The organism is Cyanobacterium sp. IPPAS B-1200 (assembly GCF_001747005.2).
In the GTDB taxonomy this organism is placed as follows: Bacteria; Cyanobacteriota; Cyanobacteriia; order Cyanobacteriales; family Cyanobacteriaceae; genus Cyanobacterium.
In genome coordinates, this window is the sequence record NZ_CP182899.1 from 1,787,817 (window position 1) to 1,845,487 (window position 57,671).

The following is a 57,671-nucleotide window of genomic DNA, read 5'->3' on the forward strand; positions in this document are numbered from 1 at the left end:
TTAAAAACCCGTCGCCCCCTCGTACCTAACCCCATTCCCTTCTCGGAAACTACCACCGAAACCATTGAAACCTTCAAGATTTTACGGTCATTACAAGTAGAATTTGGTTTGGAAATTTGTAACACCTACATCATCAGCATGACAAACTATGTCAGCGATGTATTAGAAGTTCTCTTGTTGGCAAAGGAAGCAGGATTGTATGACCCTGTTATTGGGGCTAGTACCATTCGTATAGTGCCTTTATTTGAGACGGTGGAAGACTTAAAGAGGTCCTACTCGGTAATGAAAGAACTCTTTGATTTACCCCTTTATCGTGCCTGTTTGGCGGGGGGATACGAGGAGGTTTCCACTGAAAATCAGTCTAATTTGGTGCTGCCTAAGTTAACTCCCCATAATTTACAGGAAATCATGCTCGGTTATTCTGACAGTAACAAGGATTCTGGGTTTATGAGTAGTAACTGGGAAATCCATAAAGCCCAAAAAGTTTTGGCAAAATTGGGTAATACCTATGGGGTAAAAATCAAGATTTTCCACGGTAGAGGAGGCTCGGTGGGTAGGGGGGGAGGTCCTGCCTATGCGGCAATTTTGGCTCAACCGACTTCTACCATTAACGGGCGCATCAAAATTACTGAGCAAGGGGAGGTATTGGCTTCTAAGTATTCTTTACCTGAGTTGGCTTTATACAATCTCGAAACCATTAGCACCGCAGTAATTCAGGCTAGTTTATTGGGCAGTGGATTCGATGATATTGAACCCTGGAACGATATTATGGAAGAAATTGCGATCGCATCCAGGAAAGCTTATAGAGACTTGATTTATGAGCAACCCGACTTCATCGATTTCTTCCTTTCTGTCACCCCCATCGAGGAAATCAGTAAACTACAAATTAGTTCTCGCCCTGCTCGTCGTAAAACAGGCAAAAAAGACATTAGCTCTTTACGTGCTATTCCTTGGGTGTTTAGTTGGACACAAAGCCGTTTCTTGCTTCCTGCCTGGTATGGTGTAGGTACTGCATTACAAGAGTTTTTAGCCAAAGAGCCTGAAGAAAATCTGAAATTATTACGTTATTTTTATCTCAAATGGCCTTTCTTTAAAATGGTGATTTCCAAAGTAGAAATGACCCTTTCAAAGGTAGATTTACAGATGGCTAGTCACTATGTAGAAGAGTTGGCAAAGGATGAGGATAAAGAGCGATTCCATAAGCTATTCTCCCAAATTGCTAAGGAATATTACCTTAGCCGTGAAATGGTCTTGAAAATCAACCAACAAGAGCGATTATTAGATAATGATCCCGAATTACAACGTTCGGTACAGTTGCGTAACGGTTCTATTGTACCTTTAGGATTTTTACAAGTATCTTTATTAAAACGTTTGCGACAATATGCAAGTCAAGACAAGGCTGGTTTAATTCACTTCCGTTATAGCAAGGATGAGTTGTTGAGGGGTGCTTTACTCACTATTAATGGCATTGCCGCAGGAATGCGCAACACAGGTTGATTATTTATCTCTCCTCTTTTCGGAGGGGAGAGCTTTCTTCTATTTAAGTTTTATTTGCTTTATCCCCATTGGGCCGTTTGATCATCACTTTAATCCTTGGCACTTACTTCCACGAAAGCACTTTTTTATCACCGCCCATTTACTCCCCTTTTATCTCTTCTACTTCGTTTTTCAAATCTTTGGATTCAGTGGTGGTTAACTCTAAGAAAACATCTTCCAAGGAGGGCTTAATTCTCTTCATCTCATAGATGCCTAACCCCTGATGAATAATTAAAGAAGCAATATCCTTGCCACTTTCATCACTGCCATTTAATTCAATTTTGAGCAGGTGACGATTTTCCTTATCTGTGAGGATTTGAGTGTGAACAGACTTGACACCGTCAATATTTTGTAAGGGAGATAAAATTGTTTCGGTGTTGCCTTCTACTTCTATTTCGTAGCCAGAATTACTGCTCAAACGCTCTAATAGTTGATTGGGGGTATCGGTAGCAACTATATTTCCTTTATTGATGATGGTGACGAGGTCACAGGTCATACTCACTTCTGGCAAAATATGAGTAGATAGAATAATAGTCCTTTCCCCTGCTAAACTTTTGATGAGGTTGCGCACTTCAATAATTTGGCGAGGATCTAAACCAACGGTAGGTTCATCTAGTATAATAACGGGAGGCTCATGGACTATGGCTTGGGCTATACCCACCCTTTGACGATAGCCTTTTGAGAGTTTCCGAATGAGAATTTTACTTTTATCTTCTAATTGACAAGATTCCATCGCCCTTTTTACTTTCTCAGTGCGATCGCCCGATGACACTCCTTTAATCTTAGCAACAAAGGACAAAAAATCTTCCACACTCATATCAGGATAAAGAGGGGGAGTTTCAGGAAGATAACCAATATTTTCCCTCACTGCCATGGGATTTTCATGGACTTCATACCCTGCAATTTTTGCACTGCCTTGAGTAGCAGGAATATAACCCGTTAAAATGCGCATGGTGGTGGTTTTTCCAGCCCCATTAGGCCCTAAAAAGCCCAAAATAGTGCCTTTTTTCACATTAAAGGATACATTGTTAATGGCTTGGGTTGCCCCGTAGGTTTTGCTGAGATTTTCGACTTCTATCATTTGAATAAAGGTAGAGAATAGGGAATGGGCAATAGTTTATGATCAATTTATAAAAGTGAGTCCATAAGTTCCATGACCATCATAGTATTATCAGACAATTCCTGCTGATTTTGTTGATCTACTTTTACTTGATGTTCCAGTAATCCTTTCATGGCAATGAGTTTGAGGCTATTTTCCGCATAGGCAGAGGCGATCGCACTGGCCGAATCCACATAACCAATAGCTCCTAAATCCATCAAAGCCGAGCGTCTCAGTTGCAATTCTTTACCCTTGAGGGCTTCTACTAACATCTCTCCATAATTCTTATCCCCCGTCAGTTGATACATGGCTCTTTGGGCAGCATATTTCACTTTAGAGAAAGGATGTTTTAAGAAGGGTTGAACTAAACTCAGGTCATTTTTTGCCTCCAAAGCCCCTAAAGCCTCTAATATTGCTTCGTAGGGTTGATAGAGGTGGGGTTTTTCGGGGACTGTATCTATGGCATAATCAGTTAATTCCCCTTCGGACACTGCTTTTTTTAGTAAATTTTGTAAAGGTGCGATCGCCCTTTTATCCCCCAACATTTCCAACGACTGTGCCGCCGACTCTCTGACATAGTAATCCTCACATTCAAGGCACTTTATCAAGGGCATAACAGCACTTTTGTCCCCAAGTTTACCGAGGGCTTTAGCCGCATTACGACGGAGGGGAAAACCCCCATCGGGGGCAATATCCTTGGTATCCTCTAGGGCGTTAATGAGGGCTTCTACGGCTTGGGCATCATTTACCCGAAATTTGCCCAACCACCAAGCAGCATAATAACGGAGTCCTAAATCTTCTGTTTGGGTCAAATGCGCGATCGCACTTTCAACGGTTAAATCTGGGGCTTGTGTCATAAAAAATTAATAGTTTACTTAAGATTTAATTAAAGAGACGATAATTATCCATTCTCAATTATCCATTGACTAAAACACTTTCTCCCACCAAATTTTTAATAGCTTGTAAGAACTTTTGCTCAATATAGGGCTTAGTAAAATAAGCATCCGCCCCCAGATGGGTAGCCAATTTTTGGTGTTTTTCATTGCTACGGGAAGTAAGCATTGCCACAGGAATTTTACTAATTTCAGGGAAACGACGACGCTGGCCCAAAAATTCAAACCCATTCATATTAGGCATCTCAATATCACAGATTACTAAATTAATATTAGAGGTTTGTTGTAATTGATCAAGGGCTTCCTTACCATCTTTTGCCTGTAATACCCGATAACCAGACTTTTCAAGGGATAAGGCGAGGGTCCGTCTCATGGCGGCGCTATCATCCACCACTAAGACAGAGGTAACTTTAAACACCCCTGATGAGGGTTTACGGGATGATTCCCCTGTACTTGATAGAGTCGTATTCAAACTACTACCCGGTTGGGTGGCTTGGAAATAATTTTCCAGTAAAATAGCACTGTTAACCACAGGAATCAAAGTACCATCCCCAAGGATAGTACAACCATAGGTATAACTAGGGGCGCTTAAGGCACCACCAAAAGGCTTGATTACCAATTCTTGCTCACTGACTAGGTTATCGACTTCGATGGCGAATAATTCTTGCCCCTGACGGATTAAAAGTAACGGTTTGCCCCAATCTTTGGGGGTGGGCAACACCTCTAGGGCTTGGGTGGTACTATTGCTAATATCGGGCATATGACAACGATAATGGAGTAGGTTATCTAAGCCGTAGATGGGGATAATACGGTTTTCAAAGTGGAGGAAGCGTTTATTGCCAGAGGTTTTTATTTGTCCTGCATCTGGTACGACAATTTCTTCGATGTTATCCGAAGGTAGGGCATAAAATTGTGATTCGGCGGATAATACTAATAGCTTATCGATGGTAAGGGTTAAAGGCAGTTTGAGGGTGAAAGTTGTTCCCTGGTTTGGGTTTGAGTCCACCGAAATAGAACCTTTCAAAGAGCGTAATTGCGATCGCACAATATCCAAACCTACCCCACGGCCCGAAATTTCCGTCACCGAGGCAGCGGTAGAAAAACCGGGTTGAAAAATCAAATCGAGTAAATTATCCTTAGAAGCCACCTTCAACTGCTCAGGGGTTAGAATACCACGCTCTACGGCCTTATTACCGATTTTATTCAGATTTAAACCGCCCCCATCATCTTTCACTTCAATAATGGTTTGATTACCCTGATGATAGGCTTTTACTTCAATTATTCCTGTTTCAGACTTTCCTTTCTGACGACGTACCGAAGGTGTCTCGATACCATGGTCAAAACCATTACGAATTAAGTGTACCAGAGGATCATACAATTTTTCTAAGGCGGCTTTATCTACTAATACGTTTGTACCACTTAATTTGAGGTTAACTTTCTTACTATATTTAACCGACAAATCCCGTAACACTCTGGGGAAACGGTTTAACACCTCCCCTAACGGTAACATCCTTGCCCACATCAACTCATCTCGCATCCGATTGAGCATTTGTCGTTGATTTTCCATGGTTTGCCCCGACTGGGCAGCATAAAGGGCGATGTCATCCACCGATTCTTCTAACTGAATCATCTGCTCAATTAACCCCTGTACCACATAGTAAAGATTATCATAACGATCCATTTCCAAAGAGTCGAAAGCAGAAATTAAGTCCATACCCCCATCCTCAGAAATACTGAGAGGAAAAGACGAATTACCCTGAGAAACATTGAATTTTTCGGGGGAGGTGAGCATTTTATCCGACAATTCCCGAAGGGCGTTGGCGGTGGATTGGAAACGACTAAAACGCTCTAAAAGATCTTTTACTGAGGTTTGTAGTCTATCATTCTGCAAGGATAAACCATTACGGTTAATGGACAATTCCCCGATAAGGTTATTCATCCTTTCAAGGCGTTCTAAATCTACCCTTACGGTAAGATTACTTTTAGGTTTAGGGACAGAGGGAGTAACTTGAGGGGTTATGGGTTGTTTTTTTTGCTTTGGCCGAGATTTTTTACCACTGATAAACTGGTTTATATCTGCCTCTTCTTTTAATCCAGGCAATTTATCAAAGACATTTTGTAAAGACTCTATTTGTTGTTCAATATTTGCACCTGTGGCGGAATTTTCCTCATTATCTTCGGAGGTTTTTTCTTCCCTCTCCACAGGAATGAAGGATTCTGGGGTAATAGTTTTTTTAGAATCTTTTACCACATCACCAATTAATTCTTCAATGGTAGGAATGGGGGAGGTATCCTCATTTTCTGGGGAATTGTCATTTTCGATGGTGCTAAAAGTAATTTTTTCTCCAAAAACATCATCTAAACTGGGGGATTCTTCTTCCTCTTCTTGGGGAGATATGTCGATGTTATCAAATTCGGGAGCGGTAAATACTTCTTCTAAGGAAGGTATGGTGATATTTTTGTCTTCTTCTAAGGCCATTTGGGATGCTTTGGAGAGAAGGTTAATTTCTTCTTGGCTGATTTCGCTGGTGAAAATGTCTTCGAGGGAAGGAATTTCTGATTCTTCTTCATTTTCTTCGCCATCATCCAAGGATTCTATCATGGCAAATTCATCTTCTTGATTGCCGAATACTTCATCAAGGGAGGGGGAATTGGTATGAGTTTCTTTGTCTTCGAGGGCAAAGTTAATTAATTCATCAGCATCGGTGACAACATCACTTAATACGTCTTCGATGGGGGGTTGTTCGTTTTCTTCTTCGAGATAGAAAATTTCCTCATCATGGTCGGTATCTTTTTCTCTCACAGAGGTGGTTGTGGGGCTGTTATGGGCGAAATCAATCAATTTTTGACTCGGAGAGCCTCCTGTGGTGCGATCGCCCCCTAAGACCAAATCACGAGCTTGATCAGCATCTTGAATAACGGTTTCAATAATAGCAACCACTTCATGGGGGTTATTTTCGAGCGCCGTTAAACCCAAGTGGGCAATGGATGCAAAACCGCTGAGATTTAACATTTCTCCAAACCCGGCAAATACCTCTAAGGTAGCCCGTAATTCCCCTGCTAGGGGTTGGGATGTAGGGGTAGATAACACCGCCCGTAATCGCTCTAATTCTTGGGCCACATCTACCTCAAACATAGATTCTACTATGTCCACTCCCAAGTCTTCGGAGGAAGGAATAAAGTCATCAGGACGGTTGAGGGCATCCCCTAACCTGTTTTCGAGGGCTTTCCATACCTCTTGGGCGTTGGCAAGGGCTACGGCGGGTTGATAAGTGCCTGTTTCTAATTGTTCGGTTAAGGCTTCTTTGAGACAGTCAAAACCATTGAGTAAAAGGGTTTCTAATTCGTCGTCAATGATGATGGTTTCATCATAAAATACTTTGATAATATCTTCGAGACGGTGAGAAATAGTTTTCACCGCTTCTAAGCCCACACTGGCGGCACCTCCTTTGATGGAGTGAGCGGCACGCATAATTTCGTGAATTTTTCCTGTGGTGCGCTCTTGTTTAAGGGTTAATAAACCTTCTTCCATCATGGCGAGTAATTCGGGGGCTTCTTCGATGAAGAATCCATAACTAGGCTCGTTGATGTCGATGGGGGCTTCCTGATATTCTTCTATGGGGGTAGTGTCTTCTTGGTTAATGCCTGCAAGGGTTAACAATGCTTCACTGGGGCTTCCCCCTGTTTCCCTATCCCCTGCCATTACTAATTCATGGGCTTCTTTTATGTTATCTAAAAAGATAGAGGCGATCGCCCTTAATTCTTCGGGTTTTTGTTGTAAAACATCCCCTGTAATCTGACAAATTTCCACAAACCCGGGTAAATTCAACATCTCCCCAAATCCTGTAAATATCTCAGCCTGTAAAGCAAGGGTTTCTTGGAGAGTACTATCATCGGCTTCGGTGGCACTTTCCACCGCACTAATGCCCTCTGCCACATCCACCTCAAAAATAGAGGTAGCAATGTCAATACCCAAATCACTAGAAGAAGGTAAAAACTCCTCTGCCTTGGCTAACTCCTCCCCATATTTTTCTTCAAAACCAGCCCACATTTCATTGGCAAAATCGAGATTGAATTTTTCATCAAAATCTTGATTTTCTAATCTTGCCATGAGGGGTTGTCGTAGGAGTTGGTATATATCCCGCATATAGGCGGTTAATTCTTCATCAAGGTTGATATTCTCGTTGAAAAGGGCTTTAAAACTTTTCTCTACCCGTAGGGCAATATTACCAATATCCTCTAAACCAGCACTCCTTGCACCCCCTTTGAGGGAATGGGCAGCCCTTGCAATTTCATTAATTTCATTGATATTATCAGGTTCAATAACTACTTTTTCAAATCCTGTATCAATAAGCCCGATTAATTCTGGAACTTCCTCAATAAAAAATTGATAAGATTGTTGTTGTAATTCCCGTTGTTGTGCCAACTCATCATCATTTTCATCAGCATATTGGGCAAAGGCATCTTCTAAGCTATCAAATTCCTCTGGGGTAGTTTGTTGATAGGCAGGGCTTTCCTCCTCTCCCGTTTCTGTTAAATTTTCCATCAAGTTAGCGAAGTTGAAGTTATCTTCCTCAAAGTTTTCAAAGTCAATGATTTCCTCTTGATTGACTACCTCCTCGGCAAAGTTTGCAAAGTCAATGGTTTCCTCTTCCTCGGCTTCATCCTCTTCGGCAAGGGAAGCAAAATCGAGGGCTTCTTCCTCCTGATGGACTACCTCCTCGGTAAAATTAGCAAAATCAATGGTTTCCTCTTCCTCCGTTTCACCTTCTTCTACTAAGGACGCAAAATCGAGGGCTTCTTCCTCCTGATGGACTACTTCCTCGGCAAAGTTTGCGAAATCAGCAGTTTCTTCCTCTGTATCACCTTCATCAGCTAGGGAAGCAAAATCGAGGGCTTCTTCTTCCTGATTTACTACCTCCTCGGCAAAGTCTGCGAAATCAAAAATTTCTTCTTCGGTATCCAATTCAGGGGAATCAACTTCATCAAGGGGTAAACCATGGTTAATGTCAGATTTTTGACTTCTGGGGAGGGATTCTTCTAAACTATATTCAGGATCATTAATATCTAGTTGTCCTGATAGTTTTTTTAACTCCATGGAAGGATTACCGCCATAGGTGCGATCGCCCCGTAATACTTCTTCTTGCGCACGGGTTACATCTTCTATGAGTAAATAGGTAATTTCTCGGATATTTTCAGGGTGATTTGCGATCGCCATAGTGGTAGCCTCGGCAATTTGACGAAATCCTGAAAGTTGAAACATTTCGCTAAAACCAAGGAAAACTTCCGCCTGTAACAATACCTCTTCCGTAAGATTTTCTTCAGGCAAACTTTCCACAATTTCTTGTAAATGTTCAATAGCATCCCCCACATCAGATTCAAACATAGAGGCAACCATATCCACACCCAAATCACTAGAAGAAGGTAAATAATCATTAGGGGCAATATGTCCTAATTTTTCATCTAAACTTACCCAAATACCATGGCTTTTCGCTTCCCATTCTTCCCCATGGCTTCCTGTGTCTATTTGCTCCGTTAAAGCACCTTTCAGACAATCAAAACCATCTAACAAATAACCTTCTAATTCAGTATCAACTATTACCTCTTCATCAAAAAGAGCTTTGACATAGTCTTCCATTTTGTGGGAAATGTTTTTAATGGTATTCAAACCCACACTAGCCGAGCCACCTTTTAGGGTGTGCAAACCCCGCATAATATCATTTATTTTGCCTACGGTTTTATCTTCTTTCAAAACTAATAAATTAGCTTCAATTTCTGCCAAAACATCAGGAACTTCTGCCACAAAAAACTGATAACTAGAATCATCAATATCTACCTGATTGCTTTCTAATATAGGCTTAATCGCAATATTTTCTAGTTTAATTTCAGCATTAATATCTTGGGCTAAAGTAACAATTTCTGGGCATGGATTTCCCCCCTCATTGTTATCTCCTTTTAATACTAAATCACGACTTGTTTCTAAGTCTTGAAGTAACAAATTAGCTATTAAAATAACTTTATCAGGATGCAATTCTAGGGCTTTTTGTGTAGTGGTAACCAAAGAAGAAAAACCAGATAAATTTAATAACTCGCCAAAACCAATTAACACATCCAAACAATCAGACAACTCTTCTGGGGGATCAAAACTACTAGGAGAAGCAACCAAACCCTTTAAGCGACGAATTTCTTGGGCAATATCCACCTCAAAAATAGAAGAAATAATATCAATACCCAACTCTTGAGAAGAGGGCTGATAATACTCCATATCATGAAGATAATCCCCTAATTTTTCCTCTAATTGTTGCCATACTTCATTTCCTTGGGCTTGTTGAGTATCAAAACTCCCTGTTTCCATCTGTTGTGTGAGGGGTTGTGCCAGACAATCATAACCTGCTAAAAAAAGGCTTTTTAAATCTTGATCAACGGTCAAGTCTTGATGATATAAAGTTTTTAGGTAGTATTCTAATTTCTTCGCAATATTACTAATAACCTGTAAACTAACCCCTGATGCCCCTGTTTCCAAAGCATTGACAGCTTTGATAATTTGGTGAACTTCAGCGGTATTGCGATGACTTTGGTTTAGATTATTTAAGCCTTCTTCTATTTCTTGCAATAGTTGGGGAACTTCATCAATAAAAAATTGATATGCTTGGTTGAGTAGATTCATGATTGTTACTGATTTTGCACAACGGACGTGGAGAGGTATTGGTTTTTAGCCCTTCTTTTTAGTTTAACAATGATCCTCTTGATTTGAACATTTTGTTAAGGAGAAGGCATAAGAGTAATGGATAACAAAAAAGTCCCCCATGAAAGGGAGACTTGGACTTTTAATCAAAAACTAATTATTCAAAAATGGGAGGCTCTTTTGGTAAGCCCAACATTTCTGAATTACACTTACCCGGGGCTACCATGGGATAACAGTTCTCATTGGATTTTACCTGAACATCCATTAACACAGGGCCATCATGGTCAAGCATCTGTGCGATCGCACCTGATAACTCATCACGACTACTAACCACCATACCTTTGACTCCAAAAGCCTCAGCCAGTAATTTAAAATTAGGCATCCCCGTGGACATATTAGAAGAAGAATAACGCTCCCCATAAAAGGTTTCCTGCCACTGACGCACCATACCTTGCCAACCATTATTGATGATGACAATTTTCGCCTTAATATTATATTGAGCCAAAGTAGCCAACTCTTGGAGATTCATTTGGAAACTAGCATCCCCACTGATGCAGATAACCTCCTCATCAGGTAACGCTACCTTGGCACCCATGGCCGCAGGCAGTCCGTAACCCATGGTACCCAAACCAGCACTGGAAATCCAACGACGAGGGCCAGTTTTGAGGAATTGAGCAGACCACATCTGATGTTGTCCCACATCCGTAGTATAACAAGCATGGGGAGCCTGACGATTCACTTCTACAATTACCTCTTGGGGAGATAAACTACCTTCAGGCTGAGGTACTTCTAAAGGATAATCTCTTTTCCATTCATCAATTTGAGCTAACCAATCTTGAGTAGTAATTTGCTCAGGTAAATTTAACTCCTTCAAACGATCCAAAATTTGAGTTAAAACTTGACGTACATCCCCCACAATAGGCACATCAGGACGGCGATTTTTACCCACCTCAGCAGGATCAATGTCAATGTGGATAACCTTTGCACGGGAAGCAAACTCATCCAATTTACCCGTTACCCGATCATCAAACCTTGCACCCACCGCAATCAACAAATCACAACCCGTTACCGCAAAGTTAGCATAGGCCGTGCCGTGCATCCCTAACATACTCACCGAAAGAGGATCATGTTCATCAAAAGCCCCCAATCCCATCAGAGTCGTGGTCACGGGAATTTGGAAACGATGAGCTAAAGCCTTAACTTCCTCATGGGCATTGGCCAAAATAGCACCACCACCCACATATAACAAAGGTTTTTTCGCCTCAGCCATCAACTCAATGGCCGCATTAATCTGACGAGGATTCCCCTTGACTGTGGGGCGATAACTAGCTAACTTCACATCCCCTGCATTTACAGGCACATAGTCACATTCTTCTAAGCCCACATCCTTGGGAATATCGACCAAAACAGGACCAGGGCGCCCTGTACTAGCAATATGAAAAGCCTCAGCGATAATCCAAGCAATATCACGGGCATGACGAGCCACATAGGAATGTTTAACAATGGGTAAAGTAATCCCAAAAATATCGGTTTCTTGGAAAGCATCGGAACCAATGGCCGCTCTGGGAACTTGACCAGTGATAATTACCATGGGGATCGAGTCCATGTGGGCCGTAGCGATGCCCGTTACTAGGTTCGTGGCGCCCGGTCCAGAAGTACCAAAACATACCCCTACTTTGCCTGTAGCCCTCGCATAACCATCGGCTGCGTGGGAGGCACCTTGTTCATGGCGCACCAGAATATGTTTTAATTCTCCTCTTGCTTCAAAGCGATATAATTCATCATAGATAGGTAAAATAGCTCCCCCTGGATAACCGAAAATATGTTCTACACCATGACGGCGAAGGCTATCCATAAGTGCGAAAGCTCCAGTTTGTTTTACTGAAGCTGCATCTGGGGACAGTTTTACAGGGGAAAAGTTAGAAGCTACCATATAAGTTTATTTATTTCATCGGCAATTATCTCTATCCTTACTATTGTAAAGCCCCTAGGGGTATCTTGTAATCAGTTTTTGTTTATTTGTTACATTTTACAGACATTTTTCCATCCAATCACTGATAATCTGGTTAACCTGTTCGGGGGCTTCATCATGGGGACAATGACCTGCATTAAGAAAATATTCGGTCAAATTGGGGCAAAATTGCTTAAATTTAGCTCCTCTTTCCTTGGTTCTCATCCATGGGTCGGCTTCTCCCCAAATGTTCATCAGGGGGCATTCTAGTTGCTCTAGGAGTTGATCAATTTTATCTCCTTCGGGGTTTTTGAATACTGATGCAAATACTTGCAATGCACCCTCATCACAGGATGGGCGGTAAATATCTTCGATTAGTTGATCATTGATGGCGGTGTTGTCCAAATAGACTTTTTCAAGGGTTTTACGAATATTTTTTTTATTTCTCAACCGTTGGAAAAGAAGGTATGTAACCCATGATTGACGCAATACTAACCCTGTTATTTTTTGAGTGATGGTAGGGTTTTTTTTCTTGGCATCGGAAAAAGGGCCTGCACTGTTAATTAAGATTAATCCCGCTACGTTATCGGGATACTCTGAAGCGGTACAAAGGGAAGCGTAACCCCCTAAAGAGTTTCCAGCGAGGATAGTTGGTTGTCCGATTTTTTCTTGGATAAAGTCATTTAGTTGTTGGCGCCACAGAAAGCCGTTATATTCCCAAGGGGGTTTTCCTGAGCGTCCAAAACCCATTAGATCGATCGCCCATACTTGGTAATTTTCTTTTAGTATATGAATATTTTTACGCCAATGATCTGTTGATGCCCCAAAACCATGGACTAACAATAAGGGAGGTTTACTGGGGTTTTCTACCCCTGCTTTGACGTAATAAACTTTTTCTCCTCGCCACTGCCAATATTCTCCAGGTAACGAAGGCACGTCATGGATTGATTTACTTAAAACTTCCATTCTTTATATTTATTTTTATTAAGTTATATTAATAATTATAAAGGAAGGGTCAAGGGATCGTAATTGTAAATCCAAGCGGTTTTTTGATTGAGTAATTCCCCATTGACCGAAGAAATTAGTTTTAAGCCCGTATCTCTTACCATGGCTTTGATGCCCGTAGCGTGGAAAATATCGGCATTGTTGCGGGAGGTTTGTTGCACTTTAGCGGTGCGTTTTAGTCTCAAGTCTTGATACTTGATAAATGCTTTTTCGATGGTGGTTTCTTGATCAATACATCGGGCTAAAATGTAGGCATCCTCTATGGCCATGGCTGCCCCCTGAGCCTGAAAAGGTAACAGAGGGTGTGCGGAGTCTCCTAAAAGGGTAATTTTGCCCTGAGTCCAAAAAGGTAGGGGTTGATGGTCAAATAGTCCCCATTTGTAGCAAGGTTCGGGGTTAGATACCAAGTCTTTTAAAATAGCGTTTAGTAAAGAGGATTGATTTTTAAAACTTGTGGCGATTTCTTGTTTATCAGCGGGAATTGTCCACCCTTGTTCGTGCCATTGGGCATCTTTGACGACTAAAACTAGGTTTAACCATGGTTGGGTTTTATTTTGATTGCCGTTGGGGTAAGCGACGACGTGATGATTTTCTCCCATCCACACGGTGGCTTTGTCCATGAGGGAGTTATATGCTGGTTTGAAGGGTAATATGGCTCGATAGGCGGAATATCCTGCATATTGGGGTTTTTCTTGGGGGAAAAGGGTTTGTCTAACGTGCGATCGCACTCCATCTGCTCCCACAAGGGCAAAAACTGTTGCGGAGTCTTGGTTTTTGAAGTTTAAAGTAATTTGCTCATCTGTTACCTGATAGGATTGCAATTTTTGAGCGAAGCTGATGCAATTTTTATTTTGTAGGGAATTGTATAGTAATTGATGTAAATCAGCACGACGACATTGATAATAAGGTACGTCACTATGTAGCTTCCATTGGGCTAAAGGGCGATCGCACTCAAAAGATCTTAACTCAAACCCTAAACATCGATGGGATATAGCTTCTAGTTCTTTCCCCATGCCTAACTGTTCTAATACCCTCACCACATTGGGGCTTAACTGTAACCCATAACCCAATGCCTCAAAAGAGTTTGCTTGTTCGTATAAATGAAAGTCTATTCCTCTTTTTTCCAAGGCGAGGGCGAGGGTTAAACCTCCGATACCAGCACCGATGATGGCGATTTTTTCTGACATGGTTTGAAAGTGGAAATATGAACTAGATTTTAATAAGAAATGCCTATTTTTTCTAACAAGGGGCTTAAGCCCCTTGTCTTCTCCCCGCCTTGAATAGAAAATTGTAGAATGAATTACTCCTATCCAAGTTTTGGGGACTTATAAATTCAGAATGCAAAACCAATTTTAAGCGTTGACGGTTTCAGAAGTAGCACCTGCTTCAGCGGTGGTGACAGCTTGAGATTTAGTGGCTTTGAACATACCAAAACGACATAAACCAGCACCAAAACCAACACGCATTAATAACATGGTGGGTACTTCGCGCAAGGATTTAATAAAACCAGAAACACCAAAACGGATAATACCTTCAGGCCTTACAACCCCTTGCCAGATGGACTCTAGCCAAGAAGGTAGGGTTTCCTGTGTCCAGTCAGCGTTAATTACTTCCCCTTCTACTAAACCAGTTTCGGCGATTTGCTCAGAAAAGCCTTCAATACTAGAGAAAGAAGGGTGGGACCATTGATCCAACAATTGACGCATTACCACTTTTTCCCATCCATTGAGGGGTACTTGGCGATCGTCTCTTTGGTTCCAGTCGGCTACTACTAATGTACCACCTGGCTTAAGCACTCGCATCATTTCTTGAGCGTATTTTGCTTTGTCGGGCATATGGGGGCCTGCTTCAATGGACCATACCACATCAAAGCTGTTGTCGGGGAAGGATAAATCTAGGGCATTATCTACCTGAAATTTGGCGGTAACGCCTTCGGGGGTTAATTCGGTGGCTCGTTGTACCTGTTTAGGGCTGATGGTGATACCTGTGGCATCAAAATTATAGCTTTTTGCTAAGATGCGGGTACTGCCACCAATGCCACAACCTACGTCCAAAACTTTTGTACCTTCGGGTAATTTATCTAAACCGCCCCATTTAACCATCTCATGGACAAAGTCGGCTTTTGCTTCTAAAAAGTCTTTTTTTCTTGGTGGTGAGCCATAATGTCCGAGGTGAATATGTTCTCCCCAATAAAATTCTAATATACCGTCATCAGTCCATTCGTCGTAGGAGTTGGCTACGGTGTCGGGGGATTCAAAACTACGGGGGGTTACTAGGTAAATGACGATTCCTACTACTGTGAGCAGGGCGATCGCACCTAATGTGTAATATAGAGACATTAATATAAACCTTTCAACCTTAATATTTGTTTACAATTGTCTTATAATATCATTTTTTGTAATGATTCAGCACTGCTCCCTTAAAGGTAAAGAATTGACAATATACGGTGGATGGCTGACAATTAAGGTCTAGGTAAAGTAATTAATAACTTATCTCCTCATTACCCTTACGACTCCATGAAGTTAACGGCAGAAGAAGTTAAACAAAAAGCCAAAGACATCGGTTTCCATGAAGTGGGCATTGCTTCGGTGGAGGAGGTAGGAGATTATCATCAACGGGCTGTTAATAATTTACAAAAGTGGTTAGATAAGGGTTATCAAGCAGAGATGAAGTGGATGGGCAACCCTAAAAGACAGAATATTAAGGAGTGTATGGAGGGGGTAGAATCGGTTATTTCCGTGGCGCTTAACTACTATACTCCCCATGAACGTTCGGGCAATCCAGAGGATGCTAAAATTTCCCGTTATGGTTGGGGTAGGGATTATCATCGCATTATCCAAAAGAGGTTAAAGGTTTTTGCTCAATGGTTTAATGATATGGGCATTGAGGCGAGATACTATGTAGATACGGGCCCCATTCAGGATAAGGTATGGGCGCAAAAAGCTGGTATTGGTTGGATTGCCAAAAATGGTAATGTGATTACCCGTAATTATGGTAGTTGGGTTTTTTTGGGGGAAATTTTGGTTAATATTCCTTTGGATGTGGATAAACCCCACACAAATCATTGTGGTACTTGTACCCGTTGTATTTCTGCTTGTCCCACGGATGCCATTACCGAGCCTTTTGTGGTGGACGCTAATCGGTGCATAGCTTATCATACCATCGAAAATCGTGCGGAGAATTTGCCCAGTGCGATCGCCCCTAACCTGAATAACTGGGTAGCAGGGTGTGATATATGCCAAGATGTTTGCCCATGGAATCAACGATTTGCTCAACCCACGGACGTGGAAGATTTTAACCCCTACCCCGAAAACCTCAACCCGAAACTAACGGAATTAGCCCAACTCTCGGACGAAGAATGGGATAAAAGATTTACCGCCTCAGCCCTCAGAAGAATAAAACCTGCCATGTGGCGCCGTAATGCCCAAGCACAGATAGAGATGACCTAACACCTGTACGGACGTAGCGTCATACTACGTCCTCTACCACCTAAAAAGAATTAGAGAGTCAAAGAATGGGTTTCCGACTCAATCAACTGGGCTAAATCCTTGAGGAAAGAAGCCGCATCTGCACCATAAATATTACGATGGTCACAGGTGATATTAACAGTCATCTGATTTTTAATCCCAAAGAAGCCTTGTCCATCAGATACCACCGTAGGACGAGCGCCCCCTACTGCGAGGATAGAACCTTGTCCGGGAGGTAAAATAGCATCAAAAGCACTAACACCAAACATCCCAAGGTTAGAAATGGTAAAAGTACCAGTGCTATACTCATCAGGTTGTAACTGTTTTGCTCTGGCTCTGGATACCAAATCTTTCCAGCTACGGGCAAGGGAATAAATATCCACTTGATCAGCATTTTTCAATACAGGGGTAATCAAACCGCCATCGGGCATGGCAACGGCGATCGCAATGTTGATTCCTTCATTGTATTTGATACCAGCGTCAGTGTAGCTAGAGTTAACGATGGGGTGTTTTTGTAAAGTAACAGCCACCGCCTTTGCTAACAAAGCAGTCATGGTGACACCCTTGGGCTTAATTTGACGATAAAGTTTATCTAAGGCATCGGTGGTAATGTCGTAACTGACATGGAAGGTAGGCACTTGTAAACTCGCCATCATGTTCCTTACTACCGCTTGTTGTAGAGTATTGAGAGGAACAGTTTCCCCAGCATGGTTGTTTACAGGGGTAGGAGCAGGGGCGATCGCCTGAGCAACGGGGGGAGTTGTAACCGCAGAAACAGGGGTAAAGGTGGGCTGACTAGGTGCTTTTCCTGCAACTTTTTCCACATCCTCAGCGGTGATGCGTCCATTTAAACCAGTACCTGTGATGGTGGTTAAATCAACCTTAAATTTCTTAGCTAATTTTTTGGCACGGGGAGAAGCAATTAACCTGCCACTAGGTGCATTAATCGTCGTAGTTGCTACAGGTTCAGGGGTTGCGGTTTCCACTTTTTCTTCCACCTTCGGAGCCGATGCACCATTGGATGAACTAGTAGCGCTACTTGCTTTTTTCTTCGCTTCCTCAATTTCCGCCTCAGTTTCGGCAATGTATGCAATGGCGGCACCTACGGGGGCTTCTTCTCCAGCATCCACTAAAATAGTGGCTAAATAACCAGAATAAAAAGATTCTACATCCATATCCGCCTTGTCTGATTCGACTACAACGACGGTTTCTCCCTTCTCAACCTTATCTCCCGGAGCTTTTTCCCATGAAACTATTTTTCCCTCGGTCATAGTAGAGCTGAGGGCGGGCATAAATATATCGTGAATCATTTAGTTTACAATTTATCTTATTTAGTTCTCAAACTCTTTATTATATAGGAATTTGACTACCACAAAACCCCACAGGTTACAATAAAAGTTGTGTTTATTTTGAGTGTTATTGAAAAATGAGTTTAAAAGATAAAATTGGCGAAGATATTAAAACAGCCATGAAGGCAAAGGATAAGATTCGCCTAGAAACCGTCAGGAGTATCAAAAAAGTTTTGTTAGAAAAGGAAGTGGAGTTGAGGGATAAGGGTAAAGATAGTCTTAGCCCTGATGATGAGGTACAAATTTTGGTACAACAGGCAAAGCAAAGACGGGATTCTATCGAACAGTATTTAAAAGCCAATCGTCCAGATTTGGCGGAAAAAGAAGAAGCTGAGTTGGCAGTGATTGAAACTTATTTACCTGAACAAATGTCTGACGAGGAGTTAAGCGAAGTTTTAGATCAAATTATTGCCCAAGTAGGTGCATCTAGCCCGAAGGATATGGGTAAGGTTATGGGGGTAGTGATGAAGGATTTGAAGGGTAAAGCTGACGGTAAAAAAATTCAGGAGTTGGTTAAAACTAAATTAGCAGAATAATATTTATCTTGTTGGGGTAAAACTCTTACACACAAGGGGGGCAAGGGGCTTAAGCCCCTTGTTATTCATCAATATCTTGCCACATTTGCTCTACTGGTATTTTTTTCCCTTCTTTTGCCTCTTGTAAAGATTGCCTTAAACTAGCTTTTATTTCCTGTGCAGAAGTATCATCAAAATTATTCTCCTCCTCATCTGATACTAAAAGAATTACTTTAACTCGACTGGGGGTAACAATATCTAAATTATCATCTAACAAAAGCTGTTTTTGATTATTTAGTGTTGCCATTACCTCAAATGCTTTCATAGTTGATATTTTTGCTTTATATTATTAATCCCATCATAGCCATAATTTTGAGCATCAATTCTGCCCTTGAAGAAAAAAGAGTTTCATTTAAAATCCCCCGTCAATGCGAGGGATTTACTGATATATCTAAAAAAACCAACCGTAGGAATGTAATCCTTTTCCAAGAATATTAACTCCGAGGTAGCAAATCCACACTACAAAAAAGCCCCCAGCGGCTAAAATAGCGGGTTTTCTACCCTGCCAACCTTTGGTAATGCGGGCATGGAGATAGGCGGCAAAAACAAGCCAAGTAATCAGCGCCCATGTCTCTTTGGGATCCCAACTCCAGTATGATCCCCATGCTTCGTTTGCCCACACACCACCTGATATAATGCCGATGGTGAGGAGGGGAAATCCTAAACCGATGATACGATAGCTAATATTATCGAGGGTATCTACTAAGCTCAAACGTTCGGGGGAAAGAGATACGGCACTTTCTACGGGTTTGGTTAATACGGCGGTGCCACCTTGATTGTTGGTTAAGTCGGGTTGCACTGATTCGGTGTTATATTTTAGGTTAAATTTTTTGACGTTACGATAAGCGCCTGTACCAACGGAACTTCCCCTTAATTGAATTTCTTTTCCTTGGGTGAAAATCAAAAAGGCGATCGCAATTAGAGAACCTACCATGAGGGCAGAATAACTAAACATCATTACGCTAACGTGCATCATCAACCAATTAGACTTGAGTGCAGGTACAAGGGGTTCGCTATGTTGCATCTCTGAAGGTAAGGAAAGGGCAGCAAAGGCAGTAATACCCATGGCAACGGGAGCAGTAAAAACCCCTACCAATCTACTATCGCTCATATTCTCGGCGATGAGGTGAACTACGGTAATGCCCCAAGTGAGGAAAAATAAAGACTCATAAAGGTTACTCAAGGGGAAATATCCTCCCTCAATCCACCTTGCACCCAACAAAGTGGCGATCGCCAAGTTAGCGATAATCATGCCAGTGGTACCTAATTTGGGCAACCAAGTAAAAGTAGGAAAAGCTGTACCAACCCAATACAAAAGCATTGTAGCAAATAGCACAGCAAACGATATATTATCTAAGGTACTCTGTAAAGCAACTAAATCCATAGGTTAAAACTGTTTAAATTAAAATAAAGCTATAAACAAAACATTTATCTACCTTTATTCTAAACCCCATCGACCCCAGAGAAAAAAGACCAACGGTCGTAAAACTAGCCTACCCTAAAAAACATAGCCACTCTCCCCATCTTGGGCATAGGTTTTACTTAACAACTCGTTTATACTGACATTAAATACCGCCTCACCATTAAACACCGTACCCACCTGATGGGTATTAAAATGAATTAGTCCCACATCATAAGCCGCATCAGGTAAAGGCAAATAACCCACTTCCCTTACCACCGCCGAAGCAGACTGTAAATAATACTCCACAAAAGTTTTTAGGGCTGGGTTATCTTGGGCGCTCTTAGCATTAACATAAATGAACAGAGGACGAGTTAGAGGACGATAAGTATTATTACTAATGGTTTCATCAGAAGGCGAAATTGCTCCTTTCCCATTGTCAATGGCGATCGCCTTTAATTTATCCTGATTTTGCTCATAATAAGCATAGCCAAAATAACCAAGGGCATTAGTATCCTGTGCTACCCCATTAACCAAAGCCTCGTCATCCTCACTAAATACATAATCATTACGACTGGCTTTGCTTTCCCCCACAATGGCCCCTGTGAAATACTCAAAAGTTCCAGAATCACGCCCTGGACCAAACAAATTTAAAGTATTATCAGCCCAATTAGGATTAACTTGACTCCATCGAAGAATTTGATTCTCTGCCGCAGGTTGCCACATGGTTTTTAACTCCTCTACCGTAATAGAATCAATCCAGTTATTACGAGGATTAACCACCACCGTAAGGGCATCAAAAGCCACAGGTAATTCAATATAAGCAACACCATTTTTTTTGCACTCAGCCATAGCTTCCTTGGGAATAGGCACAGAAGCGTTGTTTATATCTGTTTCCCCATTACAAAACTTGCGGAAACCACCCACCGAACCAGAAAAACCAACATCAACATTAATGCCTTCTTCATTTTCAGCATTGAAATTTTTGGTGATGGAATCGGTGATGGGAAAAACCGTACTAGAACCATCAATAGATATTGATTTCGTTTCCTCGGCAACGGTATTTCCACAGGCCTGAGTTAACAATCCTAACCCCACACATAACAAAATAACTTGAATTGACCTACGGTAGTATTTTGTAAACATATACTTAACCTCTTGAATAAAAGCAATAGTGACATATTACTTTTGATTTTATTTCAAGAAAACTTGTTTTGTACGTTTTGTAACAAAAAAGATAAATTAACTTAAAAAGGTTAATAAAAGTAGAGCTAATTGGCTTTTTTTGTCAATAAAATTAAGGCTTAAAATCAACAAAAAAAAAAGATAGATAAAAAATAAATTTCTTAACCTAACCTTTACCAACAAATAAGCATCCCTGTTCTATCATTAGAACCTGAACAAGTAATTAATTTTATATTCACAATTATATGTTGACCAAATTAAACAGTAAAACTTTAAAAAATAGAGTTTTGGGTGGGTTTTCTAGTCTTACCTTAGCTTTTGTTTTAGCAGCCTGTGGCGGTGAGTCCACCACCACTACCCCCACAGAAGGAGAAGGAGGAGGCGAAACTACCACAGGTCAAACCAGCAGTATTGAACTTCCTTTCGATGATAATGTTGCTTTAACAGGGGCGGGAGCTAGTTTCCCCGCAGCTATTTATCAAAACTGGTTTGTAAGTTTGAATGAACAAGTACCTCAACTACAAGTTAACTATCAGTCCGTAGGTAGTGGTGCTGGTATCGAACAATTTACTGCTGGTACTGTGGATTTTGGTGCTAGTGACGTTGCCATGACTGATGAGCAAATTGCAGAAATTGATCGAGGAGTTTTACTTTTACCTGTAACCGCTGGTGGTATTGTATTTGCGTTTAATGTCCCTGGAGTCGAAGAATTAAACCTCAGTAGAGAAGTTTATGTGGACATTGCTTTGGGCAGAATTACCCGTTGGAATGACCCTCGCATTGCCGCTGATAACCCCGATGCTGAGTTACCAGATTTAGCCATTACCTTCGTACACCGTTCTGATGGTAGTGGAACCACTGGGGTTTTAACTAAACATTTAGAAGCTATTAGCGAAGACTGGGCCAATGAAGTCGGCTCAGGAACCACTGTGGAGTGGGGATCTGCTGGTGGTAGTTTTATTGGTAGTAGAGGTAATGAAGGGGTAACTGCAAGTATTATGCAAACCGAGGGAGGTATTGGTTACATTGAGTATGGTTATGCTCTTAATAACAATATTCCCATGGCCTCTTTACAAAATGCCTCTGGTGAATTTGTCTTCCCTACCGAAGAGACTACTTCCGCAACCTTGGGTAACGTGGAATTACCTGACAACCTCAGAGCGTTTATCCTAGATCCTGAAGGTGCTAATTCTTATCCGATTGTTACCTACACTTGGATTATGGCTTATCAACAATATGATGATCCTCAAAAGGCTGTGGCTTTAGAAGCTGCCATTCAATACGCTTTAACAGAAGGTCAAAATGTAGCCACCGAATTAGGTTATATTCCTTTACCTCCTAATGTAGCCGCCAGAGTAGCAGAAGCAGCGGATCAGCTAACTGATGAGTTTACCATCACTGTTGATTAAGATTTAATTTAGTCGTTAGGATTTTTATCTGCCATTTTCTCGACAACTATGACGGGAAAATGGTATAAACCGATATATTTACAGTTCATTTAATTTGGTGTAAAAAATGAGTGCTTCTGGTTATTCCAGTCGATCTGGTGCCGTTACCGATTCAAGGTCTGTGGCCGAAAAAAATATTGATCTGGGTTTTCGTTGGCTTACTTATGCTTTTGCCATCGGCATTGGTTTAATTTTAGTAAGTATTGCTCTGATTATTATTATTGGGGCTTGGCCAGCTATTGTTGAGATCAATTTTAGTTTCTTTGCGGGAAGCAATTGGAATCCTGTTATTGATAACTATGGAACTTTGATGGTAATTTACGGAACTTTGGTAAGTTCTTTTATTGCTTTATTAATAGCTGTTCCTTTAGGAGTTGGTGCTGCGATCTTTTTGAGTGAAGATTTTATTCCTGAGCAAATTCGTACAATCTTAGTCTTTTTAGTAGAAATTTTGGCAGCCATCCCCAGTGTGGTTTATGGATTGTGGGGGATTTTCGTATTAATCCCCATCACAAAAGTTTTTGGTACTTGGTTGAATACTAACTTTGGCTGGATTCCCATTTTTAGTACTGTGCCACCTGGTCCGGGTATGCTACCCGCCGGGATCATTTTATCCATTATGATTTTACCAATTATTATTGCCATTTCCCGTGATTCTTTGGCATCTTTACCCCCTGATTTGCGTCAAGCATCTTTGGGATTGGGGGCAACCCGTTGGGAAACTATTTTTCGTGTTTTAATTCCTGCGGCTATTTCTGGGATTGTGGGGGGAACTATGTTGGCTTTAGGTCGTGCCATGGGAGAGACTATGGCTGCCACGATGATTATTGGTAACTCTAACCGTCTTAATATTTCCATTTTAGATCCTGCCAATACGATCGCCTCTTTAATCGCTAACCAGTTCGCTGAGGCAAGTGGTTTACAGGTTTCAGCTCTGATGTATGCTGGTTTAGTATTGATGATTTTAACTTTTATTGTGAATATTTTTGCGGAAATTATTGTTAATAAGATTAAGGCAAAATATGAATAATCTGGTTGTTAACAAACATCTTTTTGACAACTAATTTAGTCACTCTAATCATTGGTTTATGTGTAATTTTATTTTAATTTTATTATGGCTTCTTCCACCGTTAAGGGTTTAAATTTAAAAAAGCAAGGTAGTAGCCCAAGGACTATTTTGGGTAATATCATGACAGCCATTTCTGCCTTGTGTGTTATCATCACCGTCATTCCTTTGGTGGCGGTAATCTACTTTGTCTTGATCCAAGGTTTTAGTCGTTTAAATACAGATTTGTTTACCAAGTTACCCCCTCCTCCTGGTTTAACGGATGGGGGATTAGCTAATGCCATTATCGGGACTTTGGTGGTGGTAGGTATTGCCACGGTCATTGCTGTGCCTTTTGGGGTGATGGCGGCTATTTATTTATCAGAATTTAGCGGTAACAATAAAACGGCTCTGACCATTCGCTTTGCCACTAACGTTTTGAGTGGTGTACCTTCTATTATTGCGGGGGTATTTGCTTACGGTTTATTGGTATCTAGTGGTATTATCGGCTTTTCTGCGGTGGCTGGGGGCGTTGCTTTGGCGGTGTTGATGCTACCAACGATCATTCGTACTACCGATGAGGCTCTAAAAATTGTTCCCCAAGATGTTCGCTGGGCGGCTTTGGGGGTTGGTGCTTATAATTATCAAACCGTGATAAAAATCGTTCTACCTGCGGCCTTGCCCGGTATCATCACTGGGGTTACTTTGGCGATCGCCCGAGCAGCGGGGGAAACTGCTCCCCTATTGTTTACGGCTTTATATTCCAACTTCTGGCCCAATGTTTCTGTTCAAGGTTTCTTAGAACCCATCGCCACCTTAGCGGTATTGGTGTACAACTTTGCGATCGTACCTTTTCCAGCCCAGAACGAATTAGCTTGGGCAGGGGCTTTAATCTTGGTATCATTAGTATTATTAACCAGCATTCTTGCTCGTCTAGCTACCCGTAAACAAGTGTATTAATTGAAGAAAGATTCAAAAATAAATTAATACTTTTAACCTTAAAATTATTACAGATATAACATCTCATTTTTTTTAGTTAATTCAGAATTGTTCCATAACATTCCTAAATAAATTGTGAAAAGATACTCGGTTTAACTTTTTCCCCATGGGGGAGTGTGAAATCAACAATTATCGCCACAAAAACAGGATTGTTTTATCTACAAAGTAAATCTATTACTTATTATTTATCACTAACTCACATAAAACAATGTACTCCGAGAATAGTTACATGGACTCTCCAAACATAAATAGCGGTGGCTCAAGGGTCATGGCATTAGAGAACGTTGATATTTATTATGGTAAGTTTAAAGCCGTCAGAGGCGTAAATTTAGATATTGAGCAAAATAAAATCACTGCTTTTATTGGCCCTTCGGGATGCGGTAAAAGTACCATTCTTCGATCCCTCAACCGTCTTAACGATCTGATCAAAATCTTCCATCTCACAGGCAGAATAAGTTATCATGGACAAAATTTATATGCCAAAGATATTGACCCCGTAAGACTACGGAAACACATTGGCATGGTATTCCAGCGCCCTAACCCCTTCCCAAAAACCATTTATGATAATGTTGCCTATGGGGCAAGAATCAATGGTTATAAGGGAGATTTAGATGAATTGGTCGAAACTTGTTTACGTCGCTCGGTACTATGGGATGAAGTCAAAGACAAGTTGCAAGAAAGTGGTTTTTCTCTATCTGGGGGGCAACAACAAAGGTTATGTATCGCCAGAACCATTGCCGCTGAGCCAGAAGTGTTGTTAATGGATGAACCTTGTTCGGCATTAGATCCTATTTCTACCCTCAAAATAGAGGAGTTGATGCACGAGTTAAAACAAAACTATACCATTGTGATTGTTACCCATAATATGCAACAGGCGACGAGGGTTGCGGATAAAACTGCTTTTTTTAATGCTGAAGCGGTGGGTAATAAGGGTAATAAGGTGGGTTATTTGGTGGAGTTTGATGAAACCGACAAGATATTTAATGATCCTGCTGAGGAGTTAACCAGAGACTATGTAACTGGTAAATTTGGTTAAAGTTTGCTCATTTAATTAAATCGTTATTGTGGGGGCGTTATAGATTACGTCTCTTTTTTTTGACTATATATAGTAGTCGGCAAGGGGCTAGGAGTTGGGCAAGGGGCCTCGAGCCCCTTGTTAAAACTTACAGATAAAACTCAACTTATAAATGAGTGCGTAATGTCAGTTATGGAAATAATGATTAATTTTGGGCAGTTTTGGTAATTTGATTACGAAGAGTCTCAAAGGCTTTTTTGAATTGCCCATCTTCTAAGGTTCCGACTTTTTGGCGATCGCCCGCTAAAAGTTCTTGTTCTTCCTCGCTAAGTTCCGATACAATATCAGGGGTAATACCTTCCTTGTTAATATCTCGACCATCGGGGGTAAGATACTTAGAAATAGTAACCGCTAATCCAGAACCATCACTCAAGCCCCGCACCGATTGCACCAAACCTTTTCCAAAAGTTTGAGTTCCCACAATGGTTGCTCTTTCGTTGTCCTGCAGCGCCCCTGACACAATTTCACTAGCACTAGCAGAACCACCATCTACCAATACTACTAAGGGCTTATCTGTCAAAGCTCTACCATTCGCTTGGTGGCTATCCACTTCCCCTACCCTGTCAACGGTGGTGACAATGCCCCCTTGATCAATAAACATTCGAGAAATTTCTACACTAGAGTATAACAAACCCCCAGGATTAGAACGTAGATCTAATATATAACCATTAACATTTTCTGATTCCGCCTGTGCGATCGCATTGCGCATCTCTGCAGAAGCATTATTACTAAATTGAACCAAACGAATATAAGCAACCTTACCAATATTAGGGTCTTCCTCAATTCTTGCCCTAACAGGCTTAATTTCAATTTTGGCACGGGTAAGATCAAAATCTATTTCCCGACTATCCCTTTGTATAGTCAACACCACATTACTTCCAGGGACACCTCTAATTAAATTAACCGCATCATTAAGCTCCATACCTTCGGTACTTTGACCATCAATTTTAGTAATAATATCCTTTGCCATAAGTCCAGCATCCGAAGCGGGGGTGTCTTCGATGGGTGCCACCACCACAATATTATCTGTCTCCTCCTCCTTGGTAATTTGAATACCTACCCCCGTCAACTCCCCAGAAGTATCAATCTGCATACTTCTAAACTCTTCAGGGTTCATAAAGCGAGTATAAGGGTCATCCAATGTTTTCAACATTTCTCTCACCGCCTCATAGGCCTCTTCCTCATTAGCGTATTCCCTTTCTAGGTACTCATTTCTGATGCTACGCCAATCTTGACCGTTAAAAGTTGCATCGACATAACGGCTATTGATTACTTGCCATACTTCATCGACTATTTCTTTAGGGCTTTGTTGCACAAAAGCCTGAGTTTGGGAATAATGGAGTCCAAAGCCTGTGATTGCTACACTACCAGCAGTTAAAGCAGCCGCCCCTAAAATTAGTCCATTCTTAGTGATATTCATATTGTCGAGTTAGTGTGATGAAAATAAGTTTTTCTTTTTTTTAGCCTTGTTAAAGATAATTCATTTTATACTTTTCTATCTTTAATGATTAACTATTTAGAATACTTTGATATTAGCATAATTTATTTTTTGATAGTAAAAGACTGCCCTTCTATGATGAATCGATGAACCTACCACGAAGTATTAACCAGCTTTATCTTGCTTCTATTTTTACTTACATTCTCATTTCGGCGTTGCTGAATTTATATATTATTTTTAGTTTAGATGGGAGTAGGGAATGGGCAATGAGTAATGGTCATAATATTTTAAATATTGAATGTTCATTGTAATTTAATAAGATTTGATAACAAAATTAGGCGATGCCTACTCAATAAACTAACAAGAAATATTCGGTAAACTGTCCTCAAAAAATATCGGTTTTCACTACCCTACCTTTACATAATAACTGGCAACATATAAAGTAAAGAATAATTTATAAATAACGATTGCTGGAGGATTAAGTTCATGTCTTTAGTTCGTTTTTATCCCCTTTCTGATGTAAATATTTTGCACCGTCAAATGAACCGCTTATTTGATGAGTTAAGTAATAATTGGGAGCAAGTGCCAACCATTGGTAATATTCCTTTAGAATTATTTGATAATGGCGATAATCTTACCTTAAAAGCAGTGATTCCTGGCATAAACAAAGATGATATTGATATCAGTACTACCCGTCAGAGCATAAAAATTATGGGAGAATTTAATCAAAAAGCCGAAGAAAAAGAAAACAATTATTATATTTCTGAATTTAATTATGGTAAGTTTGAACGCACAATAACCTTACCTATAGCCATCAAAAATAATGAGGTTACAGCGGATTATAATGATGGTATTTTAACCTTAAATTTACCTAAAGTAGAAGAAGTAAAAAATAAAGTTGTCAAGGTTAGTTTAAATTCCAATAATACTGTATTGTAAACCGCCGACAATGACATTTATTATGGGTGGGCAACTGTTCACCTTTTTTTATTGTTTTATCAACTAAAGTTGCTGATCACTTTACAAAAGTAAATGCTATCATAGCCATAAAAATAATTTGACAATAGTATGTCTGATAAATATTGTTTAATACTAGGAGCGAGTCAGGGTATCGGTTTAGGCTTTGTAAAACAATTAATTCAAGAACAAAATTACACAACAATATATACGGTATATCGAAATCAAAATACTGCACAAGAATTATTTAATTTACAAAAAGAGTATCCTCATAATATTGTCTGTTTACAAGGAGATATTACCCAAGAAAAAGATATTGTTAACATAGTAGAAAAAATAAAATCGACAGCTAATAAACTACACCTAGTTATAAACTGTGTCGGCATCCTCCATGAAGAAGAAATTGAACCAGAAAAAAGTTTAAAACATATCAATAACGACAACTTATTACGTTATTTTCAGGTCAACTCTATTCCCACTGTCTTATTAGCTAAACATTTATTGATTTTGTTAAAACATTCAGAAATTAGCATTTTTACCACCATATCGGCGAAAGTGGGAAGCATAGAGGACAATTATTTGGGGGGCTGGTATGGTTATCGTGCTTCCAAATCTGCTCTTAATATGTTTCTCAAAAATATTGCGATCGAATACAATAGAGTGAGTAAAAAAACTATTGTGGTGGCTTTGCATCCCGGAACGACTGATACAAAATTATCAAAACCGTTTCAAGGAAATGTTGTCCCTGAAAAGTTATTTTCTGTGGAGCGTTGCACTTCCCAATTACTATCAATAATTAATGCTTTAAACAAGGATGATCACGGAAAGTTTTTCTCTTGGGATGGTTCTATTTTACCTTGGTAATTAATTTGAAATGCTGATTATATTATTATATTATCAAAAGTAATTTATGGATTAAAGTAAAATTGATTTAGTCTTCTGACATCCAAAAAAAACTGTTCTATTCTCATGATTGATCCGACTTTCCGCACTTCATTTTGTCACAAATAAAGCGACATAAAGAAGATGAGCTATTTGTAATGGTTTGAGTAAAAATTATCTTTAATGTCTTTTTCTCTGCTATTTTACTCTTGGACTATTTCTATATTTTCCCACCACAAACCTATGCCATCAATTTTTTTATTTTATGTTGTAATGGCTCTTATTTTTGTTGATGTTTTCCTAACTATCAAGGTTTTTTATTGATAATATTCACGACATTTTGCTGGTAAATATTCTAATATTTCTTCTCTATCTTTATTCATATTTACGATTCTTTCTTCTTCATTTATTTTTGCCAGATAGATTCCTTGAAAGCATTGGAATATCCATCTCATTGTTACTTTTTCTGTTCTTTTTCCTACTTGGTTTCTCAATCCTACTTTTCTTCTTTTTAATTCTTTTCTCATTTCTCTTTGAGCTAGGTTATATATCAATAAGCTCAAGGACATTAACCATAATATCCCTTCCAACCTCTCCACCTTTTTTACATAAAAACTCTCGGTAAAAAATAAGGGATTCTTTAAAAATCTAAATCCTCTTTCTACTTTTTGTTGTTGTTTATATTCCCATAGTATTTCCCATGGTTTTAATCTTTCTTCCTCCATTACATTGGTTGCTAAGATAAATCTTCCTGCTTGATTTTTCTTTTTTTCTATTTCTTCTTCCTTCTCTCTTACCACTACACTTACTTCATATTTTCCTTTCTCTTGCTTTCTAATGTCTTCTATCTCTAACTCATAATATTTAAACCTTTTATTCTTTTTCTTTATTTCTCGTTCACATTCTTTGTTATCGCACCACAATTTTCTAGATATTTTCTTTTTCTCTTTTTCTACTTCCTCTTTTTCTAGGGGAATTGCTTTTTTTATTTTTTTTAGATCGCTTTCTTTTCTTTTTTTATTTTCTACTACTAACCATCTCTGGTTTATTCCCCCATAGTTTTCCTTGATTACTTTCCATTCATAACCTCTTTCTTTCAATTCTTGTTCTTGCTCATTTTCTATCTCTGTCCATAATATTTCTTCGTTTTCTACTAATTCTCTCCCTTTTTTTACTGTTAATGGCACTCTTGTTATCCATTTCATTTCCCCTAGTAATTGGATATTCTCTTGACTATATAAGGCACTATCACATACTGTTATACTCTCTGTTTCTATACTTTTCTTATACTCTTTTACTATCTTGACAAATTCTTTTTTATCACTTTGATTTCCCTGTCCTGATTTCATCCATAATGGTATTTCTCCGTCCCCTGATACTATTAAATTTAATACACATTGTTTTAAATCTGGACGATTATCTTTTGAATACCCATGACATATTTTGATGGTTTTTCTATTTTCTTCTTCCTCATTTTCATATTTACCATCCACATGAAATGATGTGGAGTCTAAGTGGTGATAATTACTTTTTATTTGATATTTTTTTATTACTTCTATGACTATTTCTATGAACAAATTACTTAGTCCATATTCGTATAGTTCATCTAAACTTCTCCCTAATTTGTCATCATTTAAGTATTCTTTTTTTACTTCTTTTCCTAGTAATTTTTCTATTGCTTTGTCGTTAAAAAACTCTGAAAATAGGTACAATGGCTGAGACACAAAACCCAAGGCATTGAGAATCATTGCCTTGACTACTAATCCTTTACTAATTTTTTCTGTAGCATAGGATGGTAGTTTTTGGTTTACAATCTCTACAATGCCTACCTCGTCTACTATTCCAGCTATTATACCTAAATGATCAATATTTTCTATTTCAATGTTTATTGATTCATACATTTTCCTAGACTTATCATTACTCTATTAAAACTAATTTACTCTATTCCACTTCATCTTTTTTATCACTTTTTTTGTAGTATTCTTGCTTTTTCTTGAACTATGCGGAAGGTCGGCACAACTCTAATGACTATGGTGTTAATGCGCAAATAGAGGATTTCCTTTATGCTAACTTAGAAAATATACTCGATGTAAAAAGTTTTGATATTTTTAGCTATGGACATTTATCACCGCCTAAACACAGAAATTACTGATGTTAGTAGAGTATGTCAACAATGGCAAATTATCGAATTAGCCCTATTTGGTTCAGTTTTGAGAGATGACTTTAATCAAAACAGCGATATTGATTTATTAGTCACCTTTGCGGAAGAGGCAAAAATCACTTTTTTCGATCTCGACACCATTGAATATCAATTCAGTTTATTATTTAATCGTGCTGTTGATGTGGTGACAAAAAGATCGATCGAAAATAGCCATAACTGGATCAGAAAAAATAATGTTTTAAACCATTTTCAAATAATCTATGAACAGAAATCAGGAAGCAATCTTAGATTTAATAAAAGCCTGTAATTTGATTATTAAATTCTGTACTAATCTAGATCAGGAATCTTTTTTGAATGACGAAAAAACTCAATCATCGGTTTTATATCAAATAATCATTATTGGTGAAGCAGTTAACAGATTAACTCCTGATTTTATTGCTAAATATCCTCAAATTCCCTTTAATGCGATTCGGGGAATGCGTAATCGTGTTGTCCATGAATATAAAGAAGTTGATGTTCAAATTTTATGGGAAGTGACTCAATCTAATATACCTGAATTATTAGAATCTATTGATAAATTAGAGAGTTAAAATCATAAAGTTAAATAAAAAACACTTAAGTAAGTGGGCATAATTAAATCGATTTAGGCAAGGGTTTAAACCCCTTGTTCATAAGAGTCTTAAGAGCTATAATCAATTTCGCCAACCTACTTATTATTATTAAATCAATATCGAAAAAATATATTAATCATGGCTAAAATGATCCCTAGAAACTTTCCCTAAATAATAAAAAGTTATGCGGAAAAAAATTATTTGACATTTTTCATCAACACTTGAGTGATAAATATATCGTTTTTCATCTGTAAATCGGCAAGGATTTTTTGTACCATATCCAAATTTAGCCCTAGGTCTTGGTATTTTTTGACTTTTTGAGCAACCATTGGATTTTCCTAAGGTTTTAGTTGTATTTTTTTGTTGACGTACAACAGAAGGTCGTCAATGAATTGTATAACAACTTTTATCTACAAAGCGGGTGGGGGGAATCGAACCCCCATCATTAGCTTGGAAGGCTAAGGTTTTACCACTAAACTACACCCGCAGGTGCTTTGCTGGTTACCTATTATAGCGAAACTTTTTTCATTGTGCAAGGATGTTTTGGGCTTTTGTCAAAAAAAACCGCCGTTAAAAGTGGCTATGGCTTCAAAAATAAACCCCATCACGGTAAAATCATATTACATTTTATTAAGAAATATGGATATAGTTACCTTCACTTTTTTCGTTTTATTGTTATTTCAGGGGGTTTGTACCTTTATTCTTTTGGCCAGACTATTTCGAGGAGCAAAAAGATTTCCCCCCCTTATCCCCCAATCAGCAAAACCTGAGCAGTTAGCAAAAGTTTCCGTAGTGGTACCCACCCTCAACGAAGTAAACCGCATTGATGGGATGTTATCAGGAATTACCCGTCAAACCTATGAACTAAGAGAGATATTAATAGTTGACAGCGACTCGAAAGATGGCACGAGGGAAAAAGTAAAAGATGTGGCGCAAAAAGATCCCCGTGTTAAACTCTTAAGTGACCCTCCTTTACCTTCTAACTGGGTAGGGCGCCCATGGGCTTTACATAACGGTTTTTTGTCTAGTTCATCGAGTAGTGAATGGATATTGGGCATTGATGCGGATACTCAACCTCAACCTGGTTTAGTGCCTAGTTTGATTGATTTTGCCCAAACTCAGGGTTATGATGTGTTGTCCTTATCTCCTCAGTTTATTCTCAAGTCTGGGGGAGAATGGTGGTTGCAACCTGCTTTGTTGATGACTTTGTTATATCGTTTTGAGTCTTCGGGGGTAAATGCTATGACTCCTGAAACGGTGATGGCCAATGGTCAATGTTTTTTGATTAAGCGTAAGGTATTGGAAGATTTAGAGGGATATTCCATGGCTTCTGATTCTTTTTGTGATGATGTTACCCTTGCCCGTGGGGCTGCGATGAAGGGTTATAAGGTAGGTTTTGCCGATGGGGCAAAGTTGATCAAGGTGAGAATGTACGAGGGTTTGCAAGAAACTTGGCAGGAGTGGGGACGTTCTTTGGATTTGAAGGACGCAGCTTCTAAGGCTCAGTTGTGGGGTGAGTGTGGTTTCTTGGCTTTGGTGCAGGGTTTACCGTTACCTCTAACTATTTTCGGTATCTTCAATTATCATCATTATGATTATCTAACTTTTAAGTTGTTATTTATTCTTAATCTGTTTTTATTGTTAATTCGTTTTGCTCTTTTAGGCGCGATCGCCCCTAGCTATGAAAAAGGAAAATCAGCGAGTCGTTTCTTATTTTGGCTATCTCCCACCGCCGATATTTTCGCCGTCATCCGTATTTTTATATCTGCTCTCACAAAACCCAAAACATGGCGAGGCAGAGCTTATGGGTAGTAAATCTTTTGTAAATTTATATTAAAAAAAGGGTGTTTGGGCTGGGCTTTTCATGCCCAGTGTACTATTATTAATAATAGAAATATGGTGTTTTTCAACTAAAAATAGTTAGATTCCTATTGTATAAAATACACTCTTATTATCAGGGTTTTTTGAGCAAAAGTCAACAAAAAAAATCAATTTTTGTAACTATTCTTAACATCGCAATGAGTTGTTGTTTTTCATAAAAATATTATTTTCCAAAAGAGCTAGGACGTAGAGGGTACTAGGAAAGAAGAATATGAATAAAAGAATAATTTGAGGGAAAATGAGTGGTTAGTTCAGTAAATATTAACAACCGATCGCACTTAATTTGTATATTATGGAATAGGTGTTAGGCTAAAGAAAGCGAGAATATTTAAAGATACATAGATTATCAGATTACGCCCCATGAGTACAGTTACCGCAACAAACCCCAAGAATTTAACCGTTGAAAAGCAAGAAAATACCCGACCTACAGCTACAGGAATATATGTAACCGTCCATGGGCATTTTTACCAACCTCCCAGAGAAAACCCTTACTTAAACGCCATTGAGCGTCAACCGAGCGCCCATCCTTTCCATGATTGGAATGAAAGAATTTTCCATGAATGTTATCGCAATAATGTATTTGCTCGTATATACAATGATCAAGGACAGATAGTCGGCATCGTCAATAACTTTGAGTATTTGAGCTTCAATATTGGAGCCACTCTCATGTCATGGTTGCAAAAATATGATGAGGAAGTATATGAGAAGATTATAGAAGCAGATAAGGCGAGTTGTGAAAGGCTTAATGGTCACGGAAATGCGATCGCCCAGGTTTATAATCACATTATCCTGCCCCTAGCCAACGAAAAAGACAAATATACCCAAGTGCGCTGGGGTATCACCGACTTTTACCAACGTTTTGGGCGCCATCCCGAAGGAATGTGGTTAGCAGAAACCGCCGTGGATTACGCCACCCTAGGAGTGTTAATCGATGAAGGGATAAAGTTTATTATCCTTGCCCCAGGGCAAGCGAAAAAATGTCGCCCCACAAATCCCGACGGCACAAAAGGAGAATGGTTAGAAGTAGGGGGAGGACAAATCGATCCCACTCGCCCCTATCGTTGTTATGTTAAAGGACATGGTCACATTTATCTATTCTTTTATGATGGCCCCATATCAGGGGATATGGGTTTTGGGGATGTGCTATCTAGTAGCCATAACTTTTATTCTCGTCTCAAGTTAGCCATCAGAGGAGATGACCGAAAATCTCAGTTAATTTCCGTTGCCACCGATGGAGAAACCTTTGGACACCACAAAAGAGATACAGAAAGATGTCTCGCCTATGCCTTTACAAAAGAATTTCCCCAGCAAGGCTGGAATGTAACCAATTATGCCCACTATCTTAGTTTAGTAGAACCCACTTGGGAAGTGGAACTAAAACCCGTCACCGCTTGGAGTTGCTCCCATGGGGTTGATAGGTGGCAGGATGATTGTGGTTGTGGGGGCGGTGGAGGTTTCCACCTCAAATGGCGCCGTCCGTTACGGGATAGTCTCAACTGGTTACGAGATGAGTTAACCAAGGTATATGAAGAAGTTGCCCCTAACTATTTCATCGATATTTGGAAAGCGAGGGATGAGTATGTGAAAGTTATTTTAGATCGTAGCCCCGACAATGTGGACAAGTTTTTGGCAAACCATAGCCGTCAATCCTTACCTCCTTCGGAACAAATTGACGCTTTGCGGTTGTTGGAGATGCAACGTAATTCTTTATTGATGTTCACCAGTTGCGGATGGTTTTTTGAAGAAATTTCCCGTCCTGAGGGTACGCAGATATTGCGCTATGCTTCAAGGGCTATGGAGTTGGCAGGGGAAATTTCGGGTGTCCAATTAGAAAAAGAGTTTATTAAGCGTCTCAAAAAGGCGCCTAGTAATGTGGAAAGTTATGGCAATGGTGGGCAAGTATATCTACAGTCGGTAATCCCTAGTCAAATTACCCTGAAACAAGTAGCCGCCCATTACGCCATTAGTTCTCTCTATACCAATTATTCAACGGATGAGACAATCTACTGTTATGATGCGCACCAATTAGACTATCAAAAACAGCAAGTTGGTTCATTAACTTTAGCGGTGGGGCAGGTTAAATTAACTTCTCAGATTACCCTAGAAAGCTCTCACTATGTGTTTGGGGTAATTCATCTAGGAGGGTGGGATTTCCATTGTTGTATTCAACCTTTTACCAGTCGTTTAGCCTATAGTCAGATTAAGTCTAAATTATTCTCTGCCCTTAAGGATATAAGTGTGGTAGAGGTTATTTTGTTGATGAGTGAGTTGTTTGGTAATCAGTCTTTTGATTTACAACAGATTTTTGGGGAGGAGAAGTTAATTATCCGTGATAAGTTGATGGAGACAACGAAAAAACATCTTGATCAACTTTATACTCAGGTGTATCGGGATAATTACAGTATTTTGTTGGCTTATTATCGGGATGATATGCCCGTGCCTCAAGAGTTGCAGGTGGCGGCGCAAGTGGCGATTTCCTATCGTTGTACTCTAGTGATTCAGGAGTTGGCGACTAAATGCCCCATGTCTTGTAATGTGGAGGGTTATTTGATGGAGTTAGAGGCGATCGCATCGGAGGCAGATCATTTAAACTGTAAGTTAGAGATACCAGATGCCAAGGAAACTTTGGAAAAACTGATGGGAGATTTTTTGACCCAAGTTTTGGATGGTGCTTCGATTCAAACCATTGAACAGGATATTGAGAGTATTAAGAGTATTATCGATTTGGGTAAACTATTAAAAATTGATCTTTGTTTACATAAGGTACAAGAGCAGTTATATTTCTTTGTTCATCAAAAATCCATCGAGAGTATCATCGAAAAAGAAACATTAATCCCTAATAGTCCTAAATTGCGATCGCTCTTTAAGCTAGGGGAATATTTATCAGTCCATTGTGGTAGATAGGTTTTAGCAATTTTAGACTCTGTGGGAAAATTGTTTCTTGAATAACAAGGGATTTTAAGTAAGTAGGCATAATTAAATCGATTTAGGCAAGGGGTTTAAACCCCTTGTTCATAAGAGTCTTAATAAAACAAGAGCTATAATTAATTTCGCCAACCTACTTGACCCCTTGCCTTACTTGGTAGTAATTCCTAAAAAGGCCATTGCCAATTGCGCATTTCTTCCTTATCAATACCATGGGTATGGGCATAGTTAAGATTATCGATGATTTCATTTTTCATCAATTCTTTAAGGTATCCCGCCCTAGAGCCTAGTTTTGGCACACGGTCAATGACATCAATAACTAAATTGAAACGATCAATTTGGTTTTTAATAGCCAACTCAAGGGGAGTATTAATATTACCTTCTTCCTTATAACCTCTCACATGGAGACGCTCAGGATTAGGATGACGGTAAGCTAGTTTATGAATTAACCAAGGATAACCATGGAAATTAAAGATAATGGGTTTATCTTCGGTGAAAAGGGTGACAAAGTCTCGGTGAGATAAGCCGTGGGGATGTTCGGTTTCATCTTGCAATTTGAAGATGTCCACCACGTTAACAAATCTCACTTTTAAATCGGGACATTCTTCCCTTAAAATGGCAGTGGCGGCGAGGGCTTCCATGGTAGGTACATCACCGCAGGATGCCATAATCACATCTGGCTCGTTGGCTTGACCTTTTTCATGGTCATTCCCTGCCCAATCCCAAATACCAATGCCTTTGGTACAGTGTTTGACGGCTTCATCGATGGTGAGGTATTGCAGATGGCTTTGTTTGTCGGCGACGATGACGTTGACATAGTCTTTACTACGCAAACAGTGGTCAATGACGCTCAATAAACAGTTGGCATCAGGGGGAAAATATACCCTAGTAACATCGGCACTTTTATTGGTGACTAAGTCCACAAAACCTGGATCTTGGTGAGAAAAGCCGTTGTGGTCTTGTCTCCAGACGGTGGAGGATAGTAAGATATTAAGGGAAGATACGGGCGATCGCCAAGGTACATGATTTTTACATATATCTAACCATTTAGCGTGTTGGTTAAACATGGAATCAATGACATGGGCAAAGGCTTCGTAGGTGTGAAATAAACCATGGCGCCCTGTCAAGAGATAAGTTTCGAGCCATCCTTCCAGGGTATGTTCACTCAACATTTCCATTACCCTACCATCGGGGGAAAGTTCTCCCCCATCTTCATCTTCGGGTAAATAATCCGCCATCCATACCTTTTTGGACGCTTCATAAATGGGATGGAGACGGTTAGAAGCAGTTTCATCGGGGCCAAATACCCGAAAACTGGTCATATTACGAGCCATAACATCTCGCAAGAAAATCCCCATGGCTTTGGTGTTTTCAAAACGAGTTTTACCAGGAGAGGTAATTTGTAGGGCATATTCAGAATCTTTAAAATCAGGCAAATCAAGATCTTTTCTTAATAATCCCCCATTGGCAATGGGATTGGCACTCATACGCCTAGCCCCCTTCGGTGCTAATTCTCGTAATTCGGGAATCAAGGTACCATTTTCATCAAATAACTCCTCTGGTTTATAACCTCTCATCCACTCCTCTAATAGGCGTAAATGTTCTGTGTTGCTGTGCATATTACCCATGGGAACTTGGTGCGATCGCCAAAAATTCTCCACCTTATGACCATCCACATTTTTAGGCCCAGTCCACCCCTTCGGAGAACGAAAAACGATCATCGGCCATCTAGGACGCTTAGGCACACCACTGCTTCTTGCTTCTGACTGAATTTCTTTGATTTTATTAACACACTCCTCAAGGGTTTTAGCCATCTTTTGGTGCATAATTTCAGGGTCATCCCCTTCCACAAAATAAGGCTCATAACCATAACCTACAAATAGAGAGTGTAACTCCTCATGGGAAATCCGAGACAAAATAGTAGGGTTAGCAATCTTATAACCATTGAGGTGCAAAATCGGCAACACTGCCCCATCACGGATAGGATTAATAAACTTATTAGAGTGCCAAGAAGTCGCCAAAGGACCAGTTTCCGACTCCCCATCACCCACCATCACCACGGAGATAAGATCAGGATTATCTAATATAGAGCCGTAGGCGTGGGATAAACTATAACCCAACTCTCCCCCCTCATGAATCGAACCGGGGGTTTCTGGGGTTACATGGCTACCAATATGGCCGGGGAAAGAAAACTGTTTAAAAAACTTGCGCATCCCTTCCTCATCCATGCTTTTATCTGGATAAATCTCGGAATAAGTACCTTCTAAATATACAGGGGCAAGAATACCAGGGGCCCCATGGCCAGGCCCTGCCAAATAAATCATGTTCAAGTCATACTTGTTAATAAGGCGATTGAGATGCACATATACAAAACTCAATCCGGGGCTAGAACCCCAGTGACCTAATAATCTATACTTAATATCTTCTGGTTTTAGATGTTCTTTTAAAAGAGGATTAGAACGCAAATAGATCATTCCTACCGCCAAATAGTTACAGGCGCGCCAGTAGGCATCTATTTTTCTCAGTTCCTCGGAGTCTAACACTAAGGACTCTTGATTTAGTTGTGTGGGAGTTTGAACCATAATTGCAATATACTTTCAGTATTTGTACTCAGTCTAGCATCAGATTTTTTGAGGTTCAACTTTTTTTGCATTTTTTAACTATTGCTTAACCTTGTGTACTTTTTCTGAAAAATGTGCTTATTAAATTAATGTTATAAGAGTATAATTGGCTACTAAAAAAAGATGACAATATTTTTGACAAATACAAATATTATTTAACTCTTTTTGATGATTTAAGACGAATTAATTCATGTTACATCATGATTAATGGGGAGATTTTTAATAATGGATAGTTCTCTTTTTGTTTATTATCATTTTATAATTAATTCTCTATTTTTTTATTTCATGCAAATTTCACCATCTACAATTTGCTAAGAGTTACACTCTGGATAGTTTAACAACTATAATATTAGGTTAAATAAATTATTTTTTTAGTATTTAATTAATTTTTATTTATTTGTTTAATAATGGCAAAAAAAAGATTATTAATCGAGCATTTAGGTATCATGCCCTATGAAAAAGTATGGAATTATCAAAAAAAATTGGTACAAAACAGGTTAGACCATGCCGATTTAGATGATGTTTTATTATTAGTAGAACATCCCACAGTTTATACCCTTGGCACGGGTTCAACCCTTGACAACCTCAAATTTGACCTAAATAATTTTTCTGGTCAGTTGTTTCGCACGGAAAGGGGCGGAGAGGTAACATATCATTGTCTAGGGCAGATTGTGGTGTATCCCATTTTGAATTTACGCAACCATCAGCAGGATTTACATTGGTATTTACGGCAATTAGAAGAGGTGGTAATTCAATTGTTGACTTTTTATGGGGTGGAAGGAGCAAGAATTGAGGGTTTAACGGGGGTTTGGGTGAATGATGAAAAAATCTGTGCCATGGGTATTAAGGTTAAAAGATGGATTACTATGCACGGTTTAGCCCTCAATGTGGACTGTGATTTGGAGGGGTTTGGGCAAATTATTCCCTGTGGGATTCGGGATAAGTCGGTGACGAGGTTGGTTAATTTTGTGCCTGATGTGTCTATGGAGGAGGTTAAGAAACAATTGGTGATGGTGTTTAAAAACGTTTTTGGTTATGATTCAAATCTTGAGAATAGCTAAAGATTTGGGAGGTTTTGAAAATCACGGGTTATGATCGAATGGATCTAAACACCTAACAAAGTAGATATATATGGCATCCCCAGAAGCGGTAAAAAAATATTTGGCCTATTGGTTTCAGTTACAAAAACCAGTGATAATCGCCCGTCAAAATAAGGCTATTTTACCCAAGAGGGTGGTTATGGGCGATCGCTATAGCCTAGAATTTGAGAGATGTTGGGATTTAATTTCAGATCCTGCCACGGGTGATTGTTATGTCAAAGGTACAAACGAAACAATTCAAGAATTGCTTTCTTCTAAGTGGGATATTAGTGATTGCGCCCGTTGTAGTATGCCTGTTCCTATTATTGAGGTTGGGTTTCAAGAGTCTAGTTGTGTGTGTGATGATTTGGATAACTGGCCTAATAATGAATTACCATCTCCCCGAGAGCCTGTGAAAAATACCAAAGCATTGAGTGATATTCACCGCCGTTTAAATCGCACTTCTCGCTCCTGTTAAAAATCATTATCTGCCTGATTTTCGTAGAGCTGTAACCGCATCTAGGGTGGCGTGTGCCACTTTTTTTATTTCTTCCTCAGTGTTAAATCTACCAATGCCAAATCTTAGGGAGGCTTGGGCAAGGGATTTGGAATGACCTAGGGCTGTTAAAACATGGGAAGGCTTGGTTGATTCGGAAGTACAAGCAGAGCCAGAAGAAACCGCAACGGTGGGCTGTAGGGCGAGTAATAAAGCTGAACCATCTACATTTTTAACACTAATATTGAGGTTGTTTGGTAGTCTTTTTTCTAAGTCACCGTTAAGGATAACTCCTTCTAGTTGACTGATTTCTTGCCATAAATAATCTCTCAATTGTTTTTGTTTGAGGTTTTCTGCTTCCATAAGGGCGATCGCCACTTCTACCGCCTTACCAAACCCCACAATATTCGGAGTACACAGAGTACCAGAGCGAATTTTATTTTCTTGCCCTCCCCCCTGAATTTGGGGTGCAATTTTTACCCTCGGATTGCGACGACGAATGTATAAAGCCCCAATACCCTTTGGCCCGTAAATTTTGTGAGCCGTCAAAGACATCAAATCAATATTCATTGATTGCACATCAATGGGGATTTTACCAATAGCCTGAGCCCCATCAGTATGAAAAATAACCCCCCTATCATGGCAAATCTTCCCAATTTCGGCTAAAGGTTGCAACACTCCAATTTCATTATTAGCCGCCATCACGGATACCAAAATAGTATCCTCTCGCATCGTATTTTGTAATAAATCCAAATCCAATAAACCATCTTGATTTACTGGTAAAAAACTTACCTCAAAACCCAAATCCATCAAATATTCGCAAGGCTCAATTACCGCCTTATGTTCCGTTGCCACGGTAATAATATGTTTTCCTCTATCAAAATAAGCCTCCGCCACCCCTTTTATGGCTAAATTATCCGCCTCCGTTGCCCCGCTGGTAAAAACAATTTCACTTTCCTTGGCATTAATGGCGCTCGCAATGATTTCTCTGGCTTGTTTTATTCCCGCTTCTGCTTCCCAACCATAAACATGGGCAACACTAGAGGCATTACCAAAATAATCCGTAAAAAAAGGCATCATCGCCTCCAAAACTCTTTTATCCATGGGAGTGGTAGCATGACAATCTAAATATATTGGACGCATGATCTTAATTGATAATGGATAATTGAGAATAAATTTAATTGTCTATTGTTCATTCTCTATTGTCAATTGTTCTTGGTTTATTCATTAACTTTTTTTGCAATTTTAGGAGATAGCCCAAAATCAGCTAAAATAGAATGTTCATAATCAAATTAACCACTTAACACTATGACTGGAAAAGTAATAGATAGTGGTGCTAACGGTTTACTATTAGTATTACTGCCTTTCGCTCTTATAACCATGGTGGTTTTTGTCGCCTGGCCCCTAATAGTGGGAGCTTTTGCTTTTGCACTAGGGTGGAAGCTATGGCAAACCTACCAATGGCAACAACTATCTACACAAATTGATCCTCTATTTAATCAACTAGTTAACGTCAATAAAGGATGTTTAACTATATTGGATTTATCTTCAAAAACAGGTTTGAGCGCTCGTATATCTAAATGGTATTTAGATCGTAAAAAAGAGGAATATGGAGCGGTAAAAAGACTTTATGATGATCAAGGAGTTGTTTATTATTTTTTAACAGCCAACACTTTGGGCAGTATTCTTGATGATAGTGAAACCGAATCTGCACCAAAAACTAATTTAATCTCTTCATCTGATTCTCATTCTTCTGATGAGAATGCTACCACAGTAATTGAAACTCCGAGCCAATCTTCTGCCGTTGTTGATACTTCGGTTGACGCGGATGATTCATCGACAACCAAAGAATCTATTAGTGACCATAGTAACAAAGGTATCTCTGAGGAGGATGATACTCCTTCTGTAGCCCCCCCAGAGGTGATTAAGTCTGATTTGGGGGAAGTTATCGAGACTTCTACTTTAGTTTTAAATCAAACTGAGTTGGCAAAGCGTCTGGAGGTTAGCCCTAGCACTGTGGGTAAGAGAAAGTTAGATGATGATTTCGGAATTTGGAGTCAAAGTCGAGATCCTGATGGCATTCCATGGTTTTATAAAGAGGAGGAAAAAGAGTTTATTCCTCGGGAGTCTTAGATTTACTTAGAGATATTTTTTTTGGGTTAATTCTTTTTTATCAATCGCGAGAGAGGGGGTTTATGCCCCTTATTATTTGTATTAATATCCGTATTTTTTACGGATTTTTTTTGTATATTTTTGTAACTAAAAATCAAGTTTAGATAACTTTGGCTAGGTTTTATTAATAATAGAACCATTTTTGAAATGGGGATAATATAATTAAAGACAAATAACTCAAGGGAATCACTCAGTATATTGATAATAGTTAAGCTCTGGGGGTTATTTTGATTTGATTAATTTAGGATTAGTTTCTATAAAAAGCATCTGTTTTAGACAAAATAACGATTATCAAGATAATTGTTTTTGGTGCTATTTATCACTGATTAATCTACTTTAACCCCTAGTTTCAGGAGAGAAGAAATGCAAATAAGTGATATACTCAAGCGTTATAATCAGGGCGATCGCGACTTTAGAGAAATCAATCTTAGTAAGAGTAATTTAAGCGGCATGAACTTAAGTTATGCTAATTTGTCTCGCTCTAAATTAATGGAAGCTCATTTGGCTTGGTCAGATTTACAACGATGTTTTTTACTTGAATCTGATTTGCGCGGTGCTTTTCTTTATGGTGCAAATCTTAGTTTTGTAAAGCTCAAAGAAGCTCTATTAATAGAGGCAGATTTAACTAAAGCTGACTTACAGGGCGCTCAACTACACAAAGCAGATTTACAAGGGGCAACCCTCAGCGGTGCGGTATTAAATTGGGTTAACCTTTATATGGCAAATCTACCAGCTGTAAATCTTTGTGGTGCTAACTTGGAAGGGATTAATTTACGGGGTGCTAACTTAGAAAAGGCTAATTTGAATTGGACAAATTTAAGTGGGGCAAGGTTAAGTGGTGCTAATTTGCGAGGGGCAAAACTCTATGGCATTAAGTTAAAAGGGGCTTTTCTCAACGGCTTAGATTTACATGGTATCAATTTTAGTGCCATGGATTTACAAGAGACAAAAATGAGCGGCATGAAACTCTATGGCAGTGATTTTAGTGGCAGTAATATGCAGTCTGCCTATATGCGTCGCAGTGTTTTGGATAAGGCCAATTTAAAAAATGTAGTGTTAAATAAAGGCCAGTTAAAAGGTGCTCAATTTGTTCAAGCAAATTTGATGAAAAGTGATTTGAGTGAAACGGATTTGAGAATGGCGGATTTAAGTTTTACTAATCTTAATTTGGTTAATTTGAAGGGTGCTGATTTAAGTAATGCCAACCTACACGGGGCTTACCTTTGGGGGGCTTGTCTTGATGGGGCTATTGTCAGGGGTGCTAATTTTACAGGAGCAAATTTACGGGATGCTGATTTATCAGGCATAGATTTATCAGATGCAATTCTGACAGGGGCAACCATGCCTGATGGGAAGGTTCATTTATAGTTAATTAAGGCGACGGGCGATCGCACTTTCCCAAGTATCAACCATAGAATCAAGGTCAATATTGATAAGGGATTGAGCGGCAGTATTAATTTCCAAACTATTACCCTTAACCGTGCCAATCTCCTGCCAATTATTAGGTAAATTATCAGCCAAAAACTGTTCCCATGCCTCTTTATTATCAGGAGAAACAGAGACGATAATCGCACTAGCCAACTCCCCAAATAAAGCCGTATCGAAACGACCATCAAAAGTAGGTAAATGAACCACCGCACCCAAATTACCACCGATACAACATTCTGCAAGGGCAACAGTAAAACCACCCTCTGCACAATCATGGGCAGAATTTACCAAACCATGGCGAATCCCCTCACGACAGGCTTTTTGTACCGCTTTTTCTAAATCAAAATTAAGGGTAGGAGGTTTTCCAGCGATGGTGTCGTGGATAGTGGCTAAATATTCAGAAGCCCCCAAACTGGGATTAAAAGCCCCTAGAAAATAAATTAAATCCCCTTCCTGTTGCCATCCTTGCCCTGCAATTTTGGTAATATCAGGAATTAAACCCACCATGCCGATGACAGGGGTAGGATAAATAGGCTGAGGATTACCCTCACTATCCACCGTTTCGTTATAAAGGGAAACATTGCCTCCCGTTACAGGGGTTTCAAACTGACGACAGGCTTCGGAAATACCACTACAGGCGTGATGTAATTGCCAATAACCGATGGGCTTTTCAGGACTACCAAAATTAAGATTATCCGTCACCGCAATGGGTTCAGCCCCCACACAGCTAAGGTTTCGGGCGGCTTCTGCCACTGCCAAAGATGCCCCTAAATGGGGATCCAGATAGACATAACGGGGGTTGCAGTCCGTCGTCGCAGCTATACCCGTTTTCGCCAATTCAGGCTTACCATTCACGGGGCGCACCCTAACAATGGCCGCATCAGCGCCCCCAGGGAGCATGACAGTATTATTTTGTACTTGGTGATCGTATTGGCGATAAATCCACCGTTTAGAGGCGATGGTGGGCTGATCGAGGAGGGTTAAGAGAACCTCAGACCATTTTTGATCTTTTACCCCGTTTTCGTCGCACTCAGGCAATTTTGCTTCGTTCCAAGCCCATGCCTTTTGGGCATATTCGGGGGCTTCGGAGAGTAACTCATGATGATAAACAGGGGTATTGTCCGCTAGGGCGGTGGAAGGCACTTCGGCGGCGATGCTTCCTTGGTGAAGGATACGGACGATTTGCTCTTCGATTACCTCCCCTGCCACCACGGCATGGAGTCCCCAACGCTCGAAAATATCGATTAATTCTTGTTCTCTGCCTTTTTGGGCTACAAACAGCATTCTTTCTTGGGACTCGGAAAGGAGATATTCGTAAGGAATCATCCCTGTTTCTCTGGCAGGGATTTTGTCTAAGTCTAACTCGATGCCCAATCCCCCTTTGGCTGCCATTTCCGAGGTAGAGCAGGTAATTCCCGCCGCTCCCATATCCTGAGCGGCTACTACTGCCCCTGTTTTAAAAGCCTCTAAACAGGCTTCTACTAGGGATTTTTCGAGGAAAGGATCTCCTACCTGTACTGCGGGGCGATCGTCCATAGAATCGTCCGTTAACTCGGCACTGGCGAAACTTGCACCGCCCATACCATCACGCCCGGTGGTAGAACCCACATATAAAACAGGATTACCTACCCCAGAAGCTCCTGATTTGACAATAGTTTCTGTTTCCATCAAGCCGATGGCCATGGCATTAACGAGAGGGTTTCCTTTATAGGCAGAGTTAAAGTAAACTTCTCCCCCCACAGTGGGTACGCCTATACAGTTATGAGTAATAATTCCTGAAGTAGTAACAAATAAATGAGTATTATCTACCTCAATATCATATACAGGATAATTCTCCACCTTTTGAATTTCAATGTCTTTTATTTTGACAAAGGCAACTTGATTGGAAACATGATAACGAGGAAAAGAGTGTTTATTGCCCTGATATTTTTCTAAAGCAGAGGCTAATTGTTGATTTCTTTCTTCACTGAAAACCTTGACGAATTTGGCTAAATTATCAACATTATTAATTTCTAATTGCCATAGGGGTAAAGATTGACATTCTCTTCCTTCAATGGAACATACTTGGGCAGGTTTGCGGTAAATATAAGGAACTACTCCCAAATTTTGTAATAAAAGAGTTGTTTGTTCAAATAATTTTTGGCTAGTGGTGGCAAAACCTATTTTAGCGTGACTACCGCTGGTTTTTGTTGTTAAAGAACCATCTCCTCTCAATAAACCTTTTAATCCTTCTTCCTGTAGTGCCGGTGACCAATTAAAGAAGCAATCAGGGAAAGCTTTGAAGGGTGCTTTATCTCCACATTGCCAAACTTCTTTTAATAAGTATCCGAGTAGCCAAGAAGTGGTACAAACGGCAAACGTGGATTTTCTTTTTTCAACACAGGCTCTTAAACCTAATTTCTCCATCAAGTTAATGACATCTTCTACATATTCTTTTTCGTGAAGTCCAAAGGTAAATATGATTTTATAAGTGTTGCCATTTTGAGAAACACAGCCTTCGGACAAATAATAACCTAATAAACGGGCAAAACCTTCATCTATTTTTAATACTGCTTTCATATAATTAGCTTTACCACTACGGCGATAAATACGTAATTCAGAAAGCTCAACATTGACTAATGATTCTAGTTGACGATAAAGATTGATGGGTAAATATCCTTGTTTTAGATAGCGATGTCTTGGCTCTGAATTGGGTTCAATTTCTTTGAGTTTCGTTTTTAAGGATTCAGTGTGTAATTCACACCAATGATCGGGAAAATCGATGTAAACATCGTCAAAACCATCTTTGAGGAGAGAAATTAGGTTTAAATCTTCTGTTTTTTCTTGACCTGTGGGTAAATTGAGTAATAGAGGGATTAAGTCTCCTTGTTTTAAGTCTTTTGCATCTTTAGTCTGCCATTGTCCGTTTTCGGCTACTAATTGAGGATGATCGGCGGTAACAGTGATTTTTCTGCCTAAAGCGGTTTTTAGGGTGATTAATTGATTAGTGAATCGCTTGTATATACGGCGAATGGGTTGCCAAGTGCTTTCTTGGGTTTCTTGATTGAAGGATAGAGTTTCAATGGAGGTTCCTAGTTCTAAGGTATTCTCATTGGTATGTAATAAATGCTTTTCAACAAAGTTGCCAATGGTATCGAAATGTACTCCTTCATCGTCACGCCAAATGAGGGTTTCTTCTGCTATCAGACAATTTCCGTAGTGACTTATACCTTCTACTACTCCTTGAAAAATTCTTTTGGTGTGGGGGTTGTCTAAATTACCGAAACGAAGGGAGTTTAAAATGGCAATAGGACGAGCGCCCATGGTGAAAATGTCTCTGAGGATACCCCCTACCCCTGTGGCGGCTCCCTGAAAAGGCTCGATCGCACTGGGATGATTATGGGATTCAATTTTGAAGGCAACTTGTAAACCGTCGCCAAAATCTACTACCCCTGCATTTTCCCCAGGCCCTACTAAAATTCTTTCTCCTGTAGTGGGAAACTGAGATAGGAGAGGACGGGAGTTTTTATAACAACAATGTTCTGACCACATTACCCCAAACATCCCTAATTCTGCTCGATTGGGGTGTCTGCCTAAGCGTTGGACTATATCTTCGTATTCAGAAGGTTTCAAGCCTTCGGATGCAATTTCTTCAGGGGTAAAGGGCGCTGACATAAATAATTATTTATTTTCGTGAATTAACGGCTCTATTATCCCATATTCACATATCCTAATCAAACTTTTTTCTTGGCGCTACATTGACAGTAATAACTTATTTGCCATGGGGATAAATGGTCTAAGGTAGAATATGAATAGATGGTTTTATTTATTTACCGTTAAACCATTGCCAGAAAAATTTGCATCTTTTTGAAACAAGTTAAATAAAATAGCTACTATGATTCGGAAAAAAATTTGGCTCTATGATACTACCCTTAGAGATGGCTCTCAACGGGAGGGAATTTCACTATCTCTTAATGATAAATTGCAAATTGTGCGCAAACTTGATGAGATGGGTATTCCTTTCATTGAGGGAGGGTGGCCGGGTGCTAATCCGAAGGATGTGCAGTTTTTTTGGCGTTTAAAAGAAGAGCCGTTGAAACAGGCTCAGATAGTGGCGTTTTGCTCTACCCGTCGTCCCCACAAAAAAGCGGCAGAAGATCCCATGTTGAAGGCGATATTGGCGGCCAACACTCACTGGGTGACTATTTTTGGTAAGTCTTGGGATTTGCACGTTATGGAGGGTTTAAAAACTTCCCTCGATGAGAATATTGCCATGATTCAGGATAGTATCAGCTATCTAATTTCTCAGCAACGGCAGGTGATATATGATGCGGAGCATTGGTTTGATGGTTATAAAGCAAATCCAGATTATGCTTTGGCTACCCTCCAAGGGGCGATCGGCTCAGGGGCTAAATGGTTAGTTTTTTGTGATACCAACGGAGGCACTTTGCCCCACGAAATCGGGCAGATTGTAGGGGAGGTGGTGGATAAGTTAAACCTTGATTTGGATAATCCAGACGGGGTGCAATTGGGAATTCATACCCATAATGATAGTGGTACAGCGGTGGCAAATGCGATCGCCTCTGTCCTGGAAGGGGCAACCATGGTACAGGGAACCATCAACGGTTATGGAGAAAGATGTGGTAATGCCAACCTATGTACCCTCATCCCTAACCTACAATTAAAACTAGGTTATCATTGCCTAGAACCCGAACAACTAACCCAACTAAGCCCTAATAGCCGTCTCATCAGCGAAATTGTCAACCTTGCCCCCGATGACCATGCCCCCTTTGTGGGGCGCTCAGCCTTTGCCCATAAGGGCGGTATCCATGTGTCTGCCGTGGCTAGAAATCCTCTAACTTATGAACACATTGTCCCCGAGGCGATCGGTAATGAACGTCGTATCGTCATTTCCGACCAATCAGGATTGAGCAATGTACTCTCCAAAGCCCAAAACTTTGGCATTGACTTAGACAAAAATAACCCCAAATGTCGAGAAATTTTACAAAGACTTAAAACCCTTGAACATGAAGGCTATCAATTTGAAGCGGCAGAAGCTAGTTTTGAACTTTTGATGCTCGAAGCCTTGGGTAAAAGAAAACAACTTTTTGAAATAAAAGGTTTTCAAGTCCACTCCGACATTACCATTACCGAACAAATACCCTATACCCACGCCCTTGCCACCATAAAATTAGTCATGGGTCATGAAGAATTGTTAGAAGTAGCCGAAGGAAATGGGCCCGTTAGCGCCCTTGATGCGGCCCTGCGCAAAGCCTTGGTGAAATTTTATCCCCAAATAGCTGGATTTTATCTTACCGATTATAAGGTTAGAATTTTAAACAGTACCGCAGGAACAAATGCCAAAACTAGGGTACTGGTAGAATCCACCAACGGGATGCAAAGGTGGACTACGGTGGGAGTATCTACCAATATCATCGATGCCTCCTATCAAGCGGTGGTAGAAGGTTTAGAATATGGTATTAATCACCTTTTGCAAAACTCGGCTACTGTCATGGAAAGTTAATCCATTTATTCGCCGATTAACAATGTACAATGTACAAATCAAGGGAAAATCGAAAATTCAACTTTAATGGATTTTGTTTTTTGGCAACTATCAATTATTAATGGTTTTTCCCGCTCCCCTGTTCTATCTAAATAGAAATTCTATGTCCTCTTTACCCGTTACCACAAAACATCGTATTAACAGAATTCCCCAAATTCCCCATGTTTGGGAGGGGGATATTTTTCCCATTGGGGAGATGCTTGATAACCTAGAGCCTGAATTAAAAAATAATGGTCAGTGTATTGTTTGGGTAGATGGCTCAGAAGGTTTTATTCGTACCATGGATGTGGTAAAAGGTAATACAGGACCAGAGGCTATGGTTAGGGCTTTATTAAAGGCGATCGAAAAACCTCAAAGCCCCGCAGAACCTGCTCGTCCCCATAAAGTGGTAGTCAGGGATAGGGAATTACAATTTTTCTTGCGCGGAGCATTACAGGGTTTAGACATTGACGTAGATTATCAGGGAGATTTACCCCTCCTTGATGAGTTATGGAACAACTTACAACAAGTTCAACCCCAAAAGGTGGGAAATATTCCTCCTCAACTATTAGAAAAGCTAGAAGAAAGGGCGATCGCCCTTATGTGGGAACAAGCCCCCTGGACTCTCCTAGCAGAATATAACTTAATCGAAATCAAAATCGATGCCTACAACGTAGAATCATTATACGCCTGTGTCATGGGCATGATGGGGCAAGAATTTGGCGTTATTTTTTATCGCTCCCTTGATTCCATGAAAAAATTTAGACTCATGGCAGGAGAAATGGGTGACAGTACCATGGAAGAAGGAGATATAGAAAGAGCCTTTTTGCAACAAGATTGCTGGTTTGTTAACTTTTCCCTTGATGACTCAGACTTTGACGAAGAAGACGAAGAGCAACAACTGTGGTACGAATTATTTCTCGCCGAAGCACAATATGATGTCCCTGTACAAGTGGTGTTTGGCAGTATCCATCCCTACGAAGGTATCCGCCCCCTAGTGGACGCAGAAGAATTAGATCCTCTCTATCTGGGTATAGAAGCCCTCGGCAAATTTGTTCAGAAAAATAAAAAACGCCTCGAAAAAGATCCTACCCAAGCAATTTCCCATCAATATTCCATCAAACTTCCTTGGGGGAATAGTAAACCTCATCCTGTCAAGGTAAGAACCATGCCAGAAGTTACTGCCGAGTTAGAAGCCATTGAAGGAAATTTGCATGGTGATTTTGCTGAGGAGGAAGACACAGATATTATATCCAGTGACTTATTCCCAGAGGATTGCGTAATTTCTTTTGGTTCTTTCTCAGAAAATATCATTAAATCTATTGAAGCAAAACCTTCGGTATGGGTTGATACAGAAGGAATCGTATTTGAGAACGATAATGATAAAATTCCCGTAATTATCATACAAACTACCCGTCCTAAAGGTAAATTAGTAGTAGAACAGTTGATCAAAGAAGAAGGCATCGAGTATTTATTTTTCACGTCAGGGGAAGATCCTTTTTATGGTGGAACCTTTGACCTTCCCATGATTAAAACCCAAGGGGGAATTAATCATGTGATTGCCGAGATTGAACAGGAAGGGGAAAATTTTGCCAATACTGTTAAAAAATGGTCTCAAAAAACGAAAAAGTGGCAGGGGAAATGTGGCGTTGCGATCGCCATGGGTTCCACAGGGGTAAATAGAGGCAGTCCCAAAGAACAACATATATTAGCATTCTTTGCTACAGACTTAGTTTCCAAAGAAAAGGCAGGATTAGATAAATTAGTTTTAAACATAGAAATGATGTAATAACGACATTTAAAAACTGTTATTTGATTTACCTTAGAACAAAGATCCCTAAAACTAAAGAAAAGCACTATACTAGAAATCCTTTAACTATACTTTTTTACTTTCCCTAAACCCCTAGGGATAGTCAAAATTTGACTTAAAAATTTTTTCCTAAAAATTAATTCTCAATTACCCACAGTTTATTGTCAATTGAACCAAAATAGCTTAATATTCACTATCAACCGTTAATCCCCATACTTCTGTGTCTATTTTTAACCCTAATTCTCTAGATCCCAAAACCATTAGCCAGAATTATCAATCTGGTAACTATACCAGTGTTTTAGCGTTAAAAGAAATGATCTCTAATCTCCATAGAGAGCAAAATAAAATTCAGAATTTATTAACATCCCTTAGTTTTGCCCTACGCAACTTTAATAATTTAAATCAGTTTTTAGAACTAACGCCCTTAATGGTAACTAGAGTTACCGATGCAGAGGGGGGAGCTTTAGTTTTATACAAAGAAAATAATCAAGTGGAATTAGAGCAGTTTTATTGTCAAAATAATCTTTTGAGAGAAAGAATAAATCAAGATTTTTTGCAGGTTATTCAAGAAATAAATACCTATGAAACTAAGCATAAATCCAATGAACAATCATATCCAAAATTAGCTTGTTTTCCAGTCTTTGTTCAGGAAAAAATTCATAATCATTTTTCTGGTTATTTACAGATATATAGTAGTCCTGTGGTGAGTAAAAATGTTGAAAAAGGACGGTTATATGTTTTTAGCCACGAATCCGACTTTTCTTGGACTCAAAGCCGTAAAACCCTTACTCAATTAGTTTCTGATCAGACCGCCGTGGCGATCGCAAATCACGAATTAACAGTAAAATTAATGTCCAAAGAAAGACAAGATCGAGAACTAGAAATCGCCTCAGAAATTCAAGTCAGACTATTACCCCGACAATGCCCTTCCATCACAGGACTAGAACTCGCTGCCAAATGTGAAACCGCCGACAGGGTAGGGGGAGACTATTACGACTTTATCCCAGCCAACTACGATCAATGGGATCAAGATACCGAACAAGTACCCGATTCCCCTTGCCAATCATGGAGTATCGTCATTGGGGATGTCATGGGAAAAGGAGTACCCGCAGGACTAATTATGACCATGACGAGGGGAATGTTGAGAGCAGAAGTATTAAACCGTCATTCTCCCGCTAGGGTACTAAAACATCTAAATCGGGTTATGTATGCAGATCTCGACAATTCTCACCGTTTCGTAACTCTTTTCTACTCAGAATACGATCCCCGTAGCCACACCCTCCGATATGCTAATGCCGCCCACAATCCCCCTCTTTACTGGAATGCCTCCACAAACAACGTCAGAAAATTGGACACCGAGGGAATGTTGGTAGGTTTACAACCCAACTCTAATTATGAAGATGATGCCGTCAAATTGGAAGTCCATGACACAGTTTTATATTACACCGATGGCTTAACCGATGCCATTAACCAAAACAACCAACGGTTTGATGAAGAAAATTTGGTCAACTCCTTTCAATATGCCTGTGAAAATTTTGACCATGCCCAAGACATCCTTGATTATATTCTCGATGAAATCAAAAACTTTATCGGTGGTGGTCATTCCAATGTAGATGATATGACTATGATTATTTTACGCCATAAGCCATCTGCTGATTATTGCCCCTGTGATGAAGATTGTGCCTAAAGTCTGTGTTATGGACTTTTTTCAAAAAACTTACTCTGATAGAAACTACAAAAATCTTGTTAATAAAAAGACGCAAATTTGTTTCCTGTACACCTTTTCGATTAAACTGAAGACTTAAGTTTTAAAGATAGAAAGAATATGCAAGATAAACTCATGTTGATGATTCCGGGACCTACTCCTGTTCCCGAAAGAGTCTTACTCGCCATGGCGCAACATCCCATAGGGCATCGTAGCGGTGACTTTAGTGCCATTATAGGAGAGCTTAATGATAATTTGAAATGGTTACATCAAACTAAAAATGAGGTTTTAACCCTCTGTGTTTCTGGTACTGGAGCCATGGAAGCTGGTATCATCAATTTCTTGAGCGCTGGAGATTCTGTATTAGTGGGCAATAATGGTAAATTTGGTGAGCGCTGGGGAATCATGAGCCGTAAATTCGGTTTAGAAGTAGAGGAAATTACTGCAGAATGGGGAAAACCATTAGATCCAGAAGCCTTTAGGGAAAAATTAGAAGCTGATACCGAGAAAAAAATTAAGGCTGTCATCATTACCCACTCCGAAACCTCCACAGGGGTGTTAAATGACCTTGAAACTATCAACAAACACGTTAAAGCCCATGGGGAAGCTCTGATCATTGTTGATGCTGTCACCAGTTTGGGGGCAGTGGATCTCAAAATTGATGAGTTGGCCTTGGATGTGGTGGCATCGGGTTCTCAGAAAGGATATATGATTCCCCCCGGATTGGGATTTATTTCTGTGAGTGATAAGGCATGGAGGGCTTATGAAACCGCTACTTTACCTAAGTTCTATTTAGATTTAGCTCCCTACAAAAAAGCTAATGCTAAAAATAGCTCTCCTTTTACTCCTCCTATCAATTTAATGTTTGCTCTCCAAGCATCTTTGCAGATGATGAAAGAGGAAGGTTTAGAAAATATCTTTGCTCGTCACAAGAGATTAACTCACCTAACCAGAGACAAAGTAAAAGCCTTGGGTTTACCTTTGTTTGCCCCTGATGATTGTGCTAGTTACGCGGTTACTGCGGTGGCTCCTGATAAGCATGATGCGGAGGCGATTCGCTCTACTATGCGCAAAAAATATGATATTGCCTTAGCAGGAGGACAAGATCACCTTAAAGGTAAAATTTTCCGTATCGGACACCTCGGATTTATGTCTGATCGTGATGTTTTAACTGCTATTTCAAGTCTTGAAGCTACTTTACAAGAGTTGGGTTAATTATGGATTTTAAGGGCGATTTTTCTAGTTTATGGGGCGATCGCCCTTATCCCAAAAATAGACACAATTTTAGTTGCAGACAAAGTTAAATTTCTGCTATAATTGTTAAGTGCAATTGGAGAGGTGGCTGAGCGGTTGAAAGCGGCTTCCTGCTAAGAAGTTGTGGGGTTTATAGCTCCACCGAGGGTTCGAATCCCTCCCTCTCCGTTTATGTCAATAGGTATTAACCTTTAGGAATTGTGTGTTAGGTTTACCTCTTTTTACTAAAAGCCTACCTTAAATTTGGCAATGAATTATTCAAAGGTAATGATACAATGTTAAGAATATTTAAATTAGGGTTGAAAATTCTTCACCTCTAAAGAAAGCTCTAGCTGTTCTCAGGCTAGAATTTTTTATTTTTTGATTACTCAACCTTTACTAACAAGAGAACGTGACTACAACAGAAACTCCCCTCCCCCCTAAGCAAGATCAACCTAATAATAATTCTTCTAATAACGATACAACAAAACGTCAAATGATTCTGATTATTGATTTTGGTTCACAATATTCCGAATTGATTGCCCGTCGCATCAGAGAAACGGAAGTTTATTCTGAGGTAATCTCTTATCGCACCAGTGCCGAAAAATTAAAAGAACTTAATCCCAAAGGTATTATTTTATCTGGTGGCCCTAATTCTGTTTATGATCAATATGCTCCTCAATGTGACCCCGAAATATGGAGTCTTGGCATTCCTGTTTTAGGGGTGTGTTACGGTATGCAACTAATGGTAAAACAGTTGGGAGGAGGAGTTGAAAGGGCAAAAAGAGGCGAATATGGTAAAGCTTCTTTGTTTATTGATGATCCTACCGATTTATTAACCAATGTGGACAATGGTTCTACTATGTGGATGAGCCATGGCGATTCTTGTACCCAATTACCAGAGGGGTTTTCAATTCTTGCCCATACAGAAAACACTCCCTGTGCGGCGATCGCCGACCATGACAAAAAATTATTTGGGGTACAATTTCACCCAGAGGTAATCCATTCTGAATATGGCTCTGCCCTGATTCGTAACTTTGTTTATCATATCTGCGGTTGTGAACCCACTTGGACTACTCAAACATTTTTAGAACAATCCATTGCCGAGATCAGGGAAACTGTAGGAGATAAAAGGGTTTTATTGGCTCTTTCGGGAGGGGTTGACTCTTCTACCCTTGCCTTTTTACTCCATGAAGCCATCGGAGATCAATTAACTTGTATGTTTATTGACCAAGGGTTTATGCGTAAGGGTGAGCCTGAAAGGTTGGTGGAATTATTCAATGATCAATTCCATATCAATGTAGTATATGTCAATGGGCGCGATCGCTTCTTAGCCCAAATTGAAGGAGTAACCGACCCTGAAGAAAAACGCCGTAAAATCGGTCATGAATTCATCCAAGTATTTGAGGAAGAATCTACCCGTCTAGGGCCTTTTGATTATCTTGCCCAAGGTACTCTTTATCCCGATGTTATTGAATCCGCCGATACCAATGTAGATCCCAAAACTGGGGAGAGAGTAGCTGTTAAAATCAAGAGTCATCATAATGTAGGTGGTTTACCTAAAAATCTTCGTTTTAAATTAGTTGAGCCTTTACGCAAACTATTTAAAGATGAAGTTCGTAAGTTGGGAAGAGCCATCAATTTACCAGAAGAGATTGTTTCTCGTCATCCTTTCCCCGGTCCTGGTTTAGCCATTCGTATCTTAGGGGAAGTTACCTCTGAAAAACTTAACATTCTTCGGGATGCTGATTTTGTAGTTAGGGATGAAATCAAAAAAGCGGGAATGTACCATGATTTTTGGCAAGCCTTTGCTGTACTTTTACCTGTAAAAAGTGTGGGAGTAATGGGCGACAAGCGCACCTATGCTTATCCCATTGTTTTAAGATTAATTACCAGTGAAGATGGCATGACCGCAGACTGGGCAAGACCTCCTTATGATTTACTCGAAACCATTTCTAACCGTATTGTTAATGAGGTTAAAGGCGTTAACCGAGTAGTTTATGATATTACTTCTAAACCCCCCGGAACTATCGAATGGGAATAGATAATTAATTGATAATGGAGAATTGATAATTATCAGTTTATTTGGTAGGCAATGCCCTCCTTAGTTAACCTCCGTTCGGTTAAAAAATATTGTCACCATTCCCTATTCCTTACATAAATAAAAAAATCAGGGCAAGGTTAAATCCTTGACCCTTTTTTTGTCGTGATTCCATTGTAAACTGAAACAATTGTCAGCTTAGAGAGGAGCAACTTCGATGGAAACTTCGGCGATTACTTCAGCGTGTAATTTAATTTGAGCTTTATAAGTACCAATTCTTTTGATTTCAGGTAATTCAATGGCTTGACGCTCAACGTCTAAACCAGAGCTAGTTTTGATAACTTCTACCACATCTTGGGTGGTTACAGTACCAAAAATTGCTTGGTCTTCGCCTAATTGCTTGCGGATAACAAAGTTATTGATAGTTTGTAAAGCAGTTTTGCGAGATTTTGCTTCTTCGAGAATGGCGGCTAAACGCTCGGCTTGTTTTGCTCTTCTTTGTTCTACTTGACGTAATACTCCAGCGGTGGCTAATACTCCGAAGCCTTGGGGTACGATATAGTTACGAGCATAACCAGGAGCAACTTCTACCACATCCCCTCTTTTACCTAATTTTGTTACATCTTTATTTAAGACTACTTGTAATCTTTTCGCCATATTAACCTCTTTTAGTTTATGAAATTCTTATAGTTAGCATATTTAGTCACAAATTACAATTATACAGTAATTTCTCAAACCATGGGAATTAATTATAAATACAAGCAGGGCTAACGCATACTCAAAATTTATGAGAAAGTGATACGGTAAACATCATAGAGGGAATTAATTGCCGTGAATTCTCAAACTGGTCAGAAATCATACCTGTGGAAATATTTTGAAAATATTGAAGATCCGCGAACCACTTATTTGATTGAACATAAATTAGTTGATATGGTGGCATTAACAATTCTAGGAGTCATTTGTGGTGCCGACTCTTGGGTAGAAATTGAAGAATATGGA

At 39.7% G+C, this 57,671-nt stretch carries 40 protein-coding genes, 2 tRNA genes and 3 pseudogenes (2 of these 45 cut by a window edge); 24 read left to right on the top strand and 21 right to left on the bottom strand.

Features of this window, described 5'->3' with window-relative positions:
• On the top strand, positions 1 to 1,497 hold the 3' end of the coding sequence (gene ppc, locus A5482_RS08200; RefSeq protein ID WP_201150037.1) for a phosphoenolpyruvate carboxylase. It extends 1,575 nt beyond the left edge of the window; only the last 1,497 of its 3,072 coding nucleotides appear in the window; its start codon lies off the left edge, out of view; it ends in the stop codon at positions 1,495 to 1,497.
• Positions 1,498 to 1,636: 139 nt separating this feature from the next.
• On the opposite strand, the gene A5482_RS08205 is transcribed toward ppc, so the two are convergent.
• From A5482_RS08205 to A5482_RS08235, 7 genes are all read right to left on the bottom strand, one after another.
• Complete coding sequence (locus tag A5482_RS08205; RefSeq protein ID WP_069789784.1) at positions 1,637 to 2,617, bottom strand: ABC transporter ATP-binding protein; 981 nt, start codon at positions 2,615 to 2,617, stop codon at positions 1,637 to 1,639.
• A gap of 47 nt (positions 2,618 to 2,664) precedes the next feature.
• Positions 2,665 to 3,492: a HEAT repeat domain-containing protein gene (locus A5482_RS08210; RefSeq protein WP_069789783.1), complete on the bottom strand. Its 828-nt coding sequence runs from the start codon at positions 3,490 to 3,492 to the stop codon at positions 2,665 to 2,667.
• A 58-nt stretch (positions 3,493 to 3,550) separates the two neighbouring features.
• Positions 3,551 to 10,195, bottom strand: a complete 6,645-nt coding sequence (locus tag A5482_RS08215; RefSeq protein WP_083260376.1) for an Hpt domain-containing protein — start codon at positions 10,193 to 10,195, stop codon at positions 3,551 to 3,553.
• A 175-nt stretch (positions 10,196 to 10,370) separates the two neighbouring features.
• Positions 10,371 to 12,068, bottom strand: a complete 1,698-nt coding sequence (ilvB, locus tag A5482_RS08220; RefSeq protein ID WP_446684840.1) for a biosynthetic-type acetolactate synthase large subunit — start codon at positions 12,066 to 12,068, stop codon at positions 10,371 to 10,373.
• A gap of 174 nt (positions 12,069 to 12,242) precedes the next feature.
• On the bottom strand, positions 12,243 to 13,130 hold the full coding sequence (locus A5482_RS08225; protein WP_069789781.1) for an alpha/beta fold hydrolase: 888 nt from the start codon (positions 13,128 to 13,130) through the stop codon (positions 12,243 to 12,245).
• Positions 13,131 to 13,165: 35 nt separating this feature from the next.
• Positions 13,166 to 14,356: an FAD-dependent monooxygenase gene (locus A5482_RS08230; protein ID WP_069789780.1), complete on the bottom strand. Its 1,191-nt coding sequence runs from the start codon at positions 14,354 to 14,356 to the stop codon at positions 13,166 to 13,168.
• A gap of 165 nt (positions 14,357 to 14,521) precedes the next feature.
• Positions 14,522 to 15,508, bottom strand: a complete 987-nt coding sequence (locus tag A5482_RS08235) for a methyltransferase domain-containing protein (protein ID WP_069789779.1) — start codon at positions 15,506 to 15,508, stop codon at positions 14,522 to 14,524.
• A gap of 177 nt (positions 15,509 to 15,685) precedes the next feature.
• On the opposite strand from A5482_RS08235, the gene queG reads away from it, so the two are divergent.
• Complete coding sequence (queG, locus tag A5482_RS08240; RefSeq protein ID WP_069789778.1) at positions 15,686 to 16,618, top strand: tRNA epoxyqueuosine(34) reductase QueG; 933 nt, start codon at positions 15,686 to 15,688, stop codon at positions 16,616 to 16,618.
• 50 nt (positions 16,619 to 16,668) lie between these two features.
• Here queG and A5482_RS08245 read toward each other — a convergent pair whose 3' ends face one another.
• Positions 16,669 to 17,946 (bottom strand): dihydrolipoamide acetyltransferase family protein, encoded by a 1,278-nt coding sequence (locus A5482_RS08245; protein WP_069789777.1) that lies wholly within the window; start codon positions 17,944 to 17,946, stop codon positions 16,669 to 16,671.
• A 116-nt stretch (positions 17,947 to 18,062) separates the two neighbouring features.
• On the opposite strand from A5482_RS08245, the gene A5482_RS08250 reads away from it, so the two are divergent.
• Complete coding sequence (locus tag A5482_RS08250; protein ID WP_069789776.1) at positions 18,063 to 18,521, top strand: GatB/YqeY domain-containing protein; 459 nt, start codon at positions 18,063 to 18,065, stop codon at positions 18,519 to 18,521.
• A gap of 61 nt (positions 18,522 to 18,582) precedes the next feature.
• Here A5482_RS08250 and A5482_RS08255 read toward each other — a convergent pair whose 3' ends face one another.
• The 3 genes from A5482_RS08255 to A5482_RS08265 form a co-directional block, all read right to left on the bottom strand.
• Positions 18,583 to 18,825: a type II toxin-antitoxin system RelN family antitoxin gene (locus A5482_RS08255; RefSeq protein ID WP_069789775.1), complete on the bottom strand. Its 243-nt coding sequence runs from the start codon at positions 18,823 to 18,825 to the stop codon at positions 18,583 to 18,585.
• A 126-nt stretch (positions 18,826 to 18,951) separates the two neighbouring features.
• Complete coding sequence (gene ccsB / locus A5482_RS08260) at positions 18,952 to 19,944, bottom strand: c-type cytochrome biogenesis protein CcsB (RefSeq protein WP_069789774.1); 993 nt, start codon at positions 19,942 to 19,944, stop codon at positions 18,952 to 18,954.
• 114 nt (positions 19,945 to 20,058) lie between these two features.
• On the bottom strand, positions 20,059 to 21,105 hold the full coding sequence (locus tag A5482_RS08265; RefSeq protein WP_069789773.1) for a PstS family phosphate ABC transporter substrate-binding protein: 1,047 nt from the start codon (positions 21,103 to 21,105) through the stop codon (positions 20,059 to 20,061).
• Positions 21,106 to 21,389: 284 nt separating this feature from the next.
• On the opposite strand from A5482_RS08265, the gene pstS reads away from it, so the two are divergent.
• The 4 genes from pstS to pstB all read left to right on the top strand — a co-directional run bounded on the left by pstS (position 21,390) and on the right by pstB (position 25,672).
• Entirely contained in the window at positions 21,390 to 22,553 is a 1,164-nt protein-coding gene (gene pstS / locus A5482_RS08270; protein WP_069789772.1) for a phosphate ABC transporter substrate-binding protein PstS, read from the top strand.
• A 106-nt stretch (positions 22,554 to 22,659) separates the two neighbouring features.
• Positions 22,660 to 23,622: a phosphate ABC transporter permease subunit PstC gene (gene pstC / locus A5482_RS08275; protein WP_069789771.1), complete on the top strand. Its 963-nt coding sequence runs from the start codon at positions 22,660 to 22,662 to the stop codon at positions 23,620 to 23,622.
• Between the two features lie 84 nt (positions 23,623 to 23,706).
• A complete protein-coding gene (pstA, locus tag A5482_RS08280; protein ID WP_069789770.1) occupies positions 23,707 to 24,597 on the top strand; it encodes a phosphate ABC transporter permease PstA in 891 nt (296 codons plus the stop codon).
• 268 nt (positions 24,598 to 24,865) lie between these two features.
• Positions 24,866 to 25,672: a phosphate ABC transporter ATP-binding protein PstB gene (pstB, locus tag A5482_RS08285; RefSeq protein ID WP_069789769.1), complete on the top strand. Its 807-nt coding sequence runs from the start codon at positions 24,866 to 24,868 to the stop codon at positions 25,670 to 25,672.
• Positions 25,673 to 25,856: 184 nt separating this feature from the next.
• Here the strand turns inward: pstB and ctpC are convergent, their stop codons facing one another.
• Positions 25,857 to 27,131: a carboxyl-terminal processing protease CtpC gene (ctpC, locus tag A5482_RS08290; protein ID WP_069789768.1), complete on the bottom strand. Its 1,275-nt coding sequence runs from the start codon at positions 27,129 to 27,131 to the stop codon at positions 25,857 to 25,859.
• Between the two features lie 504 nt (positions 27,132 to 27,635).
• Here ctpC and A5482_RS08295 point away from each other — a divergent pair.
• Both A5482_RS08295 and A5482_RS08300 read left to right on the top strand, forming a co-directional pair.
• Positions 27,636 to 28,088: an Hsp20/alpha crystallin family protein gene (locus A5482_RS08295; protein WP_069789767.1), complete on the top strand. Its 453-nt coding sequence runs from the start codon at positions 27,636 to 27,638 to the stop codon at positions 28,086 to 28,088.
• 129 nt (positions 28,089 to 28,217) lie between these two features.
• Complete coding sequence (locus tag A5482_RS08300; protein ID WP_069789766.1) at positions 28,218 to 28,970, top strand: SDR family NAD(P)-dependent oxidoreductase; 753 nt, start codon at positions 28,218 to 28,220, stop codon at positions 28,968 to 28,970.
• 335 nt (positions 28,971 to 29,305) lie between these two features.
• Here A5482_RS08300 and A5482_RS08305 read toward each other — a convergent pair whose 3' ends face one another.
• The gene (locus tag A5482_RS08305; protein ID WP_069791669.1) at positions 29,306 to 30,889 is read right to left on the bottom strand and encodes an IS1634 family transposase; all 1,584 of its coding nucleotides are present in this window, start codon (positions 30,887 to 30,889) and stop codon (positions 29,306 to 29,308) included.
• A 213-nt stretch (positions 30,890 to 31,102) separates the two neighbouring features.
• Here A5482_RS08305 and A5482_RS08310 point away from each other — a divergent pair, with 213 nt between their 5' ends.
• Positions 31,103 to 31,456, top strand: a complete 354-nt coding sequence (locus tag A5482_RS08310) for a nucleotidyltransferase family protein (RefSeq protein ID WP_069791024.1) — start codon at positions 31,103 to 31,105, stop codon at positions 31,454 to 31,456.
• Between the two features lie 43 nt (positions 31,457 to 31,499).
• Positions 31,500 to 31,739 carry a HepT-like ribonuclease domain-containing protein gene (locus A5482_RS08315; protein WP_242411967.1) on the top strand — a complete coding sequence of 80 codons (240 nt, stop codon included), beginning with the start codon at positions 31,500 to 31,502 and terminating at the stop codon, positions 31,737 to 31,739.
• A gap of 218 nt (positions 31,740 to 31,957) precedes the next feature.
• Here the strand turns inward: A5482_RS08315 and A5482_RS08320 are convergent, their stop codons facing one another.
• On the bottom strand, positions 31,958 to 32,089 hold the full coding sequence (locus tag A5482_RS08320) for a hypothetical protein (RefSeq protein ID WP_255365546.1): 132 nt from the start codon (positions 32,087 to 32,089) through the stop codon (positions 31,958 to 31,960).
• Between the two features lie 87 nt (positions 32,090 to 32,176).
• Positions 32,177 to 32,247: transfer RNA gene (locus A5482_RS08325), tRNA-Gly, on the bottom strand.
• 152 nt (positions 32,248 to 32,399) lie between these two features.
• Here A5482_RS08325 and cruG point away from each other — a divergent pair.
• Positions 32,400 to 33,572: a 2'-O-glycosyltransferase CruG gene (gene cruG, locus A5482_RS08330; protein ID WP_069791040.1), complete on the top strand. Its 1,173-nt coding sequence runs from the start codon at positions 32,400 to 32,402 to the stop codon at positions 33,570 to 33,572.
• Positions 33,573 to 34,001: 429 nt separating this feature from the next.
• Positions 34,002 to 36,545 carry a DUF3536 domain-containing protein gene (locus A5482_RS08335; RefSeq protein ID WP_069791026.1) on the top strand — a complete coding sequence of 848 codons (2,544 nt, stop codon included), beginning with the start codon at positions 34,002 to 34,004 and terminating at the stop codon, positions 36,543 to 36,545.
• Positions 36,546 to 36,733: 188 nt separating this feature from the next.
• Here A5482_RS08335 and A5482_RS08340 read toward each other — a convergent pair whose 3' ends face one another.
• On the bottom strand, positions 36,734 to 39,148 hold the full coding sequence (locus A5482_RS08340; protein ID WP_069791027.1) for a phosphoketolase family protein: 2,415 nt from the start codon (positions 39,146 to 39,148) through the stop codon (positions 36,734 to 36,736).
• 446 nt (positions 39,149 to 39,594) lie between these two features.
• Here A5482_RS08340 and lipB point away from each other — a divergent pair, with 446 nt between their 5' ends.
• A complete protein-coding gene (lipB, locus tag A5482_RS08345; protein ID WP_069791028.1) occupies positions 39,595 to 40,248 on the top strand; it encodes a lipoyl(octanoyl) transferase LipB in 654 nt (217 codons plus the stop codon).
• 70 nt (positions 40,249 to 40,318) lie between these two features.
• The gene (locus A5482_RS08350) at positions 40,319 to 40,744 is read left to right on the top strand and encodes a hypothetical protein (protein ID WP_069791029.1); all 426 of its coding nucleotides are present in this window, start codon (positions 40,319 to 40,321) and stop codon (positions 40,742 to 40,744) included.
• 6 nt (positions 40,745 to 40,750) lie between these two features.
• On the opposite strand, the gene A5482_RS08355 is transcribed toward A5482_RS08350, so the two are convergent.
• Complete coding sequence (locus A5482_RS08355) at positions 40,751 to 41,905, bottom strand: cysteine desulfurase family protein (RefSeq protein WP_069791030.1); 1,155 nt, start codon at positions 41,903 to 41,905, stop codon at positions 40,751 to 40,753.
• 165 nt (positions 41,906 to 42,070) lie between these two features.
• Here A5482_RS08355 and A5482_RS08360 point away from each other — a divergent pair, with 165 nt between their 5' ends.
• Entirely contained in the window at positions 42,071 to 42,895 is an 825-nt protein-coding gene (locus A5482_RS08360; protein ID WP_069791031.1) for a hypothetical protein, read from the top strand.
• 402 nt (positions 42,896 to 43,297) lie between these two features.
• Complete coding sequence (locus A5482_RS08365; protein WP_069791032.1) at positions 43,298 to 44,302, top strand: pentapeptide repeat-containing protein; 1,005 nt, start codon at positions 43,298 to 43,300, stop codon at positions 44,300 to 44,302.
• Here the strand turns inward: A5482_RS08365 and purL are convergent.
• The 3 pseudogenes from purL to A5482_RS08380 form a co-directional block, all read right to left on the bottom strand.
• Positions 44,303 to 46,156: pseudogene (gene purL, locus A5482_RS08370) on the bottom strand (phosphoribosylformylglycinamidine synthase subunit PurL); the annotation flags it as partial.
• A 24-nt stretch (positions 46,157 to 46,180) separates the two neighbouring features.
• A pseudogene (locus A5482_RS08375) lies at positions 46,181 to 47,569 on the bottom strand (LAGLIDADG family homing endonuclease); the annotation flags it as partial.
• A pseudogene (locus tag A5482_RS08380) lies at positions 47,552 to 48,016 on the bottom strand (AIR synthase related protein); the annotation flags it as partial. The pseudogenes A5482_RS08380 and A5482_RS08375, both read right to left, overlap by 18 nt.
• Positions 48,017 to 48,236: 220 nt before the next feature.
• Between A5482_RS08380 and cimA the strand changes: the two are divergent.
• The 6 genes from cimA (at position 48,237) to guaA (ending at position 56,675) form a co-directional block, all read left to right on the top strand.
• Complete coding sequence (cimA, locus tag A5482_RS08385) at positions 48,237 to 49,865, top strand: citramalate synthase (RefSeq protein ID WP_069791034.1); 1,629 nt, start codon at positions 48,237 to 48,239, stop codon at positions 49,863 to 49,865.
• A gap of 142 nt (positions 49,866 to 50,007) precedes the next feature.
• Positions 50,008 to 51,672 carry a DUF6930 domain-containing protein gene (locus tag A5482_RS08390; RefSeq protein WP_069791041.1) on the top strand — a complete coding sequence of 555 codons (1,665 nt, stop codon included), beginning with the start codon at positions 50,008 to 50,010 and terminating at the stop codon, positions 51,670 to 51,672.
• A gap of 241 nt (positions 51,673 to 51,913) precedes the next feature.
• Positions 51,914 to 53,380, top strand: coding sequence for a GAF domain-containing SpoIIE family protein phosphatase (locus A5482_RS08395; RefSeq protein ID WP_069791035.1), 1,467 nt, complete (start codon positions 51,914 to 51,916; stop codon positions 53,378 to 53,380).
• A 138-nt stretch (positions 53,381 to 53,518) separates the two neighbouring features.
• Positions 53,519 to 54,613 carry a pyridoxal-phosphate-dependent aminotransferase family protein gene (locus A5482_RS08400; protein ID WP_069791036.1) on the top strand — a complete coding sequence of 365 codons (1,095 nt, stop codon included), beginning with the start codon at positions 53,519 to 53,521 and terminating at the stop codon, positions 54,611 to 54,613.
• A 117-nt stretch (positions 54,614 to 54,730) separates the two neighbouring features.
• Positions 54,731 to 54,820: transfer RNA gene (locus A5482_RS08405), tRNA-Ser, on the top strand.
• 307 nt (positions 54,821 to 55,127) lie between these two features.
• Positions 55,128 to 56,675, top strand: a complete 1,548-nt coding sequence (gene guaA / locus A5482_RS08410) for a glutamine-hydrolyzing GMP synthase (RefSeq protein ID WP_242411968.1) — start codon at positions 55,128 to 55,130, stop codon at positions 56,673 to 56,675.
• 195 nt (positions 56,676 to 56,870) lie between these two features.
• On the opposite strand, the gene rplI is transcribed toward guaA, so the two are convergent.
• Positions 56,871 to 57,329, bottom strand: coding sequence for a 50S ribosomal protein L9 (gene rplI, locus A5482_RS08415; RefSeq protein WP_069791038.1), 459 nt, complete (start codon positions 57,327 to 57,329; stop codon positions 56,871 to 56,873).
• Positions 57,330 to 57,503: 174 nt separating this feature from the next.
• Between rplI and A5482_RS08420 the strand changes: the two genes are divergently transcribed.
• Positions 57,504 to 57,671, top strand: partial view of a transposase family protein gene (locus A5482_RS08420; protein WP_069791039.1) — the 5' portion only. 87 nt of this gene lie beyond the right edge of the window; only the first 168 of its 255 coding nucleotides appear in the window; the start codon lies at positions 57,504 to 57,506; the stop codon falls past the right edge of the window.

Excerpts from the sequence above, each read along its gene's own strand:
- A5482_RS08225 (WP_069789781.1), bottom strand. The coding sequence starts at position 13,130 with ATGGAAGTTTTAAGTAAATCAATCCATGACGTGCCTTCGTTACCTGGA.
- A5482_RS08350 (WP_069791029.1), top strand. The coding sequence starts at position 40,319 with ATGGCATCCCCAGAAGCGGTAAAAAAATATTTGGCCTATTGGTTTCAG.
- A5482_RS08335 (WP_069791026.1), top strand. The coding sequence starts at position 34,002 with ATGAGTACAGTTACCGCAACAAACCCCAAGAATTTAACCGTTGAAAAG.
- A5482_RS08210 (WP_069789783.1), bottom strand. The coding sequence starts at position 3,492 with ATGACACAAGCCCCAGATTTAACCGTTGAAAGTGCGATCGCGCATTTG.
- lipB (WP_069791028.1), top strand. The coding sequence starts at position 39,595 with ATGGCAAAAAAAAGATTATTAATCGAGCATTTAGGTATCATGCCCTAT.
- A5482_RS08205 (WP_069789784.1), bottom strand. The coding sequence starts at position 2,617 with ATGATAGAAGTCGAAAATCTCAGCAAAACCTACGGGGCAACCCAAGCC.
- queG (WP_069789778.1), top strand. The coding sequence starts at position 15,686 with ATGAAGTTAACGGCAGAAGAAGTTAAACAAAAAGCCAAAGACATCGGT.
- pstS (WP_069789772.1), top strand. The coding sequence starts at position 21,390 with ATGTTGACCAAATTAAACAGTAAAACTTTAAAAAATAGAGTTTTGGGT.
- A5482_RS08245 (WP_069789777.1), bottom strand. The coding sequence starts at position 17,946 with ATGATTCACGATATATTTATGCCCGCCCTCAGCTCTACTATGACCGAG.
- cimA (WP_069791034.1), top strand. The coding sequence starts at position 48,237 with ATGATTCGGAAAAAAATTTGGCTCTATGATACTACCCTTAGAGATGGC.
- A5482_RS08310 (WP_069791024.1), top strand. The coding sequence starts at position 31,103 with ATGGACATTTATCACCGCCTAAACACAGAAATTACTGATGTTAGTAGA.
- A5482_RS08250 (WP_069789776.1), top strand. The coding sequence starts at position 18,063 with ATGAGTTTAAAAGATAAAATTGGCGAAGATATTAAAACAGCCATGAAG.
- A5482_RS08320 (WP_255365546.1), bottom strand. The coding sequence starts at position 32,089 with ATGGTTGCTCAAAAAGTCAAAAAATACCAAGACCTAGGGCTAAATTTG.
- pstC (WP_069789771.1), top strand. The coding sequence starts at position 22,660 with ATGAGTGCTTCTGGTTATTCCAGTCGATCTGGTGCCGTTACCGATTCA.
- A5482_RS08355 (WP_069791030.1), bottom strand. The coding sequence starts at position 41,905 with ATGCGTCCAATATATTTAGATTGTCATGCTACCACTCCCATGGATAAA.
- ccsB (WP_069789774.1), bottom strand. The coding sequence starts at position 19,944 with ATGGATTTAGTTGCTTTACAGAGTACCTTAGATAATATATCGTTTGCT.
- A5482_RS08365 (WP_069791032.1), top strand. The coding sequence starts at position 43,298 with ATGCAAATAAGTGATATACTCAAGCGTTATAATCAGGGCGATCGCGAC.
- A5482_RS08390 (WP_069791041.1), top strand. The coding sequence starts at position 50,008 with ATGTCCTCTTTACCCGTTACCACAAAACATCGTATTAACAGAATTCCC.
- ilvB (WP_446684840.1), bottom strand. The coding sequence starts at position 12,068 with ATGGATAGCCTTCGCCGTCATGGTGTAGAACATATTTTCGGTTATCCA.
- A5482_RS08295 (WP_069789767.1), top strand. The coding sequence starts at position 27,636 with ATGTCTTTAGTTCGTTTTTATCCCCTTTCTGATGTAAATATTTTGCAC.
- pstB (WP_069789769.1), top strand. The coding sequence starts at position 24,866 with ATGGACTCTCCAAACATAAATAGCGGTGGCTCAAGGGTCATGGCATTA.
- pstA (WP_069789770.1), top strand. The coding sequence starts at position 23,707 with ATGGCTTCTTCCACCGTTAAGGGTTTAAATTTAAAAAAGCAAGGTAGT.
- rplI (WP_069791038.1), bottom strand. The coding sequence starts at position 57,329 with ATGGCGAAAAGATTACAAGTAGTCTTAAATAAAGATGTAACAAAATTA.
- A5482_RS08215 (WP_083260376.1), bottom strand. The coding sequence starts at position 10,195 with ATGAATCTACTCAACCAAGCATATCAATTTTTTATTGATGAAGTTCCC.
- cruG (WP_069791040.1), top strand. The coding sequence starts at position 32,400 with ATGGATATAGTTACCTTCACTTTTTTCGTTTTATTGTTATTTCAGGGG.
- A5482_RS08360 (WP_069791031.1), top strand. The coding sequence starts at position 42,071 with ATGACTGGAAAAGTAATAGATAGTGGTGCTAACGGTTTACTATTAGTA.
- A5482_RS08400 (WP_069791036.1), top strand. The coding sequence starts at position 53,519 with ATGCAAGATAAACTCATGTTGATGATTCCGGGACCTACTCCTGTTCCC.
- A5482_RS08265 (WP_069789773.1), bottom strand. The coding sequence starts at position 21,105 with ATGTTTACAAAATACTACCGTAGGTCAATTCAAGTTATTTTGTTATGT.
- A5482_RS08305 (WP_069791669.1), bottom strand. The coding sequence starts at position 30,889 with ATGTATGAATCAATAAACATTGAAATAGAAAATATTGATCATTTAGGT.
- A5482_RS08340 (WP_069791027.1), bottom strand. The coding sequence starts at position 39,148 with ATGGTTCAAACTCCCACACAACTAAATCAAGAGTCCTTAGTGTTAGAC.
- ctpC (WP_069789768.1), bottom strand. The coding sequence starts at position 27,131 with ATGAATATCACTAAGAATGGACTAATTTTAGGGGCGGCTGCTTTAACT.
- A5482_RS08230 (WP_069789780.1), bottom strand. The coding sequence starts at position 14,356 with ATGTCAGAAAAAATCGCCATCATCGGTGCTGGTATCGGAGGTTTAACC.
- A5482_RS08235 (WP_069789779.1), bottom strand. The coding sequence starts at position 15,508 with ATGTCTCTATATTACACATTAGGTGCGATCGCCCTGCTCACAGTAGTA.
- A5482_RS08255 (WP_069789775.1), bottom strand. The coding sequence starts at position 18,825 with ATGAAAGCATTTGAGGTAATGGCAACACTAAATAATCAAAAACAGCTT.
- A5482_RS08300 (WP_069789766.1), top strand. The coding sequence starts at position 28,218 with ATGTCTGATAAATATTGTTTAATACTAGGAGCGAGTCAGGGTATCGGT.
- guaA (WP_242411968.1), top strand. The coding sequence starts at position 55,128 with ATGATTCTGATTATTGATTTTGGTTCACAATATTCCGAATTGATTGCC.